Consider the following 57,671-nt stretch of genomic DNA (forward strand, 5'->3'; position numbering starts at 1 on the left):
GGCAGGCCACGGCATCGCATCGGCGCCGGCCTGCGCTTCGGGAGTTCGCATGTCCACTGCGCTGCTGCAACGACTGGGCCTGGCCCATCCCATCATCCAGGCGCCCATGGCGGGCACCTCCACCGTCACCATGGCCGCTGCGGCGTCCAATGCGGGCGCACTGGGCTCGCTGGCGCTGGGCGCCTCTTCGGTGACGCAGGCGCGCGAAGCCCTGGCGCAACTGCATGCCCTGACCGACAAACCCTTCAACGTCAATTTTTTCTGTCATCAGCCGGCGGTGCTGGACGGGGCGCGCGATGCGGCCTGGATCGCGCATCTGCAAGGGCATCTAGACGAATTCGGCGGCAGTATCAAGCTGCCGCTCAAGGAGATCTACCGCAGCTTCGTCGTCGATACCGAGATGCAGCAGCTGGTGCTGGAACTGCCCCCGGCAGTGGTGAGCTTCCACTTCGGTCTGCCGCAGGCGGGCGTGATCCAGGCGCTCAAGAATGCAGGCGTCTTCCTCATGGCCACCGCCACCAGCCTGGAGGAGGCGCGCCTGATCGAAGCGGCGGGCGTCGATGCCATCGTCGCGCAAGGTATCGAGGCCGGCGGCCATCGCGGCATCTTCGATGAACACAAGGATGAAGAAATCGGCACCTTCGCCCTGGTCCGCCTGCTGTCCACGCACTGCCGACTGCCCGTGATCGCCGCTGGCGGCATCATGGACGGCGCCGGCATCGCTGCGGCCCTGCAACTGGGGGCACAGGCAGTGCAGTTGGGGACGGCCTTCCTGCTCACCCGCGAATCGGGGGCCAATGCCGCCTACAGGAATTTGCTGAAAAGTTCACGTGCCCACCACACCCGCGTGACGGCAGCGATCTCGGGCCGCCGCGCACGGGGCATCGTCAACCGTTTCATGGAAGAAATCGACATATCGACTGCAAACCGCCTCCCTGCCTACCCCGCCGCCTACGACGCCGCCAAGCAACTGCATGCCCTGGCCAGCGCCAGGGACGTGCACGAGTTCGGCGCCCACTGGGCCGGCCAGGGCGCGGCGCTGATCCGGGATGGTTATACGGTGGGGGAACTGGTGCATCTGCTGGTGCAGGAGTGGCGGGCGCAGGCCTGAGCCTGCCCGTGTTCAGGAAACGGTGTCGGTGCGGGTGACGGTGTCGTCCGGAACCTGCTTGTCCTGCCAGCCGCCGCCCAGCGCCTTGTACAGCGAGACCGTGGCCTGCAGGCGCTGCAGCTTGATCTGGCCGAGCTGGTTCTGGGCTTCGGACAGGGTGCGCTGGGTATCGAGTACCACCAGCAGGTCTTCGGCACCGGCGCGGTAGCGGATCTCGGCCAGTTCGAAGGCGAAGCGCGCCTGGTCCACTTCATTGATTTTCAGGCGATAGCGCTCTTCCAGGCTGCGAATGGCGCCCAGCGCCTTTTCCACTTCCGACAACGAGGTAATGACGCGCTGCCGGTACACCTGCACCAGCTCTTCCTTCTGCGCTTCGGCCAGCGCCTGCTGGTTGCGCAGGTTGCCGCCATCGAAGATCGGCGCGATCAGGCTGGTACCGAGATTGGCAAACAGATTGGGACCATTGAAGAGCGACAGCAAGGCATTGCTCTGCGCGCCGGTGGAACCGGTGAGCGAAATACTGGGGAAGAGCGCGGCCCGTGCTACCGCCACATTGGCATTGGCGGCCGCCAGATTGGCCTCGGCGCGGCGGATGTCGGGGCGGCGGGTCAGCAGTTCGGAAGGCAGGCCGGCCGAGATGCGCGGCATCTGGATGCGCGCCAGACCCTTTTCCTCGACCTTGAAATTCTGCGGCGGACGGCCCAAGAGGATGGCCAGCGCGGTCTGCGCATCCTGTTCCTGCTGCTGCAGGTCGGGAATCAACTGGCGCTGGTTGGCCAGGGCCGAACGCTGGCGCGCCAGGTCCAATGGCGAAGCTGAGCCGGCGCGGCTTTGCGCCTCCACCAGGCGTAACACGCGCTCGGCATTGTTGACGTTCTGGCGCGCGATCTCCAGCCGGTCGCGCAATGACAGCACCTGCAGATAGGTGGAGACGATGCCGCTGGTGACGGTCAGGGCCACCGTCTCGCGATCGTAACGATTGGCACGCAAGGTGGCTTCAGCGGCTTCGACGCCCGCACGGTTCTTGCCCCAGAAATCGATTTCGTAGCTGACCTGCAGGCTGGCATTGGCGGTGTTGGTCGGTGTGCCGCCGGAAATGGGCATCTCGCGGCTGGCACCCGCGTTCAGTGCCACGTTGGGCAACAGTGGCGCCCCGGCGATGCGGGCCTGTGCCTCGGCCTGCTTGACGCGCGAGAAGGCGGCGGCGATTTCATAATTGTTGCGCTGGCCTTCCTGCACCAGTGCGGACAATTCACTGCTGCCAAACTGCTTCCACCAGTCGCTATCGGGCCACAGCTGCTCGGCGTGGGCGACGTCGGCGGAGGCGCCGCCGCCCCACTGGTCGGGCACCTGCATTTCCAGGATGGGATCGGGCTGCACGTCCCGCGTGACGCAGCCACCGATGGCCATGACCAGCGCGACGGCCATCGCCACCCGCGTCAAGCGGGGCAACGGGAAAGAAGTCAGCAGCAGTGAACTACGCAATGTCATGGCCTTGAACGTCGAAAAACGGAAAACGGAGAAACCGGGCCGCCCGGGCAGCCGTTACTGTACAGCAAGCCCTGCCGGCCGTGCGCGACTACTTGGCAAGCGCCGGCGGATTGGCCGGCAGCAGCACCTGCTCGCCCTCCTTCAACCCCGACAGTACCTGGGCGCGTTCGCCATCGCGAATGCCGATCTTGATCTTGCGCGTCTCCAGCGTGCCATCGGGCGCCACCACCTTGACACTCTGGGTGCCGTCCATGCCCGGCTTGGTCACCAGCGAACGCGGAATGGTCGGCACATGCTCGGCGCGCGCCAGCACGAAATACACGTCGGCACTCATGCCGCTCATCAGTTCGCGGCTGGGATTGGCCACGTCGAAGAGCACGGTGTAATACGCCTTCTTGCCCTGGCGTCCGGAGTCATCGGTGGGCAGCAGCATGATCTGACGCAGCTTGCCGCTCCAGCGCTTGCCGGGGTAGCCTGGCGTGGTGAAATACGCCGTCATGCCCTTTTGCAGGCGCGTCACGTCCTCTTCCGCGACCGGCACCTGCACCGTCATGCGCGAGAGATCGGCGATGCGCATGAGCACTTCCTGGTTGGCGCTGACCATCTGGCCGGGACGTGCATTGAGGGTGACGATGGTACCGCCGGCGGGGGCTTCGATGCGGGTCTGCTTCTGCACCGCCTCATCTTCGCGGATGGCCGCTTCGGTCTGCTGGATCTGGGCGTTGGTGGCGTCCACGCGGGACGCCGCCGCATACATGTTCATGCGGCTGGATTCATAGGATTCTTCGCGGGTGGCGTTCTCGGCCTTGAGCTGGGTCTGGCGCTGGAACTGCAACTGAGCAAAGTCGAGCTGGGCGTTCTGTCCGGCCAGTTCGGCCTTCAGGCGCGCCAGGGTGGCACGGTTGCTTTCGATGCGGCTGTTCTGCACGGCCGGCGCCACGGTGGCCAGCAGGCGCCCGGCCTTGACCGACTCACCGATCACCACTTCCACATCCGAGATCTGTCCGGCCACCTTGGAGCCGACATCCACGTAATCCTGAGCCACCACATTGCCGGTGGCGTTGACCACCTGTTCCAGGTCGGCGCGCTCTACCGCGACCGTCTCCAGCTTCACCGGAATCGGCTTGGGCGGCGGCGGTGGCGGGGCCTGGCGGGAATACAGCGCATAGCCGCCGCCCAGCACCAGCGCCAGGGCGATACCGCTCCACCAGGCTTTCTGCCGCGCAGGCGCATGGGTGGTCGGAATAATATGTGGAAGTGGTTCGTGCGGCTCGGTCATGTCACTGGCGGCAAGCGTTCAAGTCGGATTCAACAAGGCGTGATGATCCCTGCAAAACATGACGGCCGAATGTCTTCGGCCGTCCCTGTTGCGGTGCTGGCGCGCCCCCTCAGGCGGCCAGTACCGGTGCTTCGATGGCGCTGGCGGGTACGGCCTGCTGGCGGGCCGCGTGCCAGTCGGGATGAACCTCGGCAGCACCGCTCCAGACCGCCTGGTGCAGTTGCGACAGCAGGCCCGGCTCTTCCAGGATGCTGTTCTTCTGCTTGTCGTTGAGCGCGTCCGGTCCATCCTTGAGCGCACTACGCACCAGCTTCTCGCGCAGGTGCTGCGTCAGTGCCGGCACCTGCGGGTGAGCATGCGCGGTGGCGCACACCAGCGCATTGAACGACGGATCGACCACGGCCTCGACGAAGCCCGGCAAGGGCGGCGTCTGTTCGTGATGGCGCGCGGTCTCGCGCAGTTCCAGCGGCGGCGAGGTCTCTTCCGGGATCTTGAACAGACCGGCACGGCGGAAACCACGACCATAAGTTACCCGCGAAGACAGCACCGACACCGGCACCGAAACGGCCAGCGAACCGGCAATCGGGATGAGCCACCAGATGAAGGAGGGATTGAGCCAGTACACCAGCGCACCCCAGGCCACGCCCAGCACCGAATGCCAGCCATGGCGACGCACCGCCTCGCCCCAGCCGGTTTCATTGTCGGCCCGCGGCGGCGACTTCCAGCCGGCATTCCAGCCGAGGAAGGCCCCCAGCACGAAGCGCGTATGGAACAGCATGCGCACCGGGGCCAGCGCCATCGAGAACAGCAGTTCGATCAGCATGCTCACGAACAAGGCCAGCGCGCCACCGAAACCGCGTGCGCCCTTCACCGCAAACAGCAGCACGGCCAGGATCTTGGGCAGGAACAGGATGGTGGCCGTAGCCGACACCAGCGCCAGGGCCTTTTCCGGATGCCACTCGGGCCAGATCGGGAACAACTGGCGGGGCGCCGTGAAATATTGCGGATCGATCAGCGTATGGGCCGCCAGCAACACCGTGGAGAGGATCAGGAACAGGCCCCACAGCGGCGCCGACACATAGGCCATCACGCCAGTGACGAACACGGCGCGATGCACCACGTGCATGCCGCGCGCCAGGAACAGGCGGAAGTTCATCAGATTGCCCTGGCACCAACGGCGGTCGCGGCTCAACTCGTCGAGCAGATTGGGCGGCATTTCTTCATAGCTGCCATCCAGGTCATAGGCGATCCACACCGACCAGCCGGCGCGCCGCATCAGCGAGGCTTCCACGAAGTCGTGCGACATGATCGGCCCGGACAGGTTGCTCTTGCCCGGCAGCGGCGCCAGCGCGCAATACTTCATGAAGGGCTGCAGACGGATGATGGCGTTGTGGCCCCAGAAGTGCGATTCGCCCAGCTGCCAATAATGCAGGCCGGCCGTGAACAACGGGCCGTATACGCGCGTGGAGAACTGCTGGATGCGCGCATAGAGCGTATCGCGTCCGGCTGCACGCGGCGCGGTCTGGATGATGCCCGCGCCCGGATGGGCTTCCATCAGGCGGGTCAGCTTGGTGAGGCATTCGCCGGTCATGACGCTGTCGGCGTCCAGCACCACCATGTAGCGATAGGCGGCGCCCCAGCGGCGGCAGAAATCGTCCAGGTTGCCGCTCTTGCGCTTGACGCGGCGGCGGCGATGGCGATAGAAGATGCGCCCGAAGCCACCAGTCTGGCGGCACAGGCGATCCCATGCGGCGGTTTCTGCCGCGCAGATATCAGCTTCGCCGCTGTCGCTCAAGATGAAGAAATCGAAATGCCGGATCTGCCCGGTACGTTCCAGCGACTCGTAGGTCGCCCGCAGGCCGGCGAAGACACGCGCCACATCCTCGTTGCAGATGGGCATGACGATGGCCGTGCGGGCCTCGGGTGCAATCTCGGTATTGCCGGCCTTCTCATGCGAGATCAGGTACTTGTCATCACCACGCATCAAGACCAGGAAACCCGTCATGGCCGTCCAGAACCCGGCAGAGACCCAGAGGAACAGCAGCCCGAACAGGAACAACACCAGCATCTCCAGCGGCTTGGTGCCGTGATAGGGCAGCACGTCGCTCATGAAGTAGGTGGCCATCGAGGTCTGCAACACCATCAGCACCAAAAGCGTAATACGGCGCACGTTGCCCGTATGCTGCCAATGCCCCTTGGGATCGGGGGCCTCGGACTGGTCCAGGTGATCTTCGATGTAGCGCGGTTCGTCATCCACCGGCGGCGCGGCTTCGACCACCTTGGCGCGGCCCTTGCGGGCGCGGCGCCAGCGGCTGGGACGGCGTTCCAGGCGGCGGTTTTCTTCTTCCACCCAACGCGAGAACGGATTGAGTTCACCCCAGGGACGCGGCACCATGGACTTGCGCTGCAGAGGCGGCCCGACCGGAATGCGCGGCTGGCCGCGCTCCTGACCGATGGGTGGAACCGGGGCGCCCTGCACGGCCCGCGCAGCTTGCACGGCCGGCACCGCAACCGGCTGGGCGGCGGGATACATGAGGCGCAGGCGGGCATCGACCGAGGCTTGCGCCGCGGCCGGCACCAGGCTGGCATCGCGTCCGCTGGCCTCGGCCAGCACGCGGTGCAGGTCGACCACCGGATCGCCGGAGCCGATTGCACCCGCCCGCGCGGCCAGGTCCTGGCGTTGTTCAGGCGACAGCGGCAGGCACGCGAGGTAATCCTCCAGCGTCTGCGAGGCTGCCGAAGTCTGCCTTAGTTGGGGGGTAATATGTAGCTCCACGTTTCAGACAAGGTTGTGCCGCCATTGGCATTGCGCAGGAAACCGCGCAGCTCGACAGGCTTGTTTTCTTCCAGACGGCGCAGCTTGACTTCCACACGCCAGCCGCCGGTCACGTCATTCTTGCGGGTAGTCACGCTGGCCAGCTTGCCATTGGCATCGGCCTCGACCACCCCTTCCACCCGCGCGTTGGCGGGCAGCTTCTTGAGATTGCCACCATCGAAGTCAATCGCCAACTGCTGCACCTCATCGGTCTTGCCGTCCTGCTTGGGACGATAGCCATGGCCGAACAGGGTCTGGGTGACGAAGGCCAGCGGCGGGCGCTTCTCGTTGTCCTTCTGCCAGGACAGGCGGTATTCCACGTTCAGCGGCTGGCCCGGCTTGGGCAGCGTGTTGGGGATCCAGTAGGCCACGATGTTGTCGTTGGTCTCGTCAGGCGTGGGGATCTGCACCAGCTCCACGCGGCCCGAACCCCACTTGCCCTTGGGCTCGACCCAGGCGCTGGGGCGCGACTGGTAGTTGTAGTCCAGGTCTTCGTAGTGCGAGAAGTTGCGGTCGCGCTGCATGAGGCCAAAGCCCTGGGGATTGTCGAAGGAGAACGAGGTCACCAGCAGGCGCTTGGGGTTCACCAACGGACGCCACAGCCATTCGCCGGTCCCCGACTGCATGGCCAGGCCGTCCGAGTCATGCACTTCCGGACGGAAGTCGTCGGCCGGACCCGGCTGGTTCTCGCCGAAGAGGAACATGCTGGTCAGCGGAGCAATGCCCAGCTTGGTGACGTTGCTGCGCAGGTAGATCTGGGCCTTGACGTCCATGACCGTATCCACGCCGGGCTTCAACACGAAGCGATAGGCGCCGGTGGCGCGCGGCGAATCCAGCAGCGCGTAGATCACCAGGTCCTTGGCATCGGCGGCCGGGCGCTCCAGCCAGAATTCGGTGAAGCGGGGGAATTCCTCGCCCGAATAGAGCGCCGTATCGATGGCCAGACCACGTGCCGACAGGCCGTAGCTCTGCCCTTTCCCCATGGCGCGGAAGTAGCTGGCACCGTGGAAGGTCAGCACGTCATCCTTGACCTTGGCCGAGTTGAGCGGGAAGCGGATACGAAAACCCGCAAAGCCGATATTGCGCAGGGTGCGCGGATCGACGCTGCGATTGGCGCTGTAGTCGAAGAGGGCCGGACTGAAATGGATCTCGCGCACGGCGTTGCCCACCACTTCATTGATCTTGACCGGCTCGGTATAGCTGGCGCCAAGATGAATGAAGGACAGTTCGAAGGGCAGCTTCTGCGCGCGCCAGACCGACTTGTCATCGCGGAAGTAGAGCCGGCTGGCCTGCTCGTAGCTCAGGTCCTTGAGCGACTTGGGCAGGTCATCGGCAGGCTTCTTGTAGGATTTGCCGGCCAGCGCCTTGGCGCGGGCGGCCACCGTGTTGAAATCGAAGGCCAGGGCCGCCTGCGGCAAGGCCAGCGCCAGCAGACCCGCCAGGGCCGCCGGAGCGGCAAGGCGACGCCACCAGGCCCGTCGTGCGGCACTGCGCGGGGAAACAAGTCCCTCGCCAGGCCAGGAGGTGGTGTGAAGCAGCATTATTGTTTTGTCGGACATGCAGTTTTCTGGTTGATTGCCCCGGCAGACACTGGAAGCAGCGCCGCACCGGAAGGCAGGCGCTAGTTTACCCAAATGTGGCCGGGATTGTTCGCTAGTTCATATCGGGATGGCATGCTTGCGGCCGGAATGGCCCCAATGGCCAATGTTTCATGAAAGAAACTTCATTCGACCGCAAACCCGGCTTTAGCCCTCAGGGCAGCCGGCCAGTTCAGATATAAGGGCAGATGGCGCTGCATAAAGTTCCGTGTTGCAGCATGGCTGCTGTAACATTATGTTCTGTCGCGCCTGCCTCCGGCCCCGTGCCGGCCTGCTTTCCCCTCGTTCCAACCCAGATTTGCGCATGACCACTGCTTCCGGCTCCCTGACCATCGTCGTCGCCACCGACCTCAACAACGGCATCGGTATCCGCAACACCCTGCCCTGGCATCTGCCGGAAGACCTGGCGCATTTCAAGCGCACCACCTCCGGGCATGCCATCCTGATGGGCCGCAAGACCTTCGAATCGATCGGTCGGCCGCTGCCCAACCGGCGCAACATCGTCATCACCCGCAATGGCGGATGGCAACACGCGGGCGTGGAGACGGCCGGCTCCCTGCAGGAAGCCGCCGCACTGGTGCAGGCAGCGCCGGCCTTCATCATCGGCGGGGCGCAGATCTATGCCGAGGCGCTGCCGCTGGTGGACCGCCTCATCATCACCCGCATCGGGAAAGTCTTCGATTGCGACGCCTTCTTCCCGACCCTGGACCAGGCGCTGTGGCAGGAGACGGCGCGCGAGAACCACCGGTCCGAAACTTCCGGATTGGACTACGCTTTTGTGACATACCAAAGACGTTGACCCGGCCCGACAACAGGCTGTTGTTTTTTCCCTTTTTTGCTTACACTGCGCAGCTCTTTAGCGCAGTTGGCGCACACGTGGCGCGCATATCTGCGACAATCCCGCTTTCATTTTTCCGGCGCGCAAGCACTGCCAGCCCAGGCGCTTTTCTTTTGACCCCCTGCGCGCGTGTGCCGACCCGGCTCCCCGCGCGCAAAGCCTGGAGAAATCCATGAAATTCCGATTCCCCATCGTCATCATCGACGAAGACTTCCGCTCCGAAAACACCTCGGGCCTGGGCATCCGCGCCCTGGCCGACGCCATCGAAGCCGAAGGCATGGAAGTGCTGGGCGTGACCAGCTATGGCGACCTGGCCCAGTTCGCCCAGCAACAGTCGCGCGCCTCGGCCTTCATCCTGTCCATCGACGATGAAGAAATGGGCGCCGGCTCGGATGAAGAGACCGACCACGCCCTGAAGGCCCTGCGTGCGTTTGTCAGCGAAATCCGTCATAAAAACGCCGACATCCCCATCTATCTCTACGGTGAAACCCGCACCTCGCGCCACATTCCCAACGATGTGCTGCGCGAGTTGCACGGTTTCATTCACATGTTCGAAGACACGCCGGAGTTCGTGGCCCGGCACATCATCCGTGAAGCCAAGTCCTACCTGGACGGCCTGGCCCCGCCCTTCTTCCGCGCCCTGGTCGATTACGCCCAGGATGGCTCCTATTCCTGGCACTGCCCCGGTCACTCCGGCGGCGTGGCCTTCCTGAAGTCACCTGTGGGCCAGATGTTCCACCAGTTCTTCGGCGAACGCATGTTGCGCGCCGACGTCTGCAACGCCGTGGAAGAACTCGGCCAGCTGCTGGACCATACCGGCCCGGTGGCCAACTCGGAGCGCAATGCGGCGCGCATCTTCAATGCCGACCACTGCTACTTCGTCACCAACGGCACCTCGACCTCCAACAAGATGGTCTGGCACTCCACCGTCGCCCCCGGCGACATCGTCGTGGTGGACCGCAACTGCCACAAGTCCATCCTGCACTCCATCATCATGACCGGTGCGATTCCCGTGTTCCTGATGCCCACGCGTAACCACCTGGGCATCATCGGCCCGATCCCGCTGGAAGAGTTCACCCTGGAAAGCATCCAGAAAAAGATCGAAGCCAACCCCTTCGCCCGCGAAGCCAAGAACAAGAAGCCGCGCATCCTGACCATCACGCAATCGACCTACGACGGCGTGGTCTACAACGTCGAGACCCTGAAGAACATGCTCGACGGCGAGATCGAGACCCTGCACTTCGACGAAGCCTGGCTGCCGCACGCCACCTTCCACGACTTCTACAAGGACATGCACGCCATCGGCAAGGACCGTCCGCGCGCCAAGAAGTCGCTGATCTTCTCGACCCAGTCGACTCACAAGCTGCTGGCTGGCCTGTCGCAGGCTTCGCAGATCCTGGTGCGCGAATCGGAAACCGTGAAGCTCGATGAAGACGCCTTCAACGAAGCCTTCCTGATGCACACCTCGACCTCGCCGCAGTACTCCATCATCGCCTCCTGCGACGTCGCGGCGGCCATGATGGAAGCGCCGGGCGGCACGGCGCTGGTGGAAGAAAGCATCCTGGAGGCGCTGGACTTCCGTCGCGCCATGAAGAAGATCGACCAGGAATTTGGCGATGAGTGGTGGTTCCAGGTCTGGGGCCCCAACAGCTTTGCCGCCGACGGCATCGGCGAGCGCGAGGACTGGGTCATCAAGGCCGAGGACGACTGGCACGGTTTCGGCAACCTGGCGCCGGGCTTCAACATGCTGGACCCGATCAAGGCCACCATCGTCACCCCCGGCCTGGCCCTGAACGGCCAGTTCGGCGAGAGCGGCATCCCTGCTTCCATCGTGACCAAGTACCTGGCCGAGCACGGCGTGATCGTGGAGAAGTGCGGCCTGTATTCCTTCTTCATCATGTTCACCATCGGCATCACCAAGGGCCGCTGGAACACCCTGGTGACGGCGCTGCAGCAGTTCAAGGACGACTACGACAAGAACCAGCCGATCTGGCGCATCCTGCCCGAGTTCGCCCAGCGCAACCCGCGCTACGAGCGCCTGGGCCTGCGCGACCTGTGCCAGCAGATCCACGAGACCTACCGCGCCTACGACGTGGCCCGCCTGACCACCGAGATGTATCTCTCGGACATGCAGCCGGCCATGAAGCCCTCGGACGCCTTCGCCAAGATGGCCCACCGCGAAATCGATCGCGTCCCCCTGGACGAACTGGAAGGCCGTGTCACTTCGATCCTGCTGACCCCCTATCCGCCGGGCATTCCGCTGTTGATCCCGGGTGAGATCTTCAACAAGACCATCGTTGATTACCTGAAGTTTGCGCGTGATTTCAACGAGAAATTCCCGGGCTTCGAAACCGACGTGCACGGACTGGTCAAGCGTGAAGTCAACGGCCGCCGCGATTACTTCGTGGATTGCGTCAAGCAGTAAGCCTCAGCGCTGCGTGCAAAAAAAGCCGGTGCCTGCGAAGGCATCGGCTTTTTTCATGCTGCTGCCGGATGCAATCCGATCAGAAGCTACCGAGATAGAAATAACCCGCCAGTGCCCCGCCAAACAACAACCACAGCGGATGAATCTTGGTCTTGAGCGCAATGATGGCAGTGGTTGCCGTGATGGCCGCGAGGAAGCCATGCGTGATCGACGCCTGCGCGATCAGCAGCGCCGAAGCCGCCACCAGCCCGCCGGTGACCGGCAGCAGACCGGCCTGCACGTGACGCCGCCAGGGCTTGTCCTTGCACCTCTCCCAGACGTGCAACATGATGATGGTGATGATGGAAGACGGACCGAACTTGGCCAGACTGGTCACCAGCATCCCCCAGAAGCCCGCCACATGCCAGCCCACCAGCGTAACCACCATCAGGTTGGGGCCCGGCGCGGCCTGACCCAATGCAAACAGCGCACTGAAATCCTCGGCGCTCATCCAGTGATGGACTTCCACCACCTGGCGCTGCATCTCGGGGAGGATGGTATTGCCGCCACCGAAGGCCAGCACCGACAACTGCGTGAAGATGATGGCCAATGCGATCAGGGTCTGGCTCATTGCGCGCCCTCCTTCTTGCCCGCAGTCTGCGGCTTGGCCGCGAAGCGGCTGCCATAGCGGGCGGTGAGCACCACGCTGACGGGCGTCATCACCAGCATCACCCACAGCAGCGGAATGCGCAGCAAGGCGATGGCAATGAAACAGACCACTGCCACGCCCGCCAGCACCAGGTTCTTGCGCAGGGGCAAGGCGATCTTGACGGCCATCTGGATCAACAGCCCCGCTGCCGCCGCCGCCAGTCCCGCGAACAGGTGCTTGACGTTGGGATCATGCTGGAAGTGCTGGTAGATCATGCCCAGCAGGATCACCACCATCGAGGGCACGGCGATGAGCCCGGTGATACCGGCCAGCGCCCCCTTCCAGCCCCGGAACTTCATGCCCAGCGCCACCGACAGGTTGATGATGTTGCCCCCGGGGAGGAACTGGCACAGGCCCAGCAGCTCGACGAATTCGGGATCGGTGAGCCAGCGGCGGCGCTCCACGATCATGCGGTGCGCCAGCGGCAAGGCACCGCCGAAGGCGGTCATGCCCAGGCCAAGAAAGCCCAGGAAGATTTCCCGGGTAGAAGGAACGGCCCGCTCAGGGACCGGCAGGTCAGGAGTACTCATCATCATCTCATGCGAACGCGGCGTGATTGCCGGATGAATGAAAGGCTACTCTTGGGGAGGGTTTTTGTCTAATATATGTCAGATACTTGATCCATATTTTAAAAATATGTCACCTTCCATCGATCTGCGCCTGCTGCGCTACTTCATCGCTGTGGCTGAAGAGGGCCACCTGACCAAGGCGGCCGAGCGCATCGGCATCCAGCAGCCGCCGCTGTCGCAGCAGATCCGCCTGCTGGAGCGCGAGCTGGGCGTGACCCTCTTCAACCGCCTGCCGCGCGGCATGGAGCTCACTGACAGCGGGGTGGCCCTGCTCAATGATGCACGCGCCCTGCTGGCGCAACTCGATACGTCGGTGGCCAGCGTGCGCCGTATCGCCCAGGGCAAGATGGGGCGCATTGCGGTGGGCTTTACCGAATCGGCTTCGCTGCATCCCTTCGTGCATTCGGTGATCCGCGCCTTTCGCGCCGATGCACCGGATGTCGCCATGACGGTGGAAGAAAGCAACACCAATGAACTGATCGAAGCACTGCGCGCCAAGCGGCTGGATCTGGCCTTCGTCCGTTCCCCGGTGGGCGATTCAGGCGGATTGACCATCGAGACCATGCTGGTCGAAGACATGGTGGCCGCGTTGCCCATCGACCATCCACTGGCCGAGCAGGGCAAGCGCAAGAGCCTCGCCCTGCACGCACTGGCCGAGCAGTCCTTCATCATGACGCGCCGGCCCAACGGTCCCGGCCTGTACGACACCATCATCGCGGCCTGCCATGCGGCCGGATTCTCGCCGCAGGTGATCCAGGAGGCGCGCAAGAATCTGTCCACGCTATCGCTGGTGGCTGCTGGCGTGGGGGTGGCGGTGATCCCGGCATCGATGACGCGGGTCAATGCGGAGGGCGTGGTGTACCTGAAGCTGACCGGTGCGCCCGAGTTGAAGGCACCGCTGCACCTGGCTTACCGGACTGGCAGCATCAGCGGTGCGGCGCGCCTGATGCGGCAGGAAGCCTTGAAATTGAGTGCGGGGCGCAAACGGCGTTGATATCTGCTGCATATGGCAAGTTGCAGATCCATACAAAGCAGGCTTGCAGCTGATGAGAGTGCGGTTTTCAAGCTGAAGGCTGGCGGCGATGTGGCAACGGACTCTTGCATCAATCCAATATTTCAATAATAATTGAAGTATTGGATTGAAGGAGAGCGAAATGGAAACCAGGACTGTCATCACCGCATTGGCCGCATTAGCCCAGGAATCGCGCCTGGCCATCTTCCGGCACCTGGTTCAGCTTGGCCCCGAAGGCTGCGCCGCCAGCAAGATCGGAGAAACCTTGGGCATCGCCCCCTCGTCCGTCTCCTTTCATATGAAAGAGCTGACACACGCGGGCCTGGTGAGCTCCCGCCAGGACGGGCGTTTCGTCATCTACGCGGCCAACTACGGTGCAATGAATGAAGTATTGAGTTTTCTGACGGAAAACTGCTGCGGGGGCAATCCGTGCTCGCCCGTGAGCGCCTGCAGCGAGCGCTCCACCACCACGTCAGCAACAGCGGGAACCATCAGACAGAGTTCATCATGAGCACCCACCGGCTTAAACCCCTGCCCCCTCATTTACTGACCAAGGATAGAAAGTGCTGACTGCGCTCGTCATCTTCCTGCTCACCCTGATGTTTGTCATCTGGCAGCCCAAGGGACTGGGCATTGGCTGGAGTGCCTGCGCCGGCGCGGCCGTGGCGCTGGCGGCGGGCGTCATCCATCTTTCGGATATCCCGGTGGTCTGGCATATCGTCTGGAACGCTACCGGCACCTTCATCGCCATCATCATCATCAGCCTGTTGCTGGACAAGGCCGGCTTTTTTGAGTGGGCCGCCCTGCATGTAGCGCGCTGGGGAGGTGGACGCGGGCGTCTGCTGTTCGTGCTGCTGGTCCTGTTGGGCGCGGCGGTATCGGCCCTGTTCGCCAACGACGGCGCTGCGCTGATCCTCACTCCCATTGTCATCGCCATGTTGCTGGCACTTCGCTTTTCGCCGCATGCAACACTGGGCTTCGTGATGGCGGCCGGCTTCATCGCCGACACGGCCAGCCTGCCGCTGGTGGTGTCGAACCTGGTCAATATCGTCTCGGCGGACTTCTTCAAGATCGGATTCGCGCAATACGCCTCGGTCATGATCCCGGTGGACGTGGTCTCGGTCGTGACGACGCTTATCGTCCTGTTCATCTACTTCCGCCGCGATATCCCCCGACACTATGACCTGACGCAACTGCAAGAACCCGCCGCAGCCATCCATGATCGAGCGACCTTCGTCGCCGGCTGGTGGGTACTTGCGATGCTGCTGGCAGGCTTTTTCTGGCTGGAAGACAGGGGCGTACCGATCAGCGCAGTGGCAGCCGCGGGCGCAGTGATTCTCCTGGCAGTCGCAGGCAAGGGCCAAGTCATTTCCACGCGTGAAGTCATCAAAGGCGCGCCCTGGCAGGTGGTGTTCTTCTCGCTGGGGATGTACCTGGTGGTGTATGGACTGCGCAATGCAGGACTGACGGACCACTTGACGGGCGTGCTGAACGGTCTTGCCGAACATGGCGTCTGGGGCGCTGCACTCGGCACGGGTTTCCTGACGGCCTTGCTGTCCTCCATCATGAATAACATGCCCACGGTGCTGGTCGGGGCACTATCGATCGATGCCACCACCGCACAGGGCGTCGTGAAAGAGGCAATGATCTACGCCAACGTCATTGGCAGCGACCTTGGCCCCAAGATCACCCCCATCGGCAGCCTGGCCACCTTGCTGTGGCTGCACGTGCTGGACAAGAAGAACATTCATATTTCCTGGGGCTATTACTTCAGGGTCGGCGCCTTGCTGACGCTGCCGGTCCTGCTGATCACCCTATCCGCTCTGGCCATCAGGCTGGGGGGATGAGCAGGATGGCCCTGCTCGCTCCGTCAACTTCAACACAGGCATTCATCATGACCACGATCTACCATAACCCCGCATGTGGCACCTCCCGCAACACCTTGGCCATGATCCGCAACAGCGGTGAAGAGCCGACGATCATCGAATACCTGCAGCACCCGCCCAGCCGCGAGCAGCTGGTCCAGATGATCCGGGATGCCGGTCTCGCCGTACGCGACGCCATCCGTCAAAAGGCTACGCCCTACGACGAGTTGGGCCTGGACGATGCCGCTCTGAGCGACGACCAGTTGCTCGATGCCATGCTGACCCATCCCATTCTGATCAACCGGCCATTCGTGGTGACGTCCAGGGGAACCCGCCTGTGCCGCCCCTCGGAGCTGGTACTGGAGATCCTGGAAAATCCTCAGCAAGGTGGATTCACGAAAGAAGACGGCGAAGTCGTCGTCAATGCGGAGGGCCACCGTGTCAACTCTGCCAGGTGATCTGCCCAACGTCGACGCGAGTCAGTTCAAGGCCCCCTCCATCGCCGATTTCGCCAGGATCGGGGCGTCGTCACACCCTCCGCGATTTCTCTTGCTGTACGGCTCCGTTCGTGAACGCTCCTATAGCCGACTGCTGACCATGGAAGCGGCCCGCTTGCTGGAGGCATTGGGTGGCGAGGTCAGGATCTTTGATCCGCGCGGCTTGCCGCTGCCGGACAGCGAACCGGAGACACATCCGAAAGTGCTTGAACTGCGGGAGCTGGCCAACTGGTCTGAAGGGATGGTGTGGTGCTCGCCTGAACGCCATGGTGCCATGACGGGGATCATGAAGGCACAGATCGACTGGATTCCACTCTCTCAGGGCGCCATTCGCCCTTCGCAAGGCAAGACGCTGGCGGTCATGGAGGTATCGGGCGGCTCGCAGTCCTTCAACGCCGTCAACCAGATGCGGATACTCGGTCGCTGGATGCGGATGCTGACCATCCCGAACCAGTCTTCGGTGGCCAAGGCATATCAGGAGTTTGACGAAGCCGGCAGGATGAAACCGTCGGCATACTACGAGCGCGTGGTGGACGTGATGGAGGAACTGTTCAAATTCACGCTGTTGACGCGCGACGTCTCGCCCTTCCTGACTGACCGCTATAGCGAGCGAAGAGAATCGGCCGAAGAACTGACCAGGCGCGTCAACCAGCGCGCCCTCTGATCCGACGGACATGCTGCGAGGCGCTTGATTGGCCGGCGCAGCCCATCAATCATAGTGCAGCAACATTCCATAAATGATTTATATCATTTATGGAATTCAACCCATCAGGTCTTGGGCAGGGTCACGCCATGCTGCCCCTGGTACTTGCCGCCGCGATCCTTGTAGGAGGTTTCGCAGATTTCATCACTCTCGAAGAACAGCACCTGGGCGCAGCCTTCGCCGGCGTAGATCTTGGCGGGCAGCGGGGTGGTGTTGGAGAACTCCAGGGTGACATAGCCTTCCCATTCGGGTTCGAAGGGGGTGACGTTGACGATGATGCCGCAGCGCGCGTAGGTGGACTTGCCCAGGCAGATGGTCAGCACGCTGCGCGGGATGCGGAAGTATTCGACGGTGCGTGCCAGGGCGAAGGAGTTGGGGGGGATGATGCAGACATCGCCCTTGAAATCGACGAAGGATTTCTCATCGAAGTTCTTGGGATCGACGATGGTGGAATTGATGTTGGTAAAGATCTTGAATTCGTTGGCGCAGCGGATATCGTAGCCATAGGACGAGGTGCCGTAGGAAACGATCTTGCTCCCGTCGGCCGCCAGGCGCACCTGACCGGGCTCGTAGGGTTCGATCATTCCTTCCTGCTCCGCCATGCGGCGGATCCACTTGTCTGACTTGATGGCCATGGTTGTTTGCTGTATTCGACGGATTCGGAGAATGCGGCATTTTACGCGAAAAATGGGTCAAGTTGGGGCGATTGGGGGGAATCGGGGCGGCAGCGGCCCATTCGCGTTACGCCATGTTGATCCCTCCGGAAGGAACCGCGTGAGTGCGACCATTCACCTTATCGGAATTGACACTTCCGCTCCTGAATTTCATCGTTTGAGTCTGTACTCATCAGGACAGCCTCATGTATCCACACATACTGTTTGCTCTGACACTAGCTCTGCTCGCAGCAGAGGTGCCTGCCATGGAATGCGCTCGCGCTGGCAACTTCGCGGAAAAGGCCATCTGTAGCGATCCGGTACTCACCCGCCTGGATACTGCGCTGAACCAGAACTATCGATGGATGTTGGACGCCGACATCGGCAAGGGTGCGAGAGACGCACTGAAGCATTCACAAAGGATCTGGGTGATCCAGCGCAACCGATGCAGCGACCGTGAATGCTTGATGACGCTATACAAGCAACGCATTGAGGATATCTGCGACTACCCCGTCATCGGCGGAGTTCATCCGGTCTGCGATGAGCCCGATGTTTCGGCTGGAATACCTCACCCCGACTAATACCTTCTGCGCTCTACGCTCCCGCTCTCTTCTTTCAATTGGGCGGAGTTCGAACTGACCCATACTGACAAGACAGTTTTTCGGACTGCGCGCAGAGGCAGACGACCCTTCTGCATAACATCCAAAAAGTTTTGGTCAACGAAAAAAACCTCAATCAGAAACGTCGGCAAAAACTTAATTTTTTGATTTTTCTAAAAACTCGCTTTTGCTGTATTTCATAAATGCGACGGCCGAATATCGTCCGATTAAATCGACCTCCGTTTACCGTAAATATTCGATGGTCTCCCGCGTGAAATCAGGGTTCAATGTCGCAGGTTTTTATAAGACTTGTTAGCTGGACCATTAGTCAGACGGACTATCGAATTGCATTAATCAGGAATCTGTCGGAACACTAATTTCAGGAGGAGCACTTGTGAGTGATGGCCCTGTTTATGAAACAAGCCCTATCCGCAACATGCGCATGATCGTCAGCACAGGCATCTTCTTGATGGCGACTTCATGCCTGGCAGCTGAAAATGCAAAGGAAAAAGAAGCAAAAAATATAGCAGGAGGATGCTCTCCTGACTCAGTTATTCGAAATGAGTCAGAAAATGAAATTTCCATTGTCACAGCAGAACAACTTCTATTGAAGCTGCGCGAAATTCACGAGAATTTTCTCTTGCTCGACAAAGCTTTCATCAATGAAAAGAATTTGAAGACAACTTTTGGTCTTGCGCAGAGATATTACCCACAGGGAGCCCTTCCTGCCCCGGGCGCAATTCAGCAGCTACGACTTCCTGCGCCGCTCCGACAATACGTATTACATCAATGCCACGCAGTACATCCAGTTCGGCCCCAACCAGGTCAAGATCAACAGCAGCAACCGCGACAGCCTTATCGGCACCGATGGCGACGACAGCTTCAGTGCCAATTACTATGCGGCCTACAACGGCATCTACTTCAATACCGATCTGCTGGTGAAATTCTATGCAGGCGGCGGCAACGACCTGATGGGCGGAAGCAGCCGCAACGATACGCTGTGGGGCGGCACCGGCAACGACGCCCTGTGGGGCTACGAGGGCAATGACACCTTGTACGGTGAAGAAGGCAACGATGAACTCATCGGTGGCGCGGGCAATGATCTGCTCGACGGCGGCACCGGCGACGATATGCTGTTTGCTGAAGCCGGCAATGACACCTTGATCGGCGGCGAAGGCAACGATGAACTCCAGGCCGGCGACGGCAATGATGCCCTCTACGGTGGCGCAGGCCATGACAGGCTGTTCGGCCAGGCCGGTGACGACAACGATACTGTGCTCTCCAGCATCAGCCACACGCTGGGCGCACAGATCGAGAACCTCGGTTTGCTGGACTTTTCCAAACCCGAGAAGGGCGTCGCCGATGGCGTCGACATCCTGGTCTATGGCTATCCCAAAGCCAATGAACTGGACTACATGCAGGGCAATGCGGTGCGCGACTATGCCGGCACCTGCGCCCTGACCAGCATCGCCAATCTGGCCATCCAGGCCAACCAGAACCTGTCGGAAGCCCAGGTGGTGCAGCGTGCCATCGACAACCAATGGTGCGTCACCGACAGCACCGTCAGCGACTACGAACGCGGCGGCTCCAATTACCTCGGTCAGCGCGCCCTGCTGGACAGCTACGGTATCCGCAACGGTCTCATGCAGGGCTACAACGAACAGGGCATCGCCAATCTGATCAAGGGTGGCCGCGGCGTGATCATCGCCGTGAATGCGGGCAAGCTGTGGGGGGAAGACGCCTACCTCGACGGCGGTGCTGTCAACCACGTGGTGACCGTGACCGGCGTGGCCTGCGACGCTGCCACCGGCGCCATCAACGGCTTCTATATCGCCGACTCGGGCCGTGGCCTGGTCAGTGACATGACGCGCTACCTGTCACTGGAAGAGTTCCGACGCGATGCCAACGTCGCCAATGCCTACAGCATCTATACCATCGACCCGATCAAGCTGCGCAACGAGAACATCGACGGCACCGGTAACGAACTGGCAAACATCATCACCGGTAACCGGGGTGACAATATCCTCACCGGAGGCCGTGGCAATGACACGATCATCGGCCAGGCCGGCAACGACAGCCGCTCATGCAGATCGTTCCGCAGGAAGCAGCCGTGGAGGTGGAAGCGTTTCTGGAGAACAAGGATATCGGCTTCGTCCAGGTTGGCCAGGACGCCAAGGTCAAGATAGAAGCCTTCGACTACACCAGGTACGGCACGGTCCCGGCAACGGTGCGGCATGTTTCGCATGATGCCATCGAAGACGAGAAGCGCGGCCTGATCTACGCCAGCAAGATCGTTCTGTCACGCCATACGCTGGCAGCAGAGGGGCGCACGCTGGCGCTTGCGCCGGGCATGTCGGTCACCGTCGAGATCCGGACGGGAACACGACGGGTCATCGAATACGTGCTCTCCCCTCTGATTCGCCACCAGCAGGAGTCCCTCAATGAACGTTAGAACTGTCTGCGTAGTCCTGATGGCAGCAGCGCCGGTATGTCTGACGGACATGGCCCACGCACGGGAATGGCTGGAACGGGCCTCGGCGCCTCTTGAGGATCCCTTGTTGGCGCGTCCACCGGAACTGGACGAAGGCAAATTGCTTCCGGGAGATGCCCATACCCTGGTTTGCGATGGCCGTTCTGCCGTACCGACTGCGCCACTCAGCTTGGGGGATGCGATCGACCTGGGCTTGTGTCATCACGCCCAGGTGAGGGCCGGCTGGGCGCGCATCAAAGTGCAAGCAGCGCAAAAGGGCGAAGCCAGGGCGGCCTATTTACCCAGCATCAACGCTGGTCTGCGCTTGCAGCATGAGCGTGTGCAGCAGCCCGATTCGCTACTCCCTCTGGAGAACCAGCGCAAGAGCCGCTCCCAGTACTACACGCTGACCTGGCGCCTGTTGGACTTCGGTGGCCGCAGCGCCAACCTGCGCGCAGCCGATGCCTTGCTCGACGCCGCCCTGGCCAGTCATGACGCCATCTTGCAAAAGACCATGAGCAGCGTCATTGCGGCCTATTACGACGTTCAAACAAGCGGTGCCAATCGCCAGGCCCGTGAACTGAACGAACGCCTGGCACGCCAGATCATGGAGATTACCCACAAGCGTGCCGAACGGGGCATGGCGGCGCGCTCCGACCTGTTGCAAGTCCAGACCTCCCTGTCCAAAGCGGAACTGGAACATGCGCGAGCCATCGGCCAACATGAAAAAGCCCTGGTCACCTTGTCGGTCTCATTGGGACTGCGAGGACAGGGAGCTCGCCTGCAAGTCCCCATCGACAGTCCCGACTCGGCCATCGAGGCCGGTCAGATTGCGCAAGACCTGGCGCAATGGATGGAGCTCGCTGGGCAGCAACATCCTGCCTTGCTTGCCTCCAGGGCGCAATTGGCCTCGTCGCGCGAGAAGCTGGCGGCCACGCGCGCCGAAGGCTTGCCCAGTCTGGATTTTTCTCATGGATACTACGTCAACGGACGCCCCAATCAGGGGAGTGCGGGCACGCAAACACGCGAGACGGTGAGCGCACTGGCCTTGAACTTCCCGCTCTTCGACGGCTTTGCTCACACCTACAAGGTACGCAACGCCCAGGCACAGATCGACCTCCGGGAAGCCGAACTGCTGGAGGCCGAGGGGCAGGTCATCAGCGAACTCGCCAATGCCTTCGCGGAGAATCAGGCTGCCCAACGCAACCTGAGCTCATCCCTGCGCCTGCTGGAAAGCGCGAAGATGGCCATGGAAGACGTTCAGCGCAAATATGAACGCGGACTGAGCGACATCATCGGCATCCTCAATGTGCAGGCCGCACTGGCCGATGCAAGCCAGGAACGCATACGTGCCCTGGCCGAATGGCGTTCTGCCAGGTTGCGGCTATTGGCCAGCGCCGGAGAATTGGGACGCACGCGGATCGCTGAACAAGGCAAGTGAGGGGCGGCGATCAACACACGACGGGCGCTCAAGGTGGTTCAGCGCTGCATGCTCTCCCACACCTTCTGCAAGCGCTTCACCGACACCGGCATCGGCGTCTTCAGTTCTTGCGCGTAGAGCGACACGCGCAGTTCCTCCAGCATCCAGCGGAACTCGGTCATCTTGGGATCCACCCGCCCGGCGCGGTCTTTCAGGGCGCGCTGGTAGGGCAAGGCCACCGAATTCCACTCGGCCAGCAAGCGCGTATCGCGGGCCGGATCGGCGCGCAGTTTGTCCAGCCGTACGTTGATGGCCTTGAGGTAACGTGGGTAGTGACTCAGATTGGTGTAATCCGTCTCGGCCACGAAACGCTTGCCCACCAGTTGCGACAACTGCGCCTGCATGTCGGTCGCCGCAGCCGCATGCGCCTTGATACCCTGCAGCTTCTTGGGCAGGGCGTGATACTCGGCCAGCACCTGGCCGCACAGGCGCGCGATCTCGTTGACCAGCAAACCCAGACGCGCCTTGCCCTCATCACGGCGACGATTGAATTCGTCCGCATTGCGTGGCAGCGGGTCTTGCAGGAAGGCGCGTTCCAGCCCGGCATTGAGGATCTGTTCCCGCAATTCCTCCTGCGAGCCCAGGGCCATGAACTGCATGCCCATCTGCTGCAGACCCGGAATGTTCTTCTCCAGATACTTGAGCTGTTCCTTCATCTGCAACGCAAACAGGCGACGCAGACCCGCATGGTGGAAGCGCGCGGCCTCGGCCGGATCATCAAAGACCTCCAGGTCGCAATGCGTCTTGCGATCCACCAGCGCCGGGAATCCGATCAGCGTTTGCGCCTGCTTGCCACTGCCGCGCGTGATCTCCAGCAGTTCGGGCAATTCGCCAAAACTCCAGCTGGTGAGATTGCTGTACTCGCCCACTGAGGCGGGGGCCGCCGGGGCTGCATTCGCGGCTCCCTTGCCGAGGGCTGCAGGTGCCGGTGCGGTGCTGTCCTCCTCCTCGCGCGGGGCAATGGCGACCTGCTCGGCCAGCTTCTGGAACTGCTGGCGCGCCTGGCCGCCGAATTCGGCTTGCAGGGCCGCGAGGTTGCGGCCCATCTCCAGCTGGCGACCATGCTCATCGACGATCTTGAAGTTCATCGCGTGGTGCGCCGACAGCGTCTCCTGCTTGAAGTCGCTGGGCTTGACCAGGATCGTGATCTGCTCGCGGATGTCGGCAATGATGGCGTCGATCAGGTTGCCCCGGCCAAAGGTCTTGCGCTCCTCCATGCGCTCGCAGAAACGTGCGGCGTAATCGGGCAGCGGTACGCAGTGGCGGCGCAACTTCTGCGGCAGGGACTTCAACAGCAGATGCACCTTCTCCTTCAACATGCCCGGCACCAGCCAGTCGCAGCGATCCGCCGAGACCTGGTTGAGCGCATACAGCGGCACGGTCAGCGTGACGCCATCGCGCGCCGCACCCGGCTCGAAGTGATAGCTCAAGGCCATGGCGATACCCGCCACGTTCATGGTCTTGGGGAACAGCTCGGTGGTGACGCCCGCTGCTTCATGACGCATCAGGTCGTCACGGTTCAGGTACAGCAACTTGGGATCGGCGGCCGTGGCTTGCTTGTGCCACTTCTCGAAGTCCACGCCATTGCAGATGTCGTGCGGGATCAGCTTGTCGTAGAAACCGATGATCAGTTCATCGTCCACCAGCACATCGAGGCGACGGGACTTGTGTTCCAGGTTTTCGATCTCCCGCACCAGTTTCTGGTTGTGCGCAAAGAATGGTGCGCGAGTCTCGAAGTCGCCACCGACCAGGGCGTCGCGAATGAAAATCTCGCGCGCGTCGGCCGGGTTGATCTTGCCGTAGTTGATGCGGCGCTGGCTGTACACCACCAACCCGTAGAGCGTGGCGCGTTCGGAGGCGGTGACCTGGGCGGCGCGTTTTTCCCAGCGCGGTTCGCCCCAGGATTTCTTGAGCAGATGGCCGCCCAGTTTCTCCAGCCATTCGGGCTGGATGTTGGCGACGCAGCGCGCATACAGGCGGGCGGTATCGACCAGCTCAGCGGCCATCACCCAGCGGCCCGGCTTCTTGGTCAGATGCGCACCGGGCCAGATGTTGAACTTGATGCCGCGTGCGCCCAGGTATTGCGCATCGTCCTCACTCTTGAAACCAACGTTGCCCAGCAAGCCCGTCAGCAGCGCCAGGTGCAGCTGGTCATAGGTGGCGGGGGCTTCATTGAGTCGCCAGCCCTGTTCCTTCACGATGGTCAGCAACTGCGAATGGACATCGCGCCACTCGCGCAGACGCAATTGCGAGAGGAAATTCTCACGGCAGTGTTCCTGCAGCTGGCGATTCGATTTCTTGTGGGCGATGGCCTCCTCGAACCACTTCCAGATCTTCAGATAACTGGCGAATTCCGATTTCTCGTCGGCGAATTTCTTGTGGGCGTTGTCCGCTGCATTCTGCGCATCCATGGGCCGGTCGCGCGGGTCCTGCACGGATACCGCTGCGGCGATGATGAGCAGTTCAGTCAGGCAGGCATTGTCGCGTCCCGCCAGGATCATGCGCCCCACGCGCGGGTCCAGCGGCAACCGGGCCAGCTGCTTGCCCAGTGCAGTCAGGCGATTGACGCCGCCCTGCTCTTCTACCGCACCCAGCTCCTGCAACAGCTGATAGCCGTCGGCGATAGCGCGGCCCAGCGGCGGTTCAATGAAGGGGAAACTCTCCACATCGGTCAGGTGCAGCGACTTCATGCGCAGAATCACCGAGGCCAGCGAGGAGCGCAAGATCTCGGGATCGGTGAACTTGGGACGCTGCAGGAAATCCTGCTCATCATACAGACGGATGCACACGCCCGCGGCCACCCGGCCGCATCGTCCGGCACGCTGGTTGGCCGCCGATTGCGCCACCGGCTCGATCTGCAACTGTTCGACCTTGTTGCGATAGCTGTAACGCTTCACACGTGCGAGACCGGCATCGACCACATAGCGGATCCCCGGCACGGTCAGTGAAGTTTCCGCCACATTGGTCGCCAGCACGATGCGACGGGCATTGCTGGTCTTGAAGACGCGTTCCTGCTCCTGCGCAGACAGGCGCGCAAACAGCGGCAGGATTTCCACATGCGGGGGATGATGCTTGCGCAGTGCTTCGGCAGCGTCGCGAATCTCGCGCTCGCCGGGCAGGAACACCAGCACGTCCCCCGACCCGATGCGCGCCAGTTCATCCACGGCATCGACCACGGCATCCATCAGGTCGCGCTGCTCGCGGTCCTTCTGGGCCTGGCTGGCGCGGCCCTCGGCGCGCGCACGCGCCTGCGCCACTTCGGTGGAGACGCCGCTGCGGTCGGCATTGTCGATGGGACGATAGCGGATCTCCACCGGATACAAGCGGCCCGAGACCTCGATCACCGGAGCCGGTACGATCTCGCCCTTGACCTCGCGGCCGAAATGGCGGGCGAAACGGTCGGCATCGATGGTGGCCGAGGTGATGATGATCTTCAGATCGGGGCGCCTGGGCAGCAACTGCTTCAGATAGCCCAACAGGAAATCGATGTTGAGGCTGCGTTCATGCGCCTCGTCGATGATGATGGTGTCGTACTGGCGCAAGAGCGGATCGGTCTGGGTCTCGGCCAGCAGAATGCCGTCGGTCATCAGCTTGATCCATGCGCCCTTGGACAGCGTGTCGTTGAACCGGACCTTGTAGCCCACCAGTTCGCCCGGCGGGGAATTCAGTTCCTGCGCGATGCGCTTGGCGGTCGAGGAGGCAGCGATACGGCGCGGCTGGGTGTGACCGATCAGGCCCTTCTCGCCACGGCCCAGCTCCAGGCAGATCTTGGGCAGCTGGGTGGTCTTGCCGGAACCGGTCTCGCCGCTGACGATGATGACCTGATGACGGCGCAGGGCTTCGGCGATCTCGTGGCGGCGGCCGGAGACGGGCAGCTCTTCGGGAAAGGTGACCGGAGGCAGCGCATTGCGGACCGGTGGCGCGGCCTCGGCGGCAGACTCGGCGCGACGGGGAGCGCGCGGCTCGCGCGGGCTGCGCCCACGGTCCTGTTGCGGGTTCTGCTGCGACTGGGCGCCTGGGGGAGTGTGGGGTGCTTTGGTAACGGACATGAGGCCGACATTATACCTGCCACCGCCCGCCCGGTCAGGCTGGATGCGGCTGGAGGGCCGATGGTGCAGGTTTTGGCGAGCCTTGCCGTGCCAATGGCTCCGCTTTGCAACATCCGCACAAGAAATCTGCTCCCAAGCGGCCCGCAAGCCTACGGCCCGCCGCGACGCTGGTTATAATGCGCGTCATGGAAAAACAGACCGAATTCGTCAACTGGCTGCGTTCCGTCGCGCCCTATGTCCACGCCTTCCGCGGCAAGACCTTCGTGGTCGCCTTTCCGGGTGAGCTGGTCACGGCCGGCGGCCTGCAGGTACTGGCCCAGGATCTCTCGCTGCTGCATGCCTTGGGCATCCGCGTGGTGGTGGTGCATGGCTCGCGCCCGCAGGTGGCCGAGCAACTGGCCCTGCGCAATGTCGAGGCGCGCTTCCAGAACGGCCTGCGCGTGACCGACAGCGCCGCGCTGGAATGCGCCAAGGAAGCCGCCGGCGAACTGCGCCTGGACATCGAGGCCGCCTTCAGCCAGGGCTTGCCCAATACCCCCATGGCGCATTCGGCCATCCGCGTGATCTCCGGCAACTTCGTCACGGCTCGCCCCATGGGCGTGATCGATGGCGTGGACCTGCAACTGACCGGCGTGGTGCGCAAGATCGCCGCCGACGTCATCCAGCCCATCATGAATGCGGGCGGCATCGTGCTGCTCTCGCCGCTGGGCTTCTCGCCCACCGGCGAAGCCTTCAATCTGACCATGGAAGACGTGGCCGTGTCCGCCGCCATCGCACTGCGCGCCGAAAAGCTGATCTTCCTGTCCGAAACCCCACTGATGAAGGATGCCGGCGGCGCTGAAATCCGCGAGCTGTCCTCGCACCAGGCCGAGGCGGTGCTGTCGGCCGGCTTCCTGCCCGCGGATGCGGCTTTCTACCTGGCCAGCGTGGTCAAGGCCTGCAATGCCGGCGTCTCGCGCGCCCACATCGTGCCCTTCTCCACTGATGGCTCGGCGCTGCTGGAACTGTTCACCCACGACGGCGTGGGCACCATGGTCACCTACGAGAACCTGGAGAGCCTGCGCCAGGCCACCATCGAGGATGTGGGCGGTATCCTCAAGCTGATCGAACCGCTGGAAGCCGATGGCACTCTGGTCAAGCGCGGCCGTGAACTGATCGAACGGGAAATCGACTACTTCTCCGTGATCGAACACGACAACGTCATCTTCGGCTGTGCTGCACTTTATCCCTTCCCCAAGGAACGCATGGGCGAGATGGCCTGCCTCACCGTCAATCCGGAAGTGCAAGGCCAGGGCGACGGCGACCGCATCCTCAAGCACATCGAAACCCGTGCGCGCGAAGCCGGGCTGACCAAACTCTTCGTGCTCACCACCCGTACCTCGCACTGGTTCTTGAAGCGCGGCTTCGTGCTGGCCGGTGTCAACGACCTGCCGCAGGATCGCCAGCAGATCTACAACTGGCAGCGCAAGTCGCAGGTATTGATCAAGAATTTGTATTAATCATTTTTCCGTCAGGACGTGAGCAGGCTCAACCGCTGACCCCCATCGCTGGCCCGCCCGTCCCAGGCATTTCAACTTAACGAACCAAGGAATCGACATGGCACGCATGGTCCACTGCATCAAACTGAACAAGGAAGCCGAAGGCCTGGACTTCCCGCCCTATCCGGGCGAACTGGGCAAGCGCATTTATGAAAGTGTTTCCAAGGAAGCCTGGGCTGCCTGGCTCAAGCACCAGACCATGCTGGTCAACGAAAACCGCCTGATGCTGGCCGACGCCCGCGCCCGCAAGTACCTGGCCGCACAAATGGAAAAGCATTTCTTCGGCGAAGGTGCCGATGCCGCAGCGGGCTACGTACCGCCGAGCGAGTAAATCGGACCGCGTCATTGCTGGCGCACCGACTGCAACGCCGCCCTGGCTCGCCACGGCGGCGTTTGTTTTGCGTCCGGGGGTTGCAGCGCAGTAGAGGGCGCTACAATGCGCGCTTCGTTTCCGACTTCCTGCTGGAGCCTATCTTGTCCTTGCGTCGCATGCGCCTTGCCCTGCTATCCCTCAGTCTGGGCCTTGCCCTCTTGCCCCCGCAGATCCACGCAGCAACAGCTGCGCCAAGCCTGCCGCCTGGCATTACGCAGGGCCCCAGCGCCGAGGGCATCAGCGAGTACCGGTTTACCAATGGTTTCAAGCTGCTCCTGCTGCCGGACGACTCCAAGCCCACGGTCACGGTCAACATCACCTACCTGGTCGGCTCGCGCCACGAGAACTATGGCGAGACCGGCATGGCGCACCTGCTGGAACACCTGATGTTCAAGGGCTCGCCGCACAACCCGGCGATCCCGCAGGAATTCAGCAAGCGCGGCATGAACTTCAACGGCACCACCTGGCTGGACCGCACCAACTACTACGAGACCTTCGAGGCCGGCAAGGACAACCTGCAATGGGCCATTGCGATGGAAGCAGATCGCATGGTCAATTCCCGCATCGCGCGCAAGGATCTGGACAGCGAGATGACGGTGGTGCGCAACGAATATGAAGCCGGCGAGACCTCTCCCTCGCGCGTGATGTTGAAGCGCATGCAGAGCGTGGCCTATGACTGGCACAGCTATGGCCGCAGCACCATCGGCGCGCGCAGCGATATCGAGAACGTGCGCATCGAGAACCTGCAAGCCTTCTATCGGACCTACTACCAGCCCGACAATGCGGTGCTGCTCATCGCCGGCAAGTTCGAGCCGGCGCAGGTACTGCAATGGGTCAACCAGAGCTTCGGCCGCCTGCCCAGACCCAAGCGCAAGCTGCCTGAATTCTGGACGGTGGAACCGACCCAGGATGGCGAACGCCAGTTCGTGATCCGCCGTCGGGGGGACGTGCAACTGGTGGCGCTGGGCTACAAGATGCCCTCCGCGCTACATCCGGATGCCACCGCCCTTGCCTTCGCCGCCGACATCCTGACCGATACGCCCAATGGTCGCCTGCACAAATTGCTGGTCGAGAAAGGTCTGGCCACGCAGGTCTATGCGATGCAGCTCAGTGGCTTTGCGCCGGGGCTACAGATGATCGTGGCGCAGCTCAAGGCGGGGGCCGACATCGAACCGGTCAAGCAGGCCATGATCAGCGCCGTCGAATCCTTCAGCACGACACCGCCAACCGCCGACGAAGTGGCGCGCCTGCACCGCGAGAGCAGCAACAATTTCGAGACGCTGCAGAACAATCCGCAGCAGATGGCGGTGGCCATGTCCAACGCGATTGCACGCGGTGACTGGCGCCTGGTCTTCATCGAACGCGACCTGGAGCAACGCCTGAGCAGTGCAGACATCGCCGCTGCCGCCGGCAGATACTTCCGCCGCGACAATCGCACCGTCGGTCTCTACCTGCCGGAAGATCATCCGCTGCGCGCCGACGTCCCGGCTGCCCCCAGCGTGGCATCGCTGCTGACGCAATACCAGCCGCGCCCGGCCATCGCCTCCGGCGAAGCCTTCGACCCGGCGCCGGGCAACATCGAACAGCGCACTACCCTCATCGCGCCGGGCCAGTCGCCGCACACGGCACTCAAGCTGGCGCTGCTGCCCAAGCAATCGCGCGGGCAGACGGTGTCGGTGAGCATGAATCTGGAGTTCGGCGATGCCCAGACCCTGTTCGGTCAGCGCGCCGTGGCACAACTGACGGCGGCCATGCTCATGCGCGGCACCCGCAATCTTGATCGGCGCCAACTGGCCGACGAGTTCACGCGCCTGAAGATCAACGGCAACGTCTATCGCTTCCAGACCACGCGCGAGAACCTGGTCCCGGCGTTCGCGCTGGTGGGCGAGGTCTTGCGCTACCCGCGCATGGATCCGGTCGAGTTTGCACAGTTGAAGAACGAGACCGTGGCCGCGCTCGAAGCCACCCGCAAGGAGCCGGATGCGCGCGCCGGCGAGGCCCTGCAGCTGCACTTCAACCATTACCCGGCCGGTGACTGGCGCGCCGCGCAAACGCTGGAACAGCGCATCGCCGCCGTGCAAGCGGTGACGCTGGAACAGGTGCAGGACTTTCATCACCGTTTCTATGGCGCCTCGCATGGTGAGGTGGCCGTGGTCGGTGACTTCGATGCGCAGGCCGCGCGCAAGGCGATTGATGCAGCCTTCGGCGGCTGGGCCAGTGCGGCGCCCTATGCGCGCGTGCTGCAGAGCTGGGCCGACATCCCGGCCAGGCGCATGGTCATCGATACGCCCGACAAGGAAAACGGTGTCTATCTGGCGCGCCAGAATATTCGCTTGCGTGACGATGATCCCGACTACCCGGCCCTGGCCGTGGCCAATTACCTGCTCGGCGGCTCCAGCCTGAAGTCGCGCCTGGCGGACCGCATCCGCCAGAAGGATGGTTTGTCCTATGGCATCAACAGTGGCCTGCAGATTGGCGCCATCAGCGATGCCGGCTACTTCATGGTGCGCGCCATCGCCGCGCCACAGAACCTGGACAAGGTCGATGCGGCGGTACACGAAGAAATCGCCCGCCTCATCAAGGACGGCTTCACCGAGGATGAACTGCAACGCGCCAAGTCCGGCATCCTGCAGCAGCGCAACCAGCAGCGCGCCGGCGACGGCGGCATCGCCACCAGCTGGAGTGCCTTGATGAACCTGGACCGCAGCTTCCTGTGGCAGCAGCAGCTGGACCTGAAGCTGGCCGACCTGACGCTGGCGCAACTCAACGCGGCCGTGCGCAAGTACATTGATCCGGCGCGCATGAGCGTGGTGATTGCACGGGATGAGGCCAAGGCCGGCCAGCCCTGAGGCAAGGCGTGCAATGAAGGGATGAGGGGATGAAAAAATGCCCGTGTCATAGGACAACGGGCATTTTTGTCTGAGACAAAGACCAACGGCAGTGCGTCAGAACTCCAGTTTCCTGACGCCCTCAGCCGTGCCCAGCAGACAGACGTTGGCACCCTGGCGCGCGAAGAGGCCATTGGTGACCACGCCGACAATATTGTTGATCTTGTCTTCGATGTCAGCCGGATCGGTGATGGACAGTCCCAGCACATCGATGATGTAGCAGCCATTGTCGGTAACCAGCGGCTGGCCGTCGCCGTTCTTGTTCAGACGCAGGCGCGGCTGGCCGCCCAGTGCCGCCAGCTTGCGGGCCACCACGGCATGCGACATCGGGATCACTTCCACCGGCAGCGGGAAGTTGCCCAGCACCTCAACCAGCTTGGAACCATCAGCGATGCAGACGAATTTCTGCGCCACGGAAGCCACGATCTTCTCGCGCGTGAGGGCAGCGCCCCCGCCCTTGATCATGGCACCGGCACCATTGATTTCATCGGCGCCGTCGATGTAGACGGGCATGGTCTCGACCTCGTTGAGATCGAACACGGTGATGCCGTGCGAACGCAGCCGTTCTGCCGTGGCTTCGGAAGAGGCAACCGCGCCCTTGATGCGGTGCTTGATCTTGCCCAGTTCATCGATGAAGAAGTTGGCCGTGGAGCCGGTGCCCACGCCGATGATTTCGCCGTCGACCACGTAGTCGATGGCGGCCTTGGCTACGGCTTGCTTGAGTTCGTCTTGAGTCATGATGGTTCAGTTCAACGTAAATAAAATCGGGGGCGTGCCGTTTCCGGTCACGCCCGAATTCTCAAATGACAGGATCGACGTGCTCAATGCACATCGTCCGGCTGCTCATCCAGCGTCTCGAAGAGCGCAATCTGCAGCCGCGAATGCAGCTTGACCAGCTTGCTCCACAGCAACCACAGCAGCGCGGCGGCCGCCGCCAGCACGAAGGCCAGCAGGTTCAGCGGTGGCAGGATGCTGGCGCTCAACACGAAGATCAGCAGCATGATGCCCACGATGGACATGATGGGCAAGACCTCCGAGACCACCTTGCGCACGCCCGAAGTATACGCTCCTGCGAACTCGGGCTTGACGCTGACCTCGGCCAGCAGCATCGACAGCGCCTGCAACTTGCGATAGGTGGCAATGAGGAAGGGCAAGGAGAGCACCAGGGCACAGCCCCAGATGATGGCCTTCTGCACCTCCGGGTCAGGCGTCCATGCCGAGAGCTGGCGCGAGAGACCGTCCACGAAGAAGGCCCCGGCCAGGAATACTGCAATCACCAGGGCCAGGTTCACCATCACCTGCATGAGGATGCGGCGGATGATGCGCGTGAGTTCGGCACGATCCCCCGTAGGCTGCAGGCTTTCCAGCCAGCGTGAATACATGCCCAGCAGGCCGGAGACGCGTGCCGGCACCAGCGTGACAGCCTTGGCCGAGAGCGGATCGGCGGCCTTGATGAGGTAAGGCGTAAGCAAGGCGGTGACCGCCGAGACCGCCACCACGATGGGATAGAGGAAGTCGCTGGTCACCTTCAGGCTCTGGCCCAGCGCGGCGATGATGAAGGAGAATTCGCCGATCTGCGCCAGGCCCATGCCCACGCGCATGGGCGTACGCCCGCCCTGCCCCGCCACGAAGGTCCCCAGCCCGCAACTGATGAGCTTGCCGAAGACCACCGCCAGCGTGATGACGGTGATCGGCATCCAATACTTGACCAGCACGCCGGGATCGAACAGCAAGCCAATGGCCACGAAGAAGATGGCCGAGAACATGTCGCGGATCGGCTCCACCAGGCGTTCGATGCGATGCAGCTGGCGCGACTCGGCCATCACCGCACCGACCAGGAAGGCGCCGAGCGCCACACTGTATTGCAGCTTCATCACCAGCAGGCAGAAGCCGAACAGCACGCCCAGCACCGCCACCAGCAGCATCTCGTTGCTCTTGAAACGGGAGATGAAACTGAGCAGGCGCGGCACCGCCAGGATGCCCACCACCAGCGAGACCGTCATGAACAGCACCAGTTTGCCCACCGTCGTAAAGACTTCGGTGGAATCCACCGAGCCGCTGGTAGCCACGCCCGAAAGCAGCGCGATCATGCCGATGGCGAGGATGTCTTCCACGATCAGGATGCCGAAGATGATCTGGGCGAACTTCTCGTTCTTCATGCCCAGCTCGTTGAGAGCCTTGACGATGATGGTGGTGGAGGACACGGCCAGCATGGCCCCCAGGAAGATGGCATCCATGCGCTTCCATCCGAAGTACAGGCCGATCTCGTAGCCGATCCAGATCATCAGCAGGATCTCGGCGGCGGCGGCAATGAAGGCGGTGGCGCCGACCTTGGCCAGTTTCTTCAGGCTGAATTCCAGACCCAGCGAGAACAGCAGGAAGATCACGCCCAATTCTGAAAGAATATGCACGGTCTTCTCATCCTGGATCAGGTCGTAGGGCGGTGTATGCGGACCGATGATCACGCCGGCCACGATATAGCCCAGCACCACCGGCTGCTTCAACTTGTTGAAGACCACGGTGACGATGCCGGCAATGAGCATGATGATGGCCATGTCCTGGATGAATAACTCGACTTCGTGCATCGTGCGGGATTTCCTTTCCGTGTTGCTGTAGAGATGGCCGGGTAGTACCACAGGAGACTGCGGCACCGGGCAAGGCTGCGCCCTGCGGCTGTGGCCGCGGACGGTGGATGACAAGGGTTGCGGGTACTGCTGGCGGGCCGGCCACAGGAGGCGCCGGCGCTGGGTGCTGATCTGTGTCCGCTCTTGTTGCTGGTGACCACGGTACGGCTTGAACGGGCTTGAGCGAAGACGCAGTGGCGCAACATCTCTTCATCGCACACTGCGGGATGCCTCGAAAATAACACAACTGACAAGCGCACTGCAATGCAAAGTGCGTGCCTGCTCAGGGGCAAACGAGGATCCTGCACCATGAGATTGCATCAACGGGAAATGAAAAACTTAGTAATTTCGGCGCATCTGCTACGGGAAGCAGGCACCGAACCTAACAAAAATCCTGCCGGATGCGTTTGACGGCATCCTCCGTGCGGGCTTGCGCAACAGTCTCAGCCCGGTACGCGCACCTGTACCTCGACGGCCTTTTCATCGAAGGCGATGCGGGTGGTGAACTTGGCGCGCTTCATGGGGAAGCGTGACTGGAAGTGACGCACATTGCCTGAGCCAGAAATCACACGTCTGACGAACTGGTAATAGGCATCCATGTCGATGACGTGCACGGCCAGGAAGTAGTCGTATTCGCCGGAGACGAAGTAGCACTGCATCACCTCGGCCTCCTTGGCCATGCGTTGCTCGAAGTCCTGCATGTGCTGGTCGGACTGGTTATTGAGCGAGATCTCGAGGAAGGCCAGCATGCCGTAGCCCAGCGCGAAGGGATCGACCATGGCCACTTCAGCGCTGATGATGCCGGCCTCGCGCAGTTCGCGGATGCGGCGCAGGCAGGTCGGTTGCGAGATGTGCAGCTTTTCAGCCAGTACCCGCGTGGAGATCTGGTTGTCCTTCTGCAGCATGTTGAGCAGTTTGCGATCCACCTTGTCGAGGGTGTGAAGTTTGGCAGCCATGGGACAGAGTCGAGGAAGATTGTTCAGGCCGGCCGCTCAAAAAAAACTTGGCTTGGCCGATTCTTATGTTGTACCGTCGCATTATTCAGAAAGTCGGAGACGAAAGCAAAGCGGTACGCCAGGTCGCCGCAACAGGGATCTGAATAAACTGTGTTGTGAGACAAAACATTAAAAGTGGTCAATCCAATCTACAGAGGAAAGTTATGAAACTCAAGTGCGCCATTATTCCATTAACCGCCGCTGTTGGTCTGGCATTCGCTGGCGCCGCGTATGCCCAGGAAGTGGTCAGGATCGCTCATGTGGGTCCGCTGTCCGGTCCTAACGCCCACATGGGCAAGGACAACGAGAACGGCGCGCGCATGGCGGTCGACGAATTGAACGCCAAGGGCTTCACCATTGGCGGCAAGAAGGTCAAGTTCGAGCTGCTGGGCGAAGATGATGCCTCCGATCCCAAGCAGGCCACTGCCGTGGCCACCAAGCTGGTCGACCAGAAGGTTGCTGCCGTGATCGGCCATCTGAACTCCGGCACCACCATTCCGGCCTCGAAGATCTACAGCGATGCCGGCATCCCGCAAGTATCGCCCTCGGCCACCAATCCAAAGTATACGCAGCAAGGCTTCAAGACCACTTTCCGCGTGGTCGCCAACGACGCGCAGCTGGGTGCCGCGCTGGGCAAGTATGCGGTGCAGAAGCTGGGCACCACGAAGATTGCCGTGATCGATGACCGCACCGCCTACGGCCAGGGCGTCGCCGAGGAATTCGCCAAGGGCGCCAAGGCCGCTGGCGGCAGCATCGTGGCAACCCAGTACACCAATGACAAGGCCACCGACTTCAATGCCATCCTGACCTCGATCAAGGGCAAGAAGCCGCAGGTGATCTTCTTTGGCGGCATGGACGCAGTGGGTGGCCCGATGCTGCGACAGATGAAGCAGCTGGGCATCGGCGCCAAGTTCATGGGCGGTGACGGTATCTGCACCGGCTCGCTGCCCGGCCTGGCCGGCGATGGACTGGGTGAAGACCAGGTGATCTGTGCCGAAGCCGGTGGCGTGGATGCCTCAGGCAAGAAGGGGATGGATGATTTCCGTGCGGCCTACAAGAAGAAGTTCGGCATTGACGTGGTCTACAACGCTGCCTATGCCTACGATGCCACCATGACCGTGGCAGACGCCATGGCCAAGGCCGGCTCCGCCGATCCCAAGAAATACCTGCCCGAGCTGGCCAAGATCAGCCACAAGGGCGTGACCGGTATAATCGCCTTTGATGCCAAGGGTGATATCAAGGATGGTTCGCTGACACTGTACACCTACAAGGGCGGCCAACGTACCGTGCTGGCGGTGACCAAGTAATAGCGAAGATCTTTTCTGGTGGCCGCTTTGCGGGATGGCCTCCAGCGCGAAGATGAGGCAGCGCCCCCGATGCAGATCGGGGGCGCTTTCTTTTGGTGGAAAAGTTTTTACCAGGTCGGGACGTGCTGACCGCGCTGCGCATATTGTTTTAATGATTTTCGCCATGTTCCGGTTTACTTAGTTTTTTCTCCTGCACATCCAGACCGGATACTTAGCCCCTGTCGTTCAGCTGGAGAGCGCCTTTTGCAGCGCCGCCTTGTTCATCGTCGAGCGGCCCTTGATGCCACGCGTGCGCGCTTGCGCATACAACTGCTTGTAGGTAGGGCCGCCGGAGCCGGTGTGTGAACGTAGCCCCCCTCGACGCGAGGCGGGCATATCTTGGGTGGACGTCTTGCTGGCCTTCTTGGATTCGCCGTGCTGGGCGCGTTCCTTGTTGACGGTGCGCGCGGCGATTTCCTCGGCACGTTGGATGCCGGTGCCACGTTTCATGGCGCCGGACTTGATGTGCTGGTACTGGCGTTCACGTTTTTTGCTCCATGCGGCTTGCGGCATGATGGCCTCCTCAGGCTGGCGCCCACCCATGGACAGGCGGACAGTGGATGGGGATCGACTGCTCAGAGAATTGTTTTCCCCAGGAAGAATTCATCTTCCCTCCCTCCCCTTGGACCCGCCATCCGATAGAGACTGAAAGCCCTGTAGGAAGAGGAGAACACGAACGCCTTGCCGATCTGCCCGGCCATTTCTGGAGCGCGGTGCAAGCGTGCGCATTGGTCATCCTTTCCCGGGTGCCTCGCGGCGGTGATGCCGACAGGAAACGTCACAAGGAAAATCATGAGACAACCTTTCTGTGCCTCATCAGTCCAACCGCTCATCACAAAACGGACGGGAGAAAAGAATGAAACGGATCACGGCGGCTTTTGGCGTGGTGCATGCGGTGATTGCGGTCTTGTTTGCGCTGGGTGCACTGGCATTGATCGCCATTGCTGCGCGCATGGGATTTGACGCGGTGACCGAAGGTCTGGGGCTGGTGCAGGCGCAGGCGCTGATCGAGGCCATTGGTATTCTGGCCGCAGCGGTGGTGGCATTTCAGATTGCCGAGACCATTACGGAAGAGGAGGTGGTCCGGGACGCCAACATCAGCGCGCCGACGCGGGTACGGCGGTTTCTGTCGCGGTTTTTCGTGGTGGTGATCGTGGCGCTGGCCATCGAGGGCCTGGTGATGACCTTTCGCGCCGCGCACGAGGAGGCCGCTGACATGATCTACGCCGCGGCGTTGCTGGTGGGGACAGGGGTGTTGCTGGCCTCCTGGGGCTATTTCATCTATTGCAACCGTTCGGCCGAAGAGCTGGAGCCGGACGCCATGGAAGAGGCCAAGGAAGAGGACAAGAAAATTGATGGGTGAGCGGTAGTAGCCAGTCCTGGCGGCCTGGGCCAGCGCGCAGCACGGGCCTGCCTCTTTGGGCAGGCCGGCTGAAAATTTCTGGCAGGGATCTGGATGAAGCCGAAATAACCCGTTATAATCGCGGACTTTTGCTGATGTAGCTCAGTTGGTAGAGCAACTGATTCGTAATCAGTAGGTCGACGGTTCGATTCCGCCCATCAGCACCAGAACAGAAGCGGCTTGCATCGATGCAGGCCGCTTTTTTTTTTTGCTCCGGAATTTCCAAATTTACTAGCTCATCACCAATAGCTACTCGTGTTTACGGGGCGTTGATCAACGTGATATAGGACTACTCCGTGATGAGACTCTCCCCCACAAGTTTTTCAACGAAAACTTGAAGAGCGCTCGCAGTTCAACCGTGGCTTTTTTCGCCAAAGCTGTGGTGGCCTGCTCCAAGGTCTTCTGGTAGTGAGCTACCCGGTTTTCCCGGCCCAAGCCAATTTGGAATTGCCTCGATTGGCAGGACCTTTCCTCCTTTCTTGGTGAACGCTTCCGGCTCATGGTAGTTCAAAGGTGATCGACGCTGCGCGTCCAGAAGACACACGACTGTGTGAAAATCATGCGGCGGATAACATCAAAGCTGTGACAAGCAGCAAAATTGCAATAATACAAATTTAAATGAAGCTCATCGGGGACATGTTCATGCACCTCTTACCTCGCTTTTTTTCGTTGTTGCGCACCTCCCTGAGCGTAGTATTGGCGCGATTTTCCTCAATCGCACTGTTTGCGCTCACGGCACGGATTTTTTCGCAACACGACAATGGACAGTTTATTTTCGCGATCACCTTGCCGCAATTGCTGACCCAGTTGGGAACGATTGGATGGCTCAATTTGATTCGCCGTGAAGTTGCTCGGCGTTCTGAAATATCACCGGTCATATTCAAAGGATTTATCCTTCGCTCTTTCCAGGTTCCGATGATTCCGGTGCTGTGCGCGGCTGTCGGCATGATCCTCTATGGTCTTGTGCGGGAGGAGGACAGGAGCCTTTACTTCTGTATCGCCACGGTGATAACTGTGTACGCGGTCGTAGCTATTTTGCGTGAATATCTTATTGCTCTTGGCATGCCGGCATTGAGCATCGCTGCCTCCGAGGTACTTCCGGTTGTTGTCACGGGCGGTGTCGTATGGCTCATTCAACCGGAGCGCGCGGCCCCTGCTGCTCTGGCGTTTCTTCTCGGGCTACTTGTGTCTTGCGCGATACAGATTCCGGTGGTCTTAAAGGCACTACGTCCCTATTTGAATGTGGCGCGTCCGACGTTCAATACGCGCGCATGGATACGCGCCGGAGGACTGTCTCTGCTCGGCTTTGGTGGAAGAGCCATTCTGGACAGGCTTGACACGCTAGTGCTGGCGACGCTTGGTCCGGCTGTACAATTTGCTCTGTACAACTCAGCACAACGGGCCACGGTTCTGTTGCTGGTGGCACCGACTGTACTGCTCCCGGTCTTTTCGCCCCACGTCAGCAAGGCTTCCGCTCGAGGAGACATCGCTTTGCTCCGTCGTGAAATGGCACTGCAGACGTTGCTTGTGACGCTGTGTGCGCTGCCTTTAGCGTGGCTATTGATGAAATATCCCGCCCAAATCATGGGCTTTCTGTTTGGAGCACGGTACGAAGATTCATCTCAATACCTCGGCCTTATTGTTTTCTCCCAAGTTCTCTTTGCCTTTTCTCTTCCTTGGAGCAATCTGATGTTGATGAGTGGTCGCGAAGCGATTTATGCCTATGCCCATTTGCTCGCACTAGTGGTTGTGCTTCCCCTTGCCATCGGTCTAGTAGGAACTTGGGGGGGATATGCAGTCGCATTGGCGTCTTTGATCTCCAATGTTTTACTGTTCGCCATATTTTTTGGGATCGGCATATATGGGCTCCTGCAACAAGATTCTGCGAATTTAGCTGCGAGGTTTTAGTGATTTTATTGAAGCTCATACTAATTTCGCTGTACATCCGGTCGTGGTTGAAATCCCGACATTCGCGCTTGGTTGAACCCAGCGATTTTTTCGTCCTGTCATTTCTATTGATCTACGTACCAGGCTTTATCTTTAATCCCAGCGGGCAAACGACACTCAACGGCTTGCATCTGCCTTCTGAAGCTGCAACCAGGGCAGAGATCGGTATGCTCATCATGCTTGCTGCTGGATCGACGGTATTTATCTTGCGTCGCTACGCAGAACGACGATTCGATTCTCTGACCCGACAGGTGCAGGAGATCTCCACTAAGCGGTCGGCATTGGTGATAGCAGGTATCGCTGCCTTGTGTCTGGCGGTGATGTTTTCACTTCTGATGATCAGTCCCGAATTCCGCAAGTTCAAGCTCGATATTCTCCGGTTCTTTAGCTTTCAGTTCGAGGGCAGTGATTATCGGAGACTTCGTAACGAGAGCTACTCGGATGGATGGATTATCGAAGGTATCCTCGCTCGTGCACGCTTCACTGTATTACCTATTTTGTTTTGTTTGGTCTTGTATCCACTGTTAGAAAAAAAGAGGCTGATCTTTGCTGCCGGACTGGCCGCATTGATATTCGTGGCTTTGCCTGCCTCGTTGTCGAAGTTGCCGATCTTTTTCTTCATCGGCTATGCGGTCATTCTGGGCGCTTGCCGATATCCGCGGTTTCTCGATATACGATTGCTCGCGGCAATGCTAGTAATAGCTACGGTCATCATCGTAACCATGCTGGTCGTACTTTACACGGCTCAATACCAGAGCGCCGTGATAAATGGTACGGTGCTTCCGCTGAACCTCGCAATCGAGCGCATTTGGGGCGAAACATACTCGGTGATCGTGCGATATTTCACTGTATATCCGGAGATGCTGTCTCATACGGGATTTAGTGGCATCAACCTTCTTGCTAAATTTTTTGGATTGCCCGCGCGACTTCCCGATATCGAAGTCGCGAAGGTACTGCTTGGTAACGATAGCGGAAGCAATCCGGGCGTTTATTTCTTAGGAGGATATGCGGCATTTGGCATGCCCGGACTGGTTGCTTATGCTCTGTTAGGGTCGTTACTGCTTTGGTCGCTGGATTTCCTCGGAAGGAAAATCAGGGTGGCATCATTGCGCGCGACCTATTTGGCAGTGGTCGGAATGAATCTAGTTTTTCTCAACCAAATTGCGTTGCATACAGCTTTAGTTACTTACGGCATTGCGTTAGTGCCGATAATTTTGCTCTGTCTTGATGTTCTAGTGCGTCGGATTGTGCGTGAAGAGAATTGTCAGGCGCATCGAAGTGCTTACAGTTAAGCCCCAATTCGACGTTCCGCCCCCCTGACCAACACGGTAACAGAAGCGGCCTGCAGCAATGCAGGCCGCTTTTTCTGGTTCAGTGTGAACTGTGCGTATCCTCTTCCCCTTGTCAAAACCCGTCCTGGAGAGGAGCGATCGTCAGGCTTTTGTCAGACAGCTTCTTGTGCGCCGCGTCATAATATCCCCCATGGAAAAAATCATTGTCTACATCATTCCCGTCTTCCTGCTGTTGATCGCCGTGGAATTCGCCTATGGCTACGTTCGCGACCGCAACACCTATCGTCTGTCCGACGTCATGGCCAGCCTGTCGCAAGGGATGATCAGCCAGTTGGTGGCGCTGCTCAGTCAGCTGTTCCAGGTCGGGCTGTATTCACTGGCTTACCGTGCACTGGCCATCTTCCCGGCGGCACGCTTCTGGCAAGGTGCGCTGGGCTGGATCGCGGCCATCTTGCTATTCGATTTCTTCGACTACTGGTTGCACCGGTTCGGCCACGAGAACGCATTGGGCTGGGCGGCTCACTCGGTGCATCACCAGAGCCAGGACTTCAATTTCTCCACGGCCTTGCGTCAAGAAAGTACCGTGGCACTGCTCGGCTGGGTGTTCTACCTGCCCATGGCGATCCTGGGCGTGGAGCCCGAGCAGTTCGCTATCGCCGGACTGGTGGTGCTGGCCTATCAATTCTGGATCCACACCGAACACATCGGCAAGCTGGGTTGGTTTGATCGCGTGTTTTCCTCACCCTCCAATCACCGGGTTCACCATGCAGTCAACGAGCAGTACCTCGACAAGAACTACGGTGGCATGCTGGTGATCTGGGACCGCATATTCGGTACCTTCGCCGAAGAAAAAGAGCAGGCGGTCTACGGCACGCGTACGCCCCTCAATAGCTGGGATCCGATCTGGGCAATCGTGTCCGGCTACTGGCAGATACTCCACAGTGCGGCAAAGATGCCACGCTGGCAGGACAAGCTGAAAATATGGTTCAAAGCCCCTGGCTGGCAGCCGCCAGGGATGGAAGCACATCGCCCATTCGACCTTGAACTCGCGCGCCGTCGCTATGATGTGCAGCTGCCGCGCGTGAGGCAGTGGTTGTCAGTACTACAGTTCCTGGCACTGCTGGCAGCTGCCTCGACTTTGCTGTGGAGGGCAGAGGAACAGTCCTACCTGCACCTGCTGGTGATCAGCACCGCCTTGCTCGCCTGTTTCTGGACGCTCGGTGCGTACATGCAGCGTCGCCTGGGCCTGGCCTTGGTGCTTGCCATTGATGTGACGGCGGCAGTGACAGCCTACGCCTTGCTCTGACGCGACGCCTCAGGCCGCAATGGAGATATCGAAGGAGACTACCGGTCAGCCTCATCCGCGATTTTCTGCGCAAGCTTGGACAAGCATCCATTGACGGCCGACTTGAAGCTCGGATCGTTGGCAACCATTACGCCGACAGGAGAGAGTTTGTAAGTCTCGCCTTCGGCAGTCTCAATCAAATGCGTGCCAAGCTTCCCGGAGAAAATGCACTGAATGCTGTCATCGTTCGTCGGAACCCGAACCGACAAGGCGATCCCTATTCCGAAAAATGCGCCCGCCATTGCCTGGCCCTTTCTGATGGGGAAAATGTCAATGACACGGAATTGATCAACTTGGAGAGTAAACGACCCCGGCTTCAGTCTCACCTCCAGAAGTGCGGCCAACTGCTTCAACGGCGGCGTAGAGAAACTGTCATCACCAAGATACCTGACCGCCTTTGCCCAGTCGGATGACTTGTAAACCTTGGTGTCAGCCGGACGATTATCGATCACATCGACCTTGGCAACTCTTGCAGAATCAATGGGGGCCAATTCGATATTGGTAGCGCATCCAACCAATAGACTGCCGAACAGGCACACGACGAGCAGGCGAAACGCGAGGGATCTCATTTTTGATTTAGATTTCGAAGAGCAATTCAAGAAAAGACTGGGCACTTACGCTGCCAGACCATACGCAATACATCGCAGTCACGAGAAACGCTGACGTCTCAAGCACTGGGGAGTGATTCCTCACCTCATTACTTCGTCCCCACGACTGCAGGCAGAGGCGCCTGGTAATGCGTTTTGGCGATCTCTTCTTGCCCGATACTGTTCGCGATTTCAGAAATCTGCCAGCTGTATTGCGTTCGCATCGTTGGCGTTGGCGAAAAATCCGTCAGGCGACTGTTGGCCTGCGAACGAAGGATCACGTATTTCGTCTGGCCTGCCTTGACATCGACGGTCACCGTTACGGGCTTGCCTGTGACGACGTCAGTGGTATAGAACTTCTTGCCCCAGGTATGCACAAACACATGAGCCCCCGGGGTGAGATCAAGCACGGAATAGCCGTTGTTATCCAGTTCGAAAGTCGGCGTACCATCCACACTGATCAGCGCCCGTACCACTCCCATGGCCCATAGATCCGGACGGTAGACATACACTCTGCCTTTGTCCACCGGGACGGGACCCGCGTCGCTGAACAAAGGGCCGGTAGCGGAACAAGAAGCCAGACATTGCAAACAGAAAAACCCGATCAGCAGACGGCGCAATGTGGCAAACAAGGTATTGAACCTGGCGACATTTCTTATCATTTTCTTCCCCCTATCTCCTTTGCGGAGATGTATTGATTTTTTATTTGTCCGCATCTTGCCGATCGCGGACGTCGCAAACTATATCAGCAAAGACTGCGGCGGTCATAACAACCGCAACCCCGTCCGCCGCACAAAGGCCGCATAATCCATCGGCGCTCCCACCTCGGTATCAGCGCGGTTGGCCTGCACATACGCCCAGGACCTGCCGTTGCTGGCGTCATACACCAGCTTGAAGAGTCGCGCAGGCACGGCAACGTGACCTCGTCCTATCGTGCTTGGCGCGGCATCGAACAGCGGTCCTGTGAAGACGAACACATCCCCGCGCGCGCGCATGGCGTACTTGCGCGTATCCCTTTCGATCTTGGACCAGGGGCCGGAATTGTGCTTCTGATTCTGCGGGACCATATTGGCCAATGAAAAACTCTGCGCCATCGACTCCGGCGTCGCCATGTCCCCGGCAGGCGCCATATGTCCGCGCGCGTAGCCCGATCCCCGGTAATCCTCCAGCTCCGCCCGCTCTGCGCGCGGCAGCCGCGACTCCGGATAGAACCGGTCCGTACGATGTTGCTCCCGGGCATGCACCAGGACTGAGCGATTCAGGCGCTCCACTACGACCAAGGGCGTCTTGGTCTGCGTGTTGTAGAGCACGGCAAAGGCGCTGAAACACAATTCCCGCAAGTGCGCGCCCGCAGGCAATTGCACGGGATGCGCGCCAGGGAAGAACTGCGGACATTGCGCAAAGCGAGTGACCGTGCGCCCCGATTCGGCCTGACGCGCAGGCGCAGGCGCGTCCTCGAGCGGCAGGTCGAGATGAGGCAGGCTCAATCGCTCCCGCCAGCCCTCGGTCAGCTGCGTGTTGATGACGCAACTGGCAATGCCGAAGACAACGAGCGTCGTACTGGTGAAGGAAATCAGAAAACGGCGGATGGATCCTGTGCGTTTCTGCTTGCTGTTTCTGGAGGTGGCGCGCTTGCGCGAGGCTGCCTTTTTCTGTCGTGTTGCCATAGCGGCCGAATGGTAACGCGCATCCACCATCCCTGCCAGCCCATCAGGAAATCTCCGATGGTTGTTTTTCTCCCGCTCCATACACTACGGCCTGAAGAGGTCATCTCCATTCAACCAGAAAAATGACCCTCCCGCTTGCGCCGAGATGGCGCTAGCCAAAGATCAACCCTTATTCAGCTTCCTGCTATGGCTCTTCTTGATTCGCTCTCGTTCTTCTCTCGTTTCAGAAGAAAAAAAGCAGACATGCTGGGACAACTCGCCGCAATTGACAAAGCGGTGGCCGTCATCGAGTTCACGCTCGACGGCAAGATCATCAAGGCCAACAAGAACTTCCTCGATCTCATGGGCTATTCGCTGGCCGAAATCAAAGGCCAGCATCATCGCATCTTCGTCGACGAGCAAGAGCGCAATGCTCCGGCCTATGCACAGTTCTGGCAGAAGCTCGGACGCGGCCAATTCGATCAGCGCCTCTATCGCCGCATCACGAAATCAGGCGCCGAGGTCTGGATTCAGGCAACCTACAACCCGATCATGGATGCCTGGGGACGTCCCTTCAAGATCGTCAAATATGCCCGCGATGTTACGCAGCAGCAACTGCAGCTAGCGGATTTCTCGGGGCAGATCACGGCAATCAACAAGGTACGCGCCGTCATCCAATTTGATGTGGAGGGCAATATCCTCCATGCCAACGACAACTTCCTGCGCGCCGTAGGCTATTCACTTGCAGAGATCCAGGGCAAGCATCACGCCATCTTCGTCGAACCTTCCGAGCGCGCTTCGCCGCAGTACAAGCAATTCTGGCAGCGGCTGGGCATGGGCGAATATGACGCGGGACTGTATCGGCGGGTCAAGAAAAATGGCGATGCCTTGTGGCTGCAGGCAAACTACAACCCCATCTTCGACATGAATGGACGGGTCTTCAAGGTCGTCAAATATGCCACCGACGTGACCGTCCAGACTCAAGCCACGCAGACCCTGCAGGCAGCGGTGAAGGGCCTGTCCGAAGCATTGAGCGCAGGATCGACCAGCGCGCAGCAGGCCAATCAGCTGGTCAAGTCCACCTCGACCGTCGTCGTGCAGGGCGGAGAAGTCATGAATGAGGTGGTACACAAGATGGCCGCGATCAATACCAGTGCGGTCAAGATTACCGAGATCATCGCCGTGATCGACGAAATCACCTTCCGCACCAACCTGCTGGCCCTCAATGCGGCCGTGGAAGCAGCCCGCGCGGGCGAGCACGGACGCGGATTTGCGGTGGTCGCCGGTGAAGTACGCGGCCTGGCGCAACGCACGGCGACCTCGGCCAGCGAAATCAAGACCCTCATCGGCGGCTCGGTCAATGAGGCCCGACAGGGCGCGGATCTGGTCAAGAACGCCGGCAAGACCATGAGCACCATGGTCGAGTCCATCAACAACATCAGCGAGATCATCGAGACCATCAGCACTTCCGCGCACAATCAGACCAACGAGATCGAGCACGTCAATGAAGCGGTGGGCCAGCTCCAGCTCTTGATGAAATGAACCTAAACCGGGACCAAAAAACAATCCGTGCGCTTGTATGGATCTTGTCTGCTGGACCCCGACGCACTGCCTTGGTTAGAATGCACACGTCACAGTTACGGAAACGGTGACTCACCTCTGCTACTTTCGGATTCGCAAAGCTGGCACCGGATTTTTCTTCCAGCGAATCGAATGGTCGACATCATGGATTGGGTTCCAATCGTCTTCATCATCTTCAAGCTTGCCGTGCTCGGCATTGGCATGTTCTACGCCATCAAATGGCACTACGACCAGGGCAAGAAGGGCAAGCAAGCCGAGCGCAACGCGGTCTTGCGCGCCAGCGGCAAGGTGGCGGCGCTGTTCGTGATCTCGCTGGTGGTCCTGGGCGTGGCAACGTTTCTCGTCTCCAGGATGCTTGGCCTGGAACTGAGCTTCTCCTAGGGTCGCCTGGCCAGCGCCAGCAGCGTGCCGAAGAAGACCATCATCGCGCCACTGATGCGGTTCATCCAGCGCAGGCCACGCGCATTCTGCATCAGCCCCTTGAGCCGCGTTCCCGCGTAGGCATAGGCCGCAATGGCCACCAGTTCCAGCACCAGGAAGATCGCGCCCAGAGTAAGAAAACTGGATAAATAATTTTCAGGCACCACGAACTGCGGGAAGAACGCAGTAAACACCAGGATGGCCTTGGGGTTGCCGATGGCCACCAAAAATTCCTTGCGGGCATGTTCGGTGATACTGCGCTGCAGCGGTTGAGCTCCCTGCCCGCTTACCTCGACCCTGGCGAAAATGAGCTTGCAACCCAGCCAGATCAGATACGCCGCCCCCAGCAGCTTGACCACCGTAAAGGCCATCTGCGAGGCCATCAGCAGAGCGCCCATGCCCACGGCGGCCACGCCGATCATCAGTGCAAACGCCACCAGGCGACCCGCTGCCGCCAGCAGTGCATGTCGCAGGCCATGGTGCGCGCCAATGGTGATGGACAGCAGATTGTTGGGGCCAAAGGCCATGTTCAGCGCGAAGCAGGAAGGAAGGAACAGCAACAGGCTTTCCGGAGACATCATGGGTCCTTGGCAAATGAGGGTGACACCGGGAGAACGTATCCCTATGGGTGAAACGCGTTCCAGCCACCGAGACGCTCATTCTAGCGGGCCGCACAACGACGCGCAGGTGAAGCACATATTCTTACACCGTCGTCAGCGAATCTTTCCCGTGAAACAGGAATTGACTGATGCAGATATTTCCATTTCGGTCACATAATCGCGATGCCGTTCGTTCTGATCTCAGGACGCAGCCAATCCACCCGGAGATCGCTTCATGAATCCGAGCAGTCGCGCTCGTACCCTGCTGATCGTTGAAGACAACAAGGATGTCAGAACCATTTTTGCGGAGGTCTTCCAGGGCGCAGGCTATCAGGTGCTGGAAGCCGGTAACGGCGAGGATGCGCTGGCGCTCATGGCCAGTACGGGGGCCCCGGTCGATGTGGTGCTCACCGATCTGCGCATGCCGGTGATGGATGGTTTCGAACTGGCGAGCCGGATCAAGGCCGATGTACGGTTCTCGACCATTCCGGTGGTATTGCTCAGCGCCACCCCCATGAGCAACTCCTGGCAGGCGTTGGGGGTGTTTGCAGCCCTGCTCACCAAACCCTGCTCATTCGAGCAACTGCTCACGACCATCGAGGCGGTGCAATGACAGCGGCACTTGCGCACCGCTCCCATGAACCTCACGAGATATCGCACTGCGCCTGGTCCGTTCTGGCAGGCGTAGGCCGCATGGCCGGCTTGCGCTTGAGTACTCGCCACAGGAACAGGCCCGACAAGGCCATGCCGACCACGACGTATGCCGCGTAGAACGCAGCGAGATAGCTGCCGTAGTGGAGAAGAAAATCAATCATGGCCATGTCCGCCTGCATTGGAAAGGTTGATGCGATGGCGTGATCTTATGTTTTATATAAATTCTGGAATATCAGGAAATTTCCTATCTGTATCGCACACACGTCATTGCTGAGCTATTGGATAGTCAACGATTTATTTTGGCCGGGAGATCACTGAGGCAACGGGGGGCGCCGACACATGTCTGAAGAGCCTCGATGAGGCCGTGGCCCGACCAGCCTGGCGTGATTATCCTGACCATTGCCGAGGTGAGAGACGACGACCGGGAGCGATTGTGCTGCCAGGCAAGCGCGCTGGTTCAGCGGATCTTGATTTCCACGAAGCGGTTGCGCGGCTCGGCCACGCCGCGTTTTTGCGGGACCCGGGGATCGCGCGCTCCCTTGCCGATGACCTCGATGCTCAGGGCCTTGACCTCTGCCCGCTGCAGCTCGCGCTCGATGAGGCGCGCGCGGCGCAGCGACAAGGCATCGTTGGTGGCATCACTGCCGATATTGTCGGCGTGACCGGTGAGAACAAATTCACCGGCCGGGAATTCCTTGATCTCGGCGATGGCCTTCTTGAGCAATTCTTGGGAGGGTGGCGTGAGGCGGTCCGTTCCCAGTTCGAACAACAAGTCGTAGCTGCGCGGGCGTGCCGGCAGGCTGCGCATGACCTCGGCGTAACGGCGCTCCACTTCAGCCGCCGACAGTGTCTGCACAGGCTCGGGCTTGCCTGCGCGCGTCTGGACAGCAGCGTAGGGAGAGGTCAGCGCGGTCTCACCGCTGGCAGTCTTGACCACGATGCTGCTGGCCGAACCATCGGGCTGCGGCAGCAGAACAAAACGCTCGCCGGGCCCGGCACAGGCTGCGAGCAGGACGACCAGCGCCATCAGGGCGCAGTTCGTCGACAAGGAGAGCAGTAGCTTATTCACCGGGCACCTCCACGATGAAATCGGTTCCACGAATGCCGATGGTAGCCGTCGGCGTGCTCAGCAACTGGTTCTCCGGGGTACGCTTGCCGATCAGTCCGGAGACGTAGCGCAGTGTACCCTTGGTAAGCCGCACGGCGATGTTTCCTTCGTCGGTCTTGTCGCTGTAGGCGAATCGTTCCAGCAGGAACTGGCTGTTGGGGCCGAGCGAGATGAGCGTGTCGTCACGCAGGGTGAAGCCGACCGAGCTGGCCGCAGCAGTCACGACGCGGTCTCCCGCATAGAGACGCTCACCAATGGCCAGTGGCCGGCTCTTGCCACTGCGCTCGGCGTGTACATCCCCTTGCAGTACCTTGACGATGCCGGCCTGGCTGGCTGTGCTCTCCTGTGCCGACGCATCGGCCTGACCCAGCAGCCAGATGCCGGCCAGCAGCACCCCACGCCATCTGCACAGCAGGCCCGCCTTCCCTGTGTTCGCCATCCCCATGCCATGTTCCCCCGAAATCGTGATGATGATCCGTCGGCCAGCACGACCAAACGAAGCGAGCTGGCGACGATGCCACTGCGCAATTTCACAGAAAATCATCCCTCCGGTCAACTTTTCTTTAGAACCCATTTCATCAACAGGCGTGAGTGCGAGCGAGTCCCGTTTGGGATGAAGTGCAAGGCGCGAGTGGGTCAAGACCGGACGTCTTGACACAAATTCGTCACGCGGCAATTCGCCCAAACCGGGCGCTCCCTCCGGGTTCTGGACCGAACGCATCTCACGCCTGTTGATGAAATGGGGTCTGGTTGACGTACATGCTGGAGTCTCAAGGAAGCAGCCTGCGATGCACTACCCCGGTGCCATCGCCATGGCACCGGGGTAGCGCATCGCAGGACGAAAAAAAACCGGTCAGGCAAATGACCGGTCTTTCAAGGGTGAGCACAACACCCGCCAAAGCGATGCAACTGCTCAGGCCGCCTTCTTGGCTTCCAGCATCGATTCTTCCAGAGCGATCAGGGATTCGATGGCGGCGATGAGCATGCCGATGCGATGACGGCGATAGATCAGGCGTTTTCTTGCACGATTGTTCATGTTTTCTCCAGCAGCCGGCGCGGTGCCAGCAGGTTGACGGGTTGGACCGCCCTCCCCGCACCACGAACTTCACATGGCTTGCCAGTGAGCATCCAGCGGGGCGGGCCAGCGGCCAAGGCCCGACATTATAGCCGAGTGCCCGCCATCGCCCGCTGCCGTACGGCCAGGGCCAGCACGACGCGCAACGCCGGCAGGCCGCAGAGCCATTGTCTTGGCGGTTTTTATATCCGATAATCGCGCCCATGAACGATACCGCACAACGCCCCGCCCTCCCCGATCGACTCAGCATCGATCCCCGCAGCCCGCATTACGATGCCGCCCTCTTCGAGCACGACATCGGCATCAAGCTCAACGACAAGGAATTGAACAACGTCAGCGAGTACTGCATCAGCGAAGGCTGGATCAAGATCCCCGCCGGTCGCGCCCTCGATCGCAAGGGCAATCCCATGCTGACCAAGCTCAAGGGCCGGGTCGAAGCTTTCTACCGCTGATCCTTCCCTGATCTGCCGGCAGCGCTCACGCGCGGCCATTTCCTCCCCGCATGCAGAAAGGCCCGCAGCATCACGCTGCGGGCCTTTGCTGTTGCCGCCCCGGCAAAGTCGCTTCAGGCCCTCAGCGCCATGCGTCCCACCCGGAAAACGGCCACCGCCTGCACCAGCTCGCGGGCCTGGTCCAGTGCTTCAGTCAGTTGCGGCAGCTTGGACATCACTGCGTGCTGTACATAAAACGGGGCGGCTTCGGCTTCCAGTGCCAGGCCGGAACTGTTGTCCATGCGGCTCTGGGGAGTATCTGAAAGAAAGATAAATCTGCCGGCCAGGCCTCATGTGCCACCGGAAGTCACAGCTACTCACCATAAGTCACGCGTGAGGCGCACGCCGGATGGAGAAAGGAAGATGAAAAGCGAGAGCGACACACCGCACCTCACCTGGCGCGGTCACCATCGGCGGGATTGGCGGTGTCGATGCGCAAATCGGTTTCGAAGCTCTGCAGTACGGCGCGCAGTTCACCGCGCTTCTGCATGGCTTCCAGCTGGGCGTTGATGCGGGGCAGCAGCTTCACGCAGGGGCTGGCGCGGCTCATGGCGATGTAATTGTCGCTCTCGCTGACGAAGGGGCGCAGGGGCATGAAGCGATCGGTCTGGCCGGTCTGGTTCAGGTAGATCATGCCGTTGTAGTAACCGGTAATGAGATAGTCGATCCGCCCTGAATCGAGCTTGGTGAAATTCATGTAAAACTTTTGCGCCGTCTCGATGGTGAGATGGTCGCGCAGGAATTCATCGAAGCCGCCACCAAACTGGTTGCCCAGCGTGATGGCGCCACGTTTGCCGACCAGGTCCTTCCAGCCCGCATAGGCGAAGTGCTTGTCGCGCGCCACGAATACCGCAATCGGATTGACAAACAGCGGCACCGAGGCAAAGGCCAGATATTGCTGGCGCTCCGGCGTGTTCTTGAGCGAGGACACCATGGCCACTTCGCCGCTCTCGGCTTCCTTGAGTACCCGATGGAAGGGGCCAACGTAGCGCACCTCGTAGGGGATGTTGAGCGCACTCAAGGCACGGGTGGCGATCTCGATGCTGGCCCCGGTCAGCCGCTTGCCGTCATACCAGTGCAAGGGGGCGTAATCGGAATCAGCCGAGATGACGACCTTGCTGCAATCGGCCGCCTGCACCGTCGGCGGCGCGGTCAGCGCCGTGAGCGCAGTGAGCACCGTAAAGACGGCCAGTGCCGTGGCGCAGGATGGTGTGTGCATGGTCCCCCCCTTTTCTTCTGCTTCATCACGCGGCCCTGAACAGGCGGTGCGAGCAAATCATGTCCGCTTCAGCATAACCCCGGTTGCGCCCCACGCCAAAACGCATTTCGCGCGTGGCGAGAGAGCAGCGCATTTTTGCCACAGCGATCTGGCCGTCACCTGTCGCAGATCAAGCGGCATGGTTGTCCACAGAACAAAGCCCCGATCCGATCATCTCCGCGGCAGCACACCTTCAGCGCGCCTTCAGCACATCCTCACACAAGCTCGCGCAGCAGCGCCGCCGTGCTGCCCCGGAGATGCGCGGCAATGACGCAACGATACGTCTTGTAACGAAACCGGGGGCGCGTGTCAGCTGGCACGCTGACAGGCACTGCGAAGGCAAGGACCTGGTCTGCTCGCATCCGAATGGAGCCTGAATTATTCAATGATGCGGCGCATTCACTGATGAGGTGAACTGCATTCACTTTTGCATCCATCCGGAAACCGGCATGTTTTGCCTGTGCCGCTCCAGCCCCACTGTCAGAGGCGCGCGAATCGTCCGACAAGAACATGCTGGCCTTTCCGACTGCCGCGCTGCGTCGGGATTCCTATGATGAAGCCAAGTTTTCACGCAATGCAGGCGACCCGCCAAGCTGCCGCGCCTGCTTCCAGGAAACGAAGGCCCCCCTGCGGATGCAAGCAAGCCCCGATCCGCCACTGAAGTCCCGACTGCATTCGGCAGCATCGAATGCGCAACCAAGGATAAAGGAGAACAGCCATGACCAAGACCTTCCTCACCGCCGCCGTGCTGGCCGCTGCCACCTTCGCCACGGGTGCCTATGCGCAGTCCTATGATCAGGACGGCAGTTCCATGCAGACCAGCCCGCAGCAGCAATATGACTCCACGTCGTCGCAGTCGCAGTACTACAACTACCAGGGCGACCAGACCAGCTCGCCGGCCGCCATGCAGGAAAGCGGCCAGAACGGCCAGTACATCGACCGCAAGAGCTATGAAGTGCCCAATGGTCGTCCCAACAACTACGCGCGTGAACTGAAGGATGGCCCGATGGGCACCTCTCCGGGGGCATGATCCTCGCTTCTCGCCTCGCCCCCGAAGCCCCGGCCCCGACCGGGGCTTTCTGCATGGGCGCCACCGACCGGCCCGGCATGCCGTAGAATCGCGCTTTTGCCGGCGCCTCTTCCTTGCGCCGGACACACCCGGTCCCGTAATGAATCCTCAACTTGTCGGCCGCGGCATCGGCTTGTCCGTGCTGGCCTCTTCCCTGTTCGCCTTTCTCTCCGGCTATACCCGTCTGCTGGCGCCACTGGATGGCACGGACATCTTTGCCTGGCGCATCCTCATTACCCTGCTGTGCGTGCTCGGCCTGCTGGCCTGGCGCGGAGAACTGCCGCGCCTGCGCGCGGCCATGGCCGAACTGCTGGCCAGTCCCTCGCGCGTGCTCCTGCTGCTGCTCATGGCGGCCTTGCTGGGCTTGCAGCAATGGCTCTTCCTGTGGGGCTCGGTCAATGGCCGGGCACTGGAAGTCTCGCTGGGCTATTTCATGCTGCCCCTGTCGATGGTGCTGGTGGGCCGCTTCCACTATGGCGAGAAGATGGACCTGCTGCAGCGCCTGGCGGTGCTGTGCGCCTGCATCGGCGTGGCGCATGAACTATGGATGACGCGCGCCTTCTCCTGGCCGACGCTGGCGGTGGCGCTGGGCTATCCGCCCTACTTCATCCTGCGTCGGCGCATCCGTCTGGATTCGATGCTCATTTTCGCGGTGGAACTGATGGTGCTGGCGCTGCCGTCGCTGGTCGCCCTCATCATGAGCCCGGCCTCGCTGCCCACCCTGCACACGCCGGCCATGTGGCTGCTGCTGCCCGGTCTGGGGATCCTGAGCATGATCGCCCTGACCAGCTACCTGCGTGCCGGCAAGCTGTTGCCCATGGGCCTGTTCGGCATCCTGGGCTACGTGGAACCGGTACTGCTGGTGCTGGTGGCCATGGCGGTGCTGGGCGAAAGCCTGCGACTGACGCAGCTGGGTACCTATGTGCCGATCTGGCTGTCGGTGGTACTGACGGCCCTGCACAGCGTCAGGCTGATGCGCCGACCTGCGGTGCAGAGCATGAATTGAGGGCATTTTCGTGGACTGATCGGGGCCAGTACGGCTGAGCCAGACCTTATACTGGCAGCCACGGTCGTCCTTGGGGAGGGCGCAGACCGGCAGGAGGGGGAGACATTACATGCGGCCAATGCTGGCAAAGGCAGGGCGGGTAGCGCGCCATTCGGTAGCGCGGCGGGCACGGCTGTTCGTCGTGCTGATCTGCCTGGCCATCGCTGCCGGTCACATCTGGCAAAGCCTGGCCGCACGCATGGTACAGCTGGACAACACCCGCATCTATTCGGGCAACATCGCCCGCACCCTGGCGCGCCATGCCTATGACGTGTTCCAGGCCACCCATGGCGCCCTGATCAACATCAGCGACCGCATCGACGAGACCGGTACCAACCACGCGCAGCTGCATGCCATGAGCCCCATCCTGCGCCGGCTGGCCAGCGAAATGCCGCAGCTCGACGGGCTCTACATCTTCGATGAGCACGGCAACCGGGTCGCCAGTTCCTCGCCGCCACGCGCGGCCGATGCCAACAATGCCGACCGCGAGTACTTCATCTATCAGCGCGATCACGACGATCCCGAACCGCACATCCATCCGACCTTGCTCAGCCGCAGTACCGACCAGTGGATCATCCCCATGTCGCGCCGCCTGAATCATCCCGATGGCCGCTTCGCCGGACTGCTGCTGGCGACCTTGCGGCTGGATCACTTCAATGCGCTCTACCAGACGGTGGAGATCGGGCGCGACAGCGCCATCCTGCTGCTGCTGCGCCCCGGCAAGGTACTCACGCGCCAGCCCTTCAATCCGGCCTTCGTCGACGTTGACCTGAGCCGCGATCCGGCCATCGGCCCGGTGCTGGCCAGTACCGGCAGCGGCCACGCACTGGTGCATTCACCGCTGGATGATATCGATCGCTACGTGTCCTGGCAGCCGGTGCAGGGTTTCCCGCTGCTGGTGACGGTGACCTCCACCCGTGATGAAGTCCTGGCCCCGTGGCGCCAGCAGACCATCGTCTATGGCGTGGCGGTATTGCTGCTGCTGATCATCATCGCCGTGTTCGGCTGGCGCCTGATCGGCCAGATCGAACTGCGCCTGGTCGCCGAAGACCGCGCGCTGCAAGTCATGGGCGAACTGCACCAGGCCAACCAGCGCCTGGAGCAGTTGGCGCACCAGGATGGCCTGACCGGCCTGGCCAACCGACGCCATCTCGATACCACGCTGGCAGCGGAGTTCCGGCGCGCGGCGCGCAGCGGGTCGGCGCTGTCGCTGATCATGATCGATGTGGATTTCTTCAAGCAGTACAACGACCTCTATGGCCACCAGGCTGGTGATGAATGCCTGCGCCGCATCGCGGAGGTTCTCAAGCAGCGCCAGCGCCGTCCGGGCGACCTTGCCGCGCGCTACGGCGGCGAGGAAATGGTCATGCTGCTGCCCGAGACCGATGCCGCCGGCGCCATGCAGGTGGCCGAGAAGATCCGGGCAGAGATCCAGGCGCTGGACCTGCCCCATCGCGGCAATCCAACCGGCGTGGTGACGGCCAGCGCCGGGGTCTGCGCCATGGAATTGCTGCGGCCTGATGAACGTACGGCGCAAGACCTGCTGGGCCGCGCCGATGCCGCGCTCTATGACGCCAAGCATGGCGGACGCAACCAGGTCAGGCTGGCCAGAACATAGACGGAGCCGCCGGCAGAAAAAATGCCGCCCGGCATATACCGGGCGGCATGGTTTGCGCATGATTTGCGCATGGTCTGCAACGCGCGCACCACGCGCCGCAGACTTACTCCTTGTGATACGAGGTCACGCGCTCGACTTCATTCTTCGACCCCAGGAACACGGCCACACGCTGGTGCAGCTTTTCCGGCTGGATGTCCATGATGCGCTGCTGGCCGTCGGTGGCGGCGCCACCGGCCTGCTCGACGATGAAGGCCATCGGGTTGGCTTCGTACATCAGGCGCAGCTTGCCCGGCTTGCCCGGCTCACGCGCATCGGCCGGGTACATGAAGATGCCGCCGCGGTTCAGGATGCGATGCACGTCGGCCACCATGGAGGCGATCCAGCGCATGTTGAAATCCTTGCCGCGCACACCGGTGGAACCGGCCAGCATTTCATCCACGTAGCGGGTGACCGGCGGGAACCAGTGACGCTGGTTGGAGGCGTTGATGGCGAATTCCTTGGTGTCTTCGGGAATCTTGATGTCCTTCTGGGTCAGCACCCAGGCGCCCATTTCACGGTCCAGCGTGAAGCAGTGCACGCCGTCGCCGGTGGTCAGCACCAGCACGGTCTGCGGGCCATAGACGGCATAGCCGGCGGCGACCTGCTTGGTGCCGGGCTGCATGAAGTCCTGCTCGGTCGGCTCGGTCATGCCTTCCGGGGCCTTCAGCACCGAGAAGATGGTACCGATGGAGACGTTGACGTCGATGTTGGAGGAGCCATCCAGCGGATCGAACATCAGCAGGTATTCGCCCTTGGGGTAGCGGTTGGGGATGCGGTGGATGGTCTCCATTTCTTCCGAGGCCATGGCCGCCAGGTGACCGCCCCATTCATTGGCTTCCAGCAGGATCTCGTTGGAGATCACGTCCAGCTTCTTCTGCACTTCACCCTGTACGTTTTCGCTGCCGGCGCTGCCCAGCACTTCGCCCAGCGCGCCCTTGCCCACGGCATGCGAGATCGACTTGCAGGCACGGCCGACGACTTCGATCAAGAGGCGCAGCTCGGACGGGATCTTGTTGTGCAGGCGCTGCTGCTCGATCAGGTGTTGCGTGAGGCTGATGCGTTTCATGGTGGTCTTCCTTGCAGTGGTTTTTATTTAATGAATCGGATGAATGAGTGAGGGATCATTTATCTGTCTGACAGATCAATCGGCCAGGGCCTTGGTGATGACTTCGGCCACGTCGCGCGAGAGTTTGGGCGTGGCTGCAACCTGTTGCAGGGCCAGGCGCATCTTTTCCTGCAGCGCCGGAGTGTACTTGCGCCAGCGGTCCAGGCTGCGCGCCAGGCGAGCGGCCACTTGCGGATTGCTGGCGTTCAAGGCGATCACCTGTTCGGCCCAGAAGGCATAGCCATTGCCGTCCAGCGCATGGAAGGCCGAGGGGTTGCCGTTGCAGAAGCTGAAGATCAGGCTGCGGGCGCGATTGGGGTTCTTCAACGTGAAGGCCGGATGCTCGGTCAATGTCCGCACGGTGTTCACATCGGCATTGCGGGCCGTGGCCTGCAGGGTGAACCACTTGTCGATGACCAGGGCTTCCTGTTCGAACTCGGCATAGAAGCGCTGCAGCGCTTCGCTCTTGCCGGGGGCGGCGCTGTTCAAGACCGCCGACAGCGCGGCCAGGCGGTCGGTCATGTTGTTGGCGTCCTGGTCCTGCTGCTGGGCCAGGGCCATGGCTTCTTCATCATCGAGCTCGGCCAGGTAGGACAGGGCCACGTTCTTCAAGGCACGGTGGCCGGCCGATGCGGCGTCGGGGCTGTAGGCGCCCGGGGTCTGGTGGGCGCGATACACCGCCAGCAGGTCCTCACGCAGTTCGCGCGCCAGCGAGCGGCGCAGGAACTGGCGCGCCACGTGGATGGCGTGCGGGTCGATGACTTCCATCTGTTCGGCGATCATGGTTTCCGACGGCAGGGTCAGCACCAGTTCGCGGAAGGCCGGGTCCAGCGACTCGTCCTTGAGGGTGGCACGCAGGGCTTCAGCCAGGGCACCATCGTGCTCGATGTTGTTGAGCACGGTGTCGACCGCCACCACGTGGCCGGACTGGCGCGCGGCCTGCACGGCCACCGTCAGATTCAACAGGCGACGCGTGGCCAGGCGCTGGCCGGCTTCCCAACGATTGAAGGCATCGCTGTCATGCGCCATCAGGAAGGCCAGTTCGGCATCGCTGTAATCGTATTGCAGGACCACCGGGGCGGAGAAACCACGCAGCAGCGAGGGCACCGGTTTTGCATCGACGTTGGTGAAGGTGAAGCTCTGTTTGGCCTTGGTCAGTTCCAGCACGCGGGTGGTGGCACCGGCTTTCTTCTCGCCTTGCAGGGTCAGCGCCAGGTCACGGCCTTGCGCATCCAAGAGGCCCACGGCCACGGGGATGTGGAAGGGCTGTTTCTTCTTCTGGCCGGGCGTGGCCGGGCAGCTTTGTTCCAGCGTCAGGGTCAGGGTCTTGCGCTTGGCATCGTAGTCGACCGCGGCTTGTACCAGGGGCGTGCCGGCCTGGCTGTACCAGCGCTCGAACTGCGACAGGTCGCGGCCATTGGCATCGGCCATGGCGGCGCGGAAATCGTCGCAGGTCACGGCCTGGCCATCGTGGCGCTTGAAGT

At 61.1% G+C, this 57,671-nt stretch carries 51 protein-coding genes, 1 tRNA gene and 1 pseudogene (1 of these 53 running past the window's edge); 28 read left to right on the forward strand and 25 right to left on the reverse strand.

Annotated features, from left to right (window positions below; all coding sequences use genetic code 11):
• Positions 1-49 precede the first annotated feature (49 nt).
• Positions 50-1,111 (forward strand): nitronate monooxygenase family protein, encoded by a 1,062-nt coding sequence (locus tag GWL_RS13735; RefSeq protein WP_008331162.1) that lies wholly within the window; start codon positions 50-52, stop codon positions 1,109-1,111.
• A 12-nt stretch (positions 1,112-1,123) separates the two neighbouring features.
• Here the strand turns inward: GWL_RS13735 and GWL_RS13740 are convergent, their stop codons facing one another.
• The 4 genes from GWL_RS13740 to GWL_RS13755 all read right to left on the reverse strand — a co-directional run bounded on the left by GWL_RS13740 (position 1,124) and on the right by GWL_RS13755 (position 8,255).
• A complete protein-coding gene (locus GWL_RS13740; RefSeq protein ID WP_034350833.1) occupies positions 1,124-2,602 on the reverse strand; it encodes an efflux transporter outer membrane subunit in 1,479 nt (492 codons plus the stop codon).
• Between the two features lie 88 nt (positions 2,603-2,690).
• Entirely contained in the window at positions 2,691-3,881 is a 1,191-nt protein-coding gene (locus tag GWL_RS13745; protein ID WP_008331166.1) for an efflux RND transporter periplasmic adaptor subunit, read from the reverse strand.
• Between the two features lie 109 nt (positions 3,882-3,990).
• Positions 3,991-6,657 (reverse strand): glucans biosynthesis glucosyltransferase MdoH, encoded by a 2,667-nt coding sequence (gene mdoH, locus GWL_RS13750; RefSeq protein WP_008331168.1) that lies wholly within the window; start codon positions 6,655-6,657, stop codon positions 3,991-3,993.
• On the reverse strand, positions 6,630-8,255 hold the full coding sequence (locus GWL_RS13755; RefSeq protein WP_008331171.1) for a glucan biosynthesis protein G: 1,626 nt from the start codon (positions 8,253-8,255) through the stop codon (positions 6,630-6,632). The genes mdoH and GWL_RS13755 overlap by 28 nt, the downstream gene beginning before the upstream one ends.
• A 343-nt stretch (positions 8,256-8,598) precedes the next feature.
• Here GWL_RS13755 and GWL_RS13760 point away from each other — a divergent pair, with 343 nt between their 5' ends.
• Positions 8,599-9,093, forward strand: a complete 495-nt coding sequence (locus GWL_RS13760; RefSeq protein WP_008331172.1) for a dihydrofolate reductase — start codon at positions 8,599-8,601, stop codon at positions 9,091-9,093.
• A 211-nt stretch (positions 9,094-9,304) separates the two neighbouring features.
• Positions 9,305-11,557 carry an arginine/lysine/ornithine decarboxylase gene (locus tag GWL_RS13765; RefSeq protein WP_008331174.1) on the forward strand — a complete coding sequence of 751 codons (2,253 nt, stop codon included), beginning with the start codon at positions 9,305-9,307 and terminating at the stop codon, positions 11,555-11,557.
• 79 nt (positions 11,558-11,636) lie between these two features.
• Here the strand turns inward: GWL_RS13765 and GWL_RS13770 are convergent, their stop codons facing one another.
• Both GWL_RS13770 and GWL_RS13775 read right to left on the reverse strand, forming a co-directional pair.
• Positions 11,637-12,167: a chromate transporter gene (locus GWL_RS13770; protein ID WP_008331175.1), complete on the reverse strand. Its 531-nt coding sequence runs from the start codon at positions 12,165-12,167 to the stop codon at positions 11,637-11,639.
• Entirely contained in the window at positions 12,164-12,781 is a 618-nt protein-coding gene (locus GWL_RS13775) for a chromate transporter (protein WP_034350835.1), read from the reverse strand. Before GWL_RS13775 ends, GWL_RS13770 begins: the two co-directional genes overlap by 4 nt.
• 100 nt (positions 12,782-12,881) lie before the next feature.
• Between GWL_RS13775 and GWL_RS13780 the strand changes: the two genes are divergently transcribed.
• From GWL_RS13780 to arsH, 5 genes are all read left to right on the forward strand, one after another.
• Positions 12,882-13,808, forward strand: a complete 927-nt coding sequence (locus GWL_RS13780) for a LysR family transcriptional regulator (RefSeq protein WP_008331177.1) — start codon at positions 12,882-12,884, stop codon at positions 13,806-13,808.
• Positions 13,809-13,968: 160 nt separating this feature from the next.
• A complete protein-coding gene (locus GWL_RS13785) occupies positions 13,969-14,337 on the forward strand; it encodes a helix-turn-helix transcriptional regulator (RefSeq protein ID WP_050978116.1) in 369 nt (122 codons plus the stop codon).
• 52 nt (positions 14,338-14,389) lie between these two features.
• Positions 14,390-15,673: an arsenic transporter gene (locus tag GWL_RS13790; protein ID WP_008331180.1), complete on the forward strand. Its 1,284-nt coding sequence runs from the start codon at positions 14,390-14,392 to the stop codon at positions 15,671-15,673.
• A gap of 47 nt (positions 15,674-15,720) precedes the next feature.
• Positions 15,721-16,149: an arsenate reductase (glutaredoxin) gene (gene arsC / locus GWL_RS13795; RefSeq protein WP_034350836.1), complete on the forward strand. Its 429-nt coding sequence runs from the start codon at positions 15,721-15,723 to the stop codon at positions 16,147-16,149.
• Positions 16,115-16,852, forward strand: a complete 738-nt coding sequence (arsH, locus tag GWL_RS13800; RefSeq protein ID WP_034350837.1) for an arsenical resistance protein ArsH — start codon at positions 16,115-16,117, stop codon at positions 16,850-16,852. The genes arsC and arsH overlap by 35 nt, the downstream gene beginning before the upstream one ends.
• 104 nt (positions 16,853-16,956) lie before the next feature.
• Here arsH and dcd read toward each other — a convergent pair whose 3' ends face one another.
• Positions 16,957-17,526, reverse strand: a complete 570-nt coding sequence (gene dcd / locus GWL_RS13805) for a dCTP deaminase (protein ID WP_008331199.1) — start codon at positions 17,524-17,526, stop codon at positions 16,957-16,959.
• Positions 17,527-17,750: 224 nt separating this feature from the next.
• Between dcd and GWL_RS13810 the strand changes: the two genes are divergently transcribed.
• The 4 genes and pseudogenes from GWL_RS13810 (at position 17,751) to GWL_RS13825 (ending at position 22,054) form a co-directional block, all read left to right on the forward strand.
• A complete protein-coding gene (locus tag GWL_RS13810) occupies positions 17,751-18,125 on the forward strand; it encodes a lysozyme inhibitor LprI family protein (RefSeq protein ID WP_050978117.1) in 375 nt (124 codons plus the stop codon).
• Between the two features lie 956 nt (positions 18,126-19,081).
• Positions 19,082-20,329 (forward strand): calcium-binding protein, encoded by a 1,248-nt coding sequence (locus tag GWL_RS22760; protein ID WP_255347971.1) that lies wholly within the window; start codon positions 19,082-19,084, stop codon positions 20,327-20,329.
• Positions 20,218-20,595: pseudogene (locus GWL_RS23040) on the forward strand (HlyD family efflux transporter periplasmic adaptor subunit); the annotation flags it as partial. The gene GWL_RS22760 and the pseudogene GWL_RS23040, both read left to right, overlap by 112 nt.
• Positions 20,585-22,054 (forward strand): TolC family protein, encoded by a 1,470-nt coding sequence (locus GWL_RS13825; protein ID WP_192811578.1) that lies wholly within the window; start codon positions 20,585-20,587, stop codon positions 22,052-22,054. The pseudogene GWL_RS23040 and the gene GWL_RS13825, both read left to right, overlap by 11 nt.
• Before the next feature lie 38 nt (positions 22,055-22,092).
• Here the strand turns inward: GWL_RS13825 and hrpA are convergent, their stop codons facing one another.
• Positions 22,093-26,142: an ATP-dependent RNA helicase HrpA gene (gene hrpA / locus GWL_RS13830; protein WP_008331206.1), complete on the reverse strand. Its 4,050-nt coding sequence runs from the start codon at positions 26,140-26,142 to the stop codon at positions 22,093-22,095.
• Between the two features lie 185 nt (positions 26,143-26,327).
• Between hrpA and argA the strand changes: the two genes are divergently transcribed.
• The 3 genes from argA (at position 26,328) to GWL_RS13845 (ending at position 30,902) form a co-directional block, all read left to right on the forward strand.
• Positions 26,328-27,641, forward strand: coding sequence for an amino-acid N-acetyltransferase (argA, locus tag GWL_RS13835; protein WP_008331208.1), 1,314 nt, complete (start codon positions 26,328-26,330; stop codon positions 27,639-27,641).
• 97 nt (positions 27,642-27,738) lie between these two features.
• Entirely contained in the window at positions 27,739-28,011 is a 273-nt protein-coding gene (locus tag GWL_RS13840; protein WP_008331210.1) for an oxidative damage protection protein, read from the forward strand.
• A 143-nt stretch (positions 28,012-28,154) separates the two neighbouring features.
• The gene (locus GWL_RS13845; protein ID WP_008331212.1) at positions 28,155-30,902 is read left to right on the forward strand and encodes a pitrilysin family protein; all 2,748 of its coding nucleotides are present in this window, start codon (positions 28,155-28,157) and stop codon (positions 30,900-30,902) included.
• Positions 30,903-30,998: 96 nt separating this feature from the next.
• Here GWL_RS13845 and rpiA read toward each other — a convergent pair whose 3' ends face one another.
• From rpiA to GWL_RS13860, 3 genes are all read right to left on the reverse strand, one after another.
• The gene (rpiA, locus tag GWL_RS13850; protein ID WP_008331214.1) at positions 30,999-31,679 is read right to left on the reverse strand and encodes a ribose-5-phosphate isomerase RpiA; all 681 of its coding nucleotides are present in this window, start codon (positions 31,677-31,679) and stop codon (positions 30,999-31,001) included.
• 83 nt (positions 31,680-31,762) lie between these two features.
• Positions 31,763-33,526: a cation:proton antiporter gene (locus GWL_RS13855; protein ID WP_008331216.1), complete on the reverse strand. Its 1,764-nt coding sequence runs from the start codon at positions 33,524-33,526 to the stop codon at positions 31,763-31,765.
• 482 nt (positions 33,527-34,008) lie between these two features.
• The gene (locus GWL_RS13860; protein WP_008331218.1) at positions 34,009-34,521 is read right to left on the reverse strand and encodes an Lrp/AsnC family transcriptional regulator; all 513 of its coding nucleotides are present in this window, start codon (positions 34,519-34,521) and stop codon (positions 34,009-34,011) included.
• Positions 34,522-34,724: 203 nt separating this feature from the next.
• On the opposite strand from GWL_RS13860, the gene GWL_RS13865 reads away from it, so the two are divergent.
• Positions 34,725-35,867 (forward strand): branched-chain amino acid ABC transporter substrate-binding protein, encoded by a 1,143-nt coding sequence (locus tag GWL_RS13865; protein WP_008331219.1) that lies wholly within the window; start codon positions 34,725-34,727, stop codon positions 35,865-35,867.
• A gap of 225 nt (positions 35,868-36,092) precedes the next feature.
• On the opposite strand, the gene GWL_RS13870 is transcribed toward GWL_RS13865, so the two are convergent.
• The gene (locus GWL_RS13870) at positions 36,093-36,419 is read right to left on the reverse strand and encodes a hypothetical protein (RefSeq protein ID WP_008331220.1); all 327 of its coding nucleotides are present in this window, start codon (positions 36,417-36,419) and stop codon (positions 36,093-36,095) included.
• 343 nt (positions 36,420-36,762) lie between these two features.
• On the opposite strand from GWL_RS13870, the gene GWL_RS13880 reads away from it, so the two are divergent.
• The 5 genes from GWL_RS13880 (at position 36,763) to GWL_RS13900 (ending at position 41,853) form a co-directional block, all read left to right on the forward strand.
• Positions 36,763-37,269, forward strand: coding sequence for a hypothetical protein (locus GWL_RS13880; protein ID WP_008331221.1), 507 nt, complete (start codon positions 36,763-36,765; stop codon positions 37,267-37,269).
• A 130-nt stretch (positions 37,270-37,399) separates the two neighbouring features.
• Positions 37,400-37,475, forward strand: a tRNA-Thr gene (locus GWL_RS13885).
• 451 nt (positions 37,476-37,926) lie between these two features.
• A complete protein-coding gene (locus tag GWL_RS13890) occupies positions 37,927-39,216 on the forward strand; it encodes a lipopolysaccharide biosynthesis protein (protein WP_034350842.1) in 1,290 nt (429 codons plus the stop codon).
• 68 nt (positions 39,217-39,284) lie between these two features.
• Positions 39,285-40,547 (forward strand): hypothetical protein, encoded by a 1,263-nt coding sequence (locus tag GWL_RS13895; RefSeq protein ID WP_157174246.1) that lies wholly within the window; start codon positions 39,285-39,287, stop codon positions 40,545-40,547.
• A gap of 190 nt (positions 40,548-40,737) precedes the next feature.
• Entirely contained in the window at positions 40,738-41,853 is a 1,116-nt protein-coding gene (locus GWL_RS13900; RefSeq protein ID WP_008331224.1) for a sterol desaturase family protein, read from the forward strand.
• Between the two features lie 38 nt (positions 41,854-41,891).
• Here GWL_RS13900 and GWL_RS13905 read toward each other — a convergent pair whose 3' ends face one another.
• From GWL_RS13905 to GWL_RS13915, 3 genes are all read right to left on the reverse strand, one after another.
• Positions 41,892-42,461 (reverse strand): hypothetical protein, encoded by a 570-nt coding sequence (locus GWL_RS13905; protein ID WP_034350847.1) that lies wholly within the window; start codon positions 42,459-42,461, stop codon positions 41,892-41,894.
• Between the two features lie 128 nt (positions 42,462-42,589).
• Positions 42,590-43,111, reverse strand: a complete 522-nt coding sequence (locus GWL_RS22765; RefSeq protein ID WP_157174247.1) for a DUF2846 domain-containing protein — start codon at positions 43,109-43,111, stop codon at positions 42,590-42,592.
• Positions 43,112-43,243: 132 nt separating this feature from the next.
• Positions 43,244-44,146, reverse strand: coding sequence for a DNA/RNA non-specific endonuclease (locus GWL_RS13915; RefSeq protein ID WP_034351192.1), 903 nt, complete (start codon positions 44,144-44,146; stop codon positions 43,244-43,246).
• A gap of 243 nt (positions 44,147-44,389) precedes the next feature.
• On the opposite strand from GWL_RS13915, the gene GWL_RS24095 reads away from it, so the two are divergent.
• Together GWL_RS24095 and GWL_RS13925 are read left to right on the forward strand one after the other, a co-directional pair.
• Positions 44,390-45,667 carry a PAS domain-containing methyl-accepting chemotaxis protein gene (locus GWL_RS24095; protein ID WP_008331228.1) on the forward strand — a complete coding sequence of 426 codons (1,278 nt, stop codon included), beginning with the start codon at positions 44,390-44,392 and terminating at the stop codon, positions 45,665-45,667.
• Between the two features lie 183 nt (positions 45,668-45,850).
• A complete protein-coding gene (locus GWL_RS13925; protein WP_034351194.1) occupies positions 45,851-46,087 on the forward strand; it encodes a hypothetical protein in 237 nt (78 codons plus the stop codon).
• Here GWL_RS13925 and GWL_RS13930 read toward each other — a convergent pair.
• The gene (locus tag GWL_RS13930; protein WP_008331230.1) at positions 46,084-46,704 is read right to left on the reverse strand and encodes a LysE family translocator; all 621 of its coding nucleotides are present in this window, start codon (positions 46,702-46,704) and stop codon (positions 46,084-46,086) included. The two genes, GWL_RS13925 and GWL_RS13930, sit on opposite strands and share 4 nt — an antisense overlap.
• Before the next feature lie 256 nt (positions 46,705-46,960).
• On the opposite strand from GWL_RS13930, the gene GWL_RS13935 reads away from it, so the two are divergent.
• Positions 46,961-47,338, forward strand: coding sequence for a response regulator (locus tag GWL_RS13935; protein WP_008331232.1), 378 nt, complete (start codon positions 46,961-46,963; stop codon positions 47,336-47,338).
• 31 nt (positions 47,339-47,369) lie between these two features.
• Here the strand turns inward: GWL_RS13935 and GWL_RS13940 are convergent, their stop codons facing one another.
• The 4 genes from GWL_RS13940 to GWL_RS24045 all read right to left on the reverse strand — a co-directional run bounded on the left by GWL_RS13940 (position 47,370) and on the right by GWL_RS24045 (position 49,523).
• A complete protein-coding gene (locus tag GWL_RS13940; protein ID WP_008331236.1) occupies positions 47,370-47,546 on the reverse strand; it encodes a hypothetical protein in 177 nt (58 codons plus the stop codon).
• Positions 47,547-47,836: 290 nt separating this feature from the next.
• Positions 47,837-48,448 (reverse strand): OmpA family protein, encoded by a 612-nt coding sequence (locus tag GWL_RS13945; protein WP_237713573.1) that lies wholly within the window; start codon positions 48,446-48,448, stop codon positions 47,837-47,839.
• Positions 48,441-48,926 carry a FecR domain-containing protein gene (locus tag GWL_RS13950; protein ID WP_237713574.1) on the reverse strand — a complete coding sequence of 162 codons (486 nt, stop codon included), beginning with the start codon at positions 48,924-48,926 and terminating at the stop codon, positions 48,441-48,443. Before GWL_RS13950 ends, GWL_RS13945 begins: the two co-directional genes overlap by 8 nt.
• Positions 48,927-49,400: 474 nt before the next feature.
• A complete protein-coding gene (locus GWL_RS24045; protein ID WP_008331242.1) occupies positions 49,401-49,523 on the reverse strand; it encodes a hypothetical protein in 123 nt (40 codons plus the stop codon).
• 242 nt (positions 49,524-49,765) lie between these two features.
• Here GWL_RS24045 and GWL_RS13955 point away from each other — a divergent pair, with 242 nt between their 5' ends.
• Positions 49,766-50,014 (forward strand): DUF3297 family protein, encoded by a 249-nt coding sequence (locus GWL_RS13955; protein WP_008331244.1) that lies wholly within the window; start codon positions 49,766-49,768, stop codon positions 50,012-50,014.
• 113 nt (positions 50,015-50,127) lie between these two features.
• On the opposite strand, the gene GWL_RS23420 is transcribed toward GWL_RS13955, so the two are convergent.
• From GWL_RS23420 to GWL_RS13965, 3 genes are all read right to left on the reverse strand, one after another.
• Entirely contained in the window at positions 50,128-50,295 is a 168-nt protein-coding gene (locus GWL_RS23420; RefSeq protein ID WP_008331247.1) for a hypothetical protein, read from the reverse strand.
• 149 nt (positions 50,296-50,444) lie between these two features.
• On the reverse strand, positions 50,445-51,272 hold the full coding sequence (locus GWL_RS13960; RefSeq protein WP_008331248.1) for an ABC transporter substrate-binding protein: 828 nt from the start codon (positions 51,270-51,272) through the stop codon (positions 50,445-50,447).
• Between the two features lie 254 nt (positions 51,273-51,526).
• Positions 51,527-51,823, reverse strand: a complete 297-nt coding sequence (locus tag GWL_RS13965) for a hypothetical protein (protein WP_034350849.1) — start codon at positions 51,821-51,823, stop codon at positions 51,527-51,529.
• 206 nt (positions 51,824-52,029) lie between these two features.
• Here GWL_RS13965 and GWL_RS13970 point away from each other — a divergent pair, with 206 nt between their 5' ends.
• From GWL_RS13970 to GWL_RS13980, 3 genes are all read left to right on the forward strand, one after another.
• The gene (locus GWL_RS13970; RefSeq protein ID WP_008331249.1) at positions 52,030-52,341 is read left to right on the forward strand and encodes a hypothetical protein; all 312 of its coding nucleotides are present in this window, start codon (positions 52,030-52,032) and stop codon (positions 52,339-52,341) included.
• Between the two features lie 139 nt (positions 52,342-52,480).
• On the forward strand, positions 52,481-53,386 hold the full coding sequence (gene rarD / locus GWL_RS13975; RefSeq protein WP_008331250.1) for an EamA family transporter RarD: 906 nt from the start codon (positions 52,481-52,483) through the stop codon (positions 53,384-53,386).
• A gap of 118 nt (positions 53,387-53,504) precedes the next feature.
• On the forward strand, positions 53,505-55,043 hold the full coding sequence (locus tag GWL_RS13980; protein WP_008331251.1) for a sensor domain-containing diguanylate cyclase: 1,539 nt from the start codon (positions 53,505-53,507) through the stop codon (positions 55,041-55,043).
• Between the two features lie 103 nt (positions 55,044-55,146).
• Here the strand turns inward: GWL_RS13980 and GWL_RS13985 are convergent, their stop codons facing one another.
• Positions 55,147-56,148, reverse strand: coding sequence for a class 1 fructose-bisphosphatase (locus GWL_RS13985; RefSeq protein WP_008331252.1), 1,002 nt, complete (start codon positions 56,146-56,148; stop codon positions 55,147-55,149).
• 75 nt (positions 56,149-56,223) lie between these two features.
• Positions 56,224-57,671, reverse strand: partial view of an aminopeptidase N gene (gene pepN, locus GWL_RS13990; RefSeq protein ID WP_008331253.1) — the 3' portion only. Its footprint extends 1,249 nt past the window's final position; the window shows 1,448 of its 2,697 coding nt (coding positions 1,250-2,697); its start codon lies beyond the right edge, outside the window; its stop codon occupies positions 56,224-56,226.

Origin of the sequence: Herbaspirillum sp. GW103, assembly GCF_000261365.1 — a bacterium.
Classification (GTDB): domain Bacteria; phylum Pseudomonadota; class Gammaproteobacteria; order Burkholderiales; family Burkholderiaceae_D; genus Herbaspirillum.

Bases quoted from the DNA above. Each gene is read 5' to 3' on its own strand.
- GWL_RS13930 (WP_008331230.1), bottom strand. From the start codon at position 46,704: ATGTCTCCGGAAAGCCTGTTGCTGTTCCTTCCTTCCTGCTTCGCGCTG.
- rarD (WP_008331250.1), top strand. From the start codon at position 52,481: ATGAATCCTCAACTTGTCGGCCGCGGCATCGGCTTGTCCGTGCTGGCC.
- GWL_RS13855 (WP_008331216.1), bottom strand. From the start codon at position 33,526: ATGCACGAAGTCGAGTTATTCATCCAGGACATGGCCATCATCATGCTC.
- argA (WP_008331208.1), top strand. From the start codon at position 26,328: ATGGAAAAACAGACCGAATTCGTCAACTGGCTGCGTTCCGTCGCGCCC.
- GWL_RS13755 (WP_008331171.1), bottom strand. From the start codon at position 8,255: ATGTCCGACAAAACAATAATGCTGCTTCACACCACCTCCTGGCCTGGC.
- GWL_RS13900 (WP_008331224.1), top strand. From the start codon at position 40,738: ATGGAAAAAATCATTGTCTACATCATTCCCGTCTTCCTGCTGTTGATC.
- GWL_RS13775 (WP_034350835.1), bottom strand. From the start codon at position 12,781: ATGATGATGAGTACTCCTGACCTGCCGGTCCCTGAGCGGGCCGTTCCT.
- GWL_RS13950 (WP_237713574.1), bottom strand. From the start codon at position 48,926: ATGGCGAACACAGGGAAGGCGGGCCTGCTGTGCAGATGGCGTGGGGTG.
- GWL_RS13860 (WP_008331218.1), bottom strand. From the start codon at position 34,521: ATGGCTGCCAAACTTCACACCCTCGACAAGGTGGATCGCAAACTGCTC.
- GWL_RS24095 (WP_008331228.1), top strand. From the start codon at position 44,390: ATGCTGGGACAACTCGCCGCAATTGACAAAGCGGTGGCCGTCATCGAG.
- GWL_RS13940 (WP_008331236.1), bottom strand. From the start codon at position 47,546: ATGGCCATGATTGATTTTCTTCTCCACTACGGCAGCTATCTCGCTGCG.
- dcd (WP_008331199.1), bottom strand. From the start codon at position 17,526: ATGGCCATCAAGTCAGACAAGTGGATCCGCCGCATGGCGGAGCAGGAA.
- GWL_RS13770 (WP_008331175.1), bottom strand. From the start codon at position 12,167: ATGAGCCAGACCCTGATCGCATTGGCCATCATCTTCACGCAGTTGTCG.
- GWL_RS13960 (WP_008331248.1), bottom strand. From the start codon at position 51,272: ATGCACACACCATCCTGCGCCACGGCACTGGCCGTCTTTACGGTGCTC.
- GWL_RS13925 (WP_034351194.1), top strand. From the start codon at position 45,851: ATGGATTGGGTTCCAATCGTCTTCATCATCTTCAAGCTTGCCGTGCTC.
- GWL_RS13915 (WP_034351192.1), bottom strand. From the start codon at position 44,146: ATGGCAACACGACAGAAAAAGGCAGCCTCGCGCAAGCGCGCCACCTCC.
- GWL_RS13780 (WP_008331177.1), top strand. From the start codon at position 12,882: ATGTCACCTTCCATCGATCTGCGCCTGCTGCGCTACTTCATCGCTGTG.
- GWL_RS13765 (WP_008331174.1), top strand. From the start codon at position 9,305: ATGAAATTCCGATTCCCCATCGTCATCATCGACGAAGACTTCCGCTCC.
- GWL_RS13890 (WP_034350842.1), top strand. From the start codon at position 37,927: ATGAAGCTCATCGGGGACATGTTCATGCACCTCTTACCTCGCTTTTTT.
- GWL_RS13785 (WP_050978116.1), top strand. From the start codon at position 13,969: ATGGAAACCAGGACTGTCATCACCGCATTGGCCGCATTAGCCCAGGAA.
- GWL_RS13825 (WP_192811578.1), top strand. From the start codon at position 20,585: ATGAACGTTAGAACTGTCTGCGTAGTCCTGATGGCAGCAGCGCCGGTA.
- GWL_RS13965 (WP_034350849.1), bottom strand. From the start codon at position 51,823: ATGTTCTTGTCGGACGATTCGCGCGCCTCTGACAGTGGGGCTGGAGCG.
- GWL_RS13865 (WP_008331219.1), top strand. From the start codon at position 34,725: ATGAAACTCAAGTGCGCCATTATTCCATTAACCGCCGCTGTTGGTCTG.
- GWL_RS13970 (WP_008331249.1), top strand. From the start codon at position 52,030: ATGACCAAGACCTTCCTCACCGCCGCCGTGCTGGCCGCTGCCACCTTC.
- GWL_RS23420 (WP_008331247.1), bottom strand. From the start codon at position 50,295: ATGGACAACAGTTCCGGCCTGGCACTGGAAGCCGAAGCCGCCCCGTTT.
- GWL_RS13745 (WP_008331166.1), bottom strand. From the start codon at position 3,881: ATGACCGAGCCGCACGAACCACTTCCACATATTATTCCGACCACCCAT.
- GWL_RS13985 (WP_008331252.1), bottom strand. From the start codon at position 56,148: ATGAAACGCATCAGCCTCACGCAACACCTGATCGAGCAGCAGCGCCTG.
- GWL_RS13760 (WP_008331172.1), top strand. From the start codon at position 8,599: ATGACCACTGCTTCCGGCTCCCTGACCATCGTCGTCGCCACCGACCTC.
- GWL_RS24045 (WP_008331242.1), bottom strand. From the start codon at position 49,523: ATGAACAATCGTGCAAGAAAACGCCTGATCTATCGCCGTCATCGCATC.
- arsC (WP_034350836.1), top strand. From the start codon at position 15,721: ATGACCACGATCTACCATAACCCCGCATGTGGCACCTCCCGCAACACC.
- GWL_RS13810 (WP_050978117.1), top strand. From the start codon at position 17,751: ATGTATCCACACATACTGTTTGCTCTGACACTAGCTCTGCTCGCAGCA.
- hrpA (WP_008331206.1), bottom strand. From the start codon at position 26,142: ATGTCCGTTACCAAAGCACCCCACACTCCCCCAGGCGCCCAGTCGCAG.
- GWL_RS13980 (WP_008331251.1), top strand. From the start codon at position 53,505: ATGCTGGCAAAGGCAGGGCGGGTAGCGCGCCATTCGGTAGCGCGGCGG.
- GWL_RS13740 (WP_034350833.1), bottom strand. From the start codon at position 2,602: ATGACATTGCGTAGTTCACTGCTGCTGACTTCTTTCCCGTTGCCCCGC.
- GWL_RS13840 (WP_008331210.1), top strand. From the start codon at position 27,739: ATGGCACGCATGGTCCACTGCATCAAACTGAACAAGGAAGCCGAAGGC.
- rpiA (WP_008331214.1), bottom strand. From the start codon at position 31,679: ATGACTCAAGACGAACTCAAGCAAGCCGTAGCCAAGGCCGCCATCGAC.
- arsH (WP_034350837.1), top strand. From the start codon at position 16,115: ATGCGGAGGGCCACCGTGTCAACTCTGCCAGGTGATCTGCCCAACGTC.
- GWL_RS13905 (WP_034350847.1), bottom strand. From the start codon at position 42,461: ATGAGATCCCTCGCGTTTCGCCTGCTCGTCGTGTGCCTGTTCGGCAGT.
- GWL_RS13955 (WP_008331244.1), top strand. From the start codon at position 49,766: ATGAACGATACCGCACAACGCCCCGCCCTCCCCGATCGACTCAGCATC.
- GWL_RS13735 (WP_008331162.1), top strand. From the start codon at position 50: ATGTCCACTGCGCTGCTGCAACGACTGGGCCTGGCCCATCCCATCATC.
- GWL_RS13870 (WP_008331220.1), bottom strand. From the start codon at position 36,419: ATGCCGCAAGCCGCATGGAGCAAAAAACGTGAACGCCAGTACCAGCAC.
- GWL_RS13880 (WP_008331221.1), top strand. From the start codon at position 36,763: ATGAAACGGATCACGGCGGCTTTTGGCGTGGTGCATGCGGTGATTGCG.
- GWL_RS13935 (WP_008331232.1), top strand. From the start codon at position 46,961: ATGAATCCGAGCAGTCGCGCTCGTACCCTGCTGATCGTTGAAGACAAC.